Source organism: Nitratireductor sp. OM-1 (assembly GCF_003296175.1).
Lineage (GTDB): Bacteria > Pseudomonadota > Alphaproteobacteria > Rhizobiales > Rhizobiaceae > Nitratireductor > Nitratireductor aquimarinus.
The window spans coordinates 1806177-1863391 of sequence record NZ_CP029208.1; the positions used below are offsets into that span (position 1 = coordinate 1806177).

A 57215-nucleotide genomic window follows, 5' to 3' on the forward strand; every position below is an offset into this window, starting at 1 on the left:
TTGCGCCTGGCACGCGCTATCTCGTTGCCGATGAGATATCCGCACCGCTCGATCCCCTCACGCAGGCGCAGATCTGGATGGCCCTGCTAGCGCATGCGCAGAAAAACGGGCTTGGGATGCTTGTTATCAGCCATGACATGCCCTTGCTTCGCCGCATCGCAGACCGCATTCTCGACCTGTGATTTTCTTCCGCCCGTCAGCCTTTTCCGGCATGGCGGCTTTACCGTGAATGAGGGCGAGCAATGCGACGCATAACCGTTACGCTGGATGACGACCTGATGGATGAGCTCGATCAGGTCGTGCGTGAGCGCGGTTATCAGAATCGATCGGAGGCGATTCGCGACCTGACGCGGCAGGGCATGCAGCAGACCCTTTTGAAAACGGGGTCGCAGAAAAGCTGCATCGGCGTTCTGAGCTATGTCTATGACCATGAGGCGCGGGATCTGGCGAAGCGGCTGACCAACGCGTTTCATCATGCCCACGAACTCTCGGTCGCGAGCATGCATGTGCATCTCGACCATGACCGATGCCTTGAAATCAGCATCCTCAAGGGGCTGCCGGACGATGTTAAGCGGCTTGCAGAGCATGTGATTGCCGAACGGCATGTCATGCATGGAAAGCTCAGCCTCATTCCGAATTCATCAGAAGACTGAGGTGTTTCAGAGCTGACGGACGGCTTCTTCGCGAGAAGTGTGCGTTGACTTGAGATGATTGGAGGCGCTGAAGGGGAGTGGTGCCCAGACGCGGATTCGCTTTATCACCATAGCACATTGAAATTAAACGGGAAATTACAATTCGCTATGATCCCGTTACCGTGGTCGTTACCGTGGTTTGGAAATTTTGTCCATCCCCTTGATAGCATGGACAACTGAATCTCCGATGTGGAGTTTTCTTTGACGAACCGAACATTCGACTTTGATTGTCGTGGATTTTGCTTCGTCGACGCTCTCGATCGCATCCGACGGAATGGAGGACATAAGGGCTTCTACAGGGTAAGCCTTAGCCACTGCCACTACGGTGTGCTTCGCATGGGATTTGGAACCCAGCGGGTTTCCTTTGCCACCCTCAATGTTGATGAAGGGTACTTCGATCTTGATCGGTCTACCGCCGAGGGTTGCAATGGGGGCAACATCGGTCTGGTCATCATTAGGAATGAGCGGCATTGCCGCCAGACAGTAAAATGAAGCCGGCAATGATGTTTGCAGCTCCGTTCGCATCGATGCTCCTCCAGCAGCGCTAGCTCTCCGAAATCAGGGGATTGATGCAGAGGGAAAGCCATTCTGTCAACGGCGGAGGGGCGTCAATCCCTCGCGGGGCCAGCCGGTGAACTGCCCCGGGTGAACTGGTTCACACCCATTGCGGAAGATTGCACATCCGAAACGGAGCCACGCGAAGTACCAAAGGAGCTTCGCAACCAGTTCATCGCCGAGAAGCTGGTCGAGGGCGTTTCGCCATCAGCCATTTCGCAGGCGCTGCAAATCAAGCGTTCGGCAGTCGAGAGGGTAAGCCACAAGCTTTCACAGGAGACGCTGGAGGTTCACAGAGCCAAAGCCGGATAAACAATCCCTATTGGCTCAATGCAGGGCGCGGTCTGTCGGCTGCGCCCTTTTCTATGTCAAAATCAGCAGACAGTTTTAGCGTTCATACCGCTGAATGCACCCGGCACGATCCTACTGTGTTTAGAGTCAGAATGAGTAGGACAATGCAGCCGGATATGCTTTCCAAACCCGCGCCCCAGTCGAACGTCACACCCGTCTGGCTCTTGGCCTTCTCCCTCTTGGCGAGAGGCTTCCCGATGTAAGTGAGGGCGCTCAAATCATCGTTCACCATGGCCTCTCTTAACGAAGTCGAGGATGCAACTCGGGGCTGCTCTAATCCCCGCAAACTGGAGCGCTTTTGGTTAGAGTTTTCCGCTTAGGGTTCTCTGGCTGGGATGGAGCGAAGAGCGATGACGGCATCGAAGTTACCGGACGCGCAGAAGGCGTTCATTCTGAAGCAGGGCGATGACGGCGTGCCCGTGGCAGAGATCTGCCGAAAGGCCGGAATCAGCCAGGCGACGTATTTCAACTGAAAGAAAAAGTATGCTGGACTGTTGCCAGACGAGATGCGCCGACTGAAGGCCCTTGAGGACGAGAACAGTCGGCTGAAGAAGATCAGTCGCTGACCTGACGCTCGATCGCGAGATGCTGGTGGACTGGGGGATGTCGATCAGACGGGCCTGCAAGGCACTGAAGTTCGACACCTCTACTTACCACTACAAGTCCCGTCGCACCGGCCAGGCTGCGCTGCGCGAAGCGAACGGCCCTTTGCTGACATTCACCCACTGATAACGTGCTGCGATGCAGTCCGCCAAAGCAGCCATTCATTGCGATCGCAAACTCCATTGCGGTGAGGCGTCGGCAATGCGGACCTAGCTGCCGTTCGGTATCATAGCGGTAAGTGCCTGCCTTGGACGGGGGAAGGAGACTGGCAGCTTCCAGTGAAATATCATCGATAGCAGCCCGGACGTGCAGTCGCATGAGCCGAGTTTTTTGTACTGGTCAGCGAAGACGATGCCACAGGTATCCGCACGCTTAGGAAGCAGAACTTGTTGCTGGCAAAGAGGCGAGGACGCGTTCGAACTTCTCAGTGAAGTTGGACACCAGCGGAGCAGCAATCCACTTCTGCCACGCGATGTGAGCAAGTGAGCCCGAGGCCTGCAGACGTTCGGAGAACAGCGGTCGCACCGATGCCGCTGGCAACAAGTATGCGGCATGAAGCACGCAGTCGGATGTCCAACGCACTGCCATAACGTAGTCGGCCTCGAGCTTGTTTGGTCTGAGAGACACCCGCGGGAACGGCCCATCTGTGCCAAGCACTCTCGATTTGACTTCGATCTTGCCGATCGGCGCGACGACGTCGTGGCCAGCGGTGTTGCGACTGGTGATTTTGCCACCTGTAGCCAATGCCGTCAGGAGTTCGGAGAGTTTATCGAGGCTTATCGCCTGATGGCGCTTGAAACATTCGCTGTCGCGAAGAATGGATTGCATCTCAAGAGCATCGCGATGCAGCTCGTCGGTCGTAAAAGTCATGAATAACTCTATGAAGGAAACAAGTCAGTCACCCGGGCGAACGGCTGCCGATGCTCTGAGTGGCGGCGCACCTTGCGACGGATGACCTCACCCACGTCAATCTGTCGATTGAGCGCATGGTATATATCGGTGCCGTCCATCATAATAAGGCGCTTGGCCGTAAAGGCGTCAAAGCTCTGATCGGAATATCCACCATAACTGACGTAGAGACCTCGGGTCCAGTCCGGCCGCTCCTGCAGCTTGCCTTGGAAGGCATGCAGCATGGCACCGTTGGTTGGCTTCGTGTGCCACTTCGCCTCAATTATATACGTGGTGCTGTCATGGTGGAAACTACCGTCGATCTGCTCGCTCTTCGTCGCGAACGATGCATTGGGGTCGAGCCCCCAAACGTCGAACCATTTCTTCAAGAAGCGCTCGAACGACAAGCCACGCCGATGCGGCTGCTCATCCATGGCCATGAGCGCCAAGAACTCCTGTTCGAGAGCGGCTAGAACCCCACCGCTCGGCTTAGCTGCGGCAGGTGCCGATGGTGATACTGCCGCTTTGGCCTGCGCGCTGCCGATACGCGTGCCGCCCAAGCGCTCGATCAAAGCGTTGAGCCGATCCAAGGCTTGCGGCACGGTATCCGCCTGACCGGGATACTCTTTTGCCAGGTAACCTACCCGCCATTCCCACAGGCCGGGTAGAGCCTTCAGAATCGCTGCGCGCTGCCCTTTCTGCATGAAAGTGCGAAGCCGCTTGCCCTTACTGTTGCCGTTGTCGGAATAGACGTCGTCATAAATCTCGATGCCAACGTCATCTCGGAAAAAGTCCGCATAGGTCGCGTTGGTGAAGTCCATCACATATCCATCACCAAACAGATCGGCGATAAGCTTGAGATCCACGGACTTGATTGAGTCGACCATCGAATCGCCTTGTCTATCCTTGAGCCGCTGATTTTGACCCGCATATGGACCGCTATGCAACTCCGACTAAGCAGGTCCCCAACCTGCTCGCTACCGCGATATTGACCGGCGGCGGGCACGACGAATGGCAGTTATGGGAATGTGACGAGCGGGTCTTTGATGACCGAAATGGGGTCGAAAGCGGATAGGAGGAGTGTAGCAGCCGACTGTCCGATTGGGCTCTCAACCGGACATGCGGTGGATAGCGGATTAGCGCCTAGTTGACGCCAACCTTCGCCGCTCACGGCCCAAAGCCGCCATCTGGAAGCAACTTCAGGCGCCCCGGTTGCACCCTAAATTCCAGACATTCAGAGCAGAAACCAAATCGGAGGCTAGGGCTGAGACTCAATCATAGCCAGAATGCGACGAGTGTTGCGAGGGCGACAGCGGACAGGAAGTTCCTGGCGAGTTTGTCGTAGCGAGTTGCGACGCGTCGGAAGTCCTTCAGGCGGCAGAAGGCGTTTTCGATGAGATGGCGGCTCTTGTAGCGTCTGGTGTCATACCGGATGGCGCGCTTGCGGTTTGACCGGCCCGGTATGACCGGGACAATGTGAGATTGGCGCAGGTGCTTTCGCAGGCTGTTTGCATCATATCCCTTGTCGGCCAGCAGATACCTTGCTCCCTTCAGTCCGGCCAGCAGATGGGGCGCTACCGGGCTGTCTGCCGCATTGCCTCCGGTCAGCATGAACGCAAATGGGCGACCGATCACGTCGGTAAGGGCATGGATTTTCGTGGTCTGCCCGCCCCGCGAGGGCCCGATAGCCTGATTTTTCGCCCCCCTTTACCGCCGTGCGCCGAGCGGTGCGCCTTGACGTAGGTGCTATCGATGGACGTGCTCTTCGTCACCGCCCCGGATGTCGCAAGCGCCTCGACCAGATCGATCCAGAAGCGTTTTCGTGACCATCTGTTGAAGCGGTTGTAGATCGTGGTCGAAGGCCCGTAGTCTTTCGGGCAATCGCACCACCGGTAACCCACCTTGAGAACATGGATGATGCCGGAGATTACCCTGCGATCATCGACCCTGCGGGCTCCGCCCTTGTTCGCCGGAACAAGCGGTTCAATCACCGCCCATTGTTCATCCGACAGCCAAAACAGATGTCCCATCCAAGCCTCCAAATCACTGATTTGGCAAACTGAATCTGATTTGCTGCGTCAAATCAATGCTATCAACGGGTTTTGACCCTAACCTATTGTTCCACCTCCGCGTTGACTGCAATATACTACTCAGAGACTGCGGAGGAGTTTGGCAGTTTGATTAATAATGACGTGCTGGATTGTGCTCGCCAAGACCTTCTGGATCGAGTTAGAGCTCTGGATCGCGTACTGCTCGCAGATGTAATCCGGAGAGATTTCTCATTCGAGCAGATTAGAGCTGGGGTCAACGCTGCGCAGATCCGCGATTGGATCACACCACTGCTCGGCGGGGACATCAATTGTGCAGCCATTTATCGGCTCACCGTGAATAACCAAGATGGCGCAGACAGCCTGAGGCTAGCCTTTGAAGATTACGTGCCTCCAGGCGGTGTCAAGCTGACTCGAAACAACAGAGTGCTTGGAAGCAGAACCGTCTATGTTGGTAGTTCAAGAAAAATCAGGCAGAGGCTTCCTCAGCATTTGAACGACTGTTCGGCAGGAACGTATGCGCTGAAGATGCACCTGTGGTGTCCCAATGCAGAAAATAGACTAAACGTGGAAGTCACTGTCGTCCGTGGCGAAGTAGACCAAGCCCTTGTTCAGGACCTTGAGGATGCTCTTTGGGCGAGATCGCGACCGATGTTTGGTAAGATTGGCGCACGCTAGAGAACGGCCCATACCAGTCATTCACCTGCTGATATGCCGCTACGCTGTGGCCCACCGAAGCAGCCATTCGTTGCATCTGCAAAGACGGCTGGCCACCAGACGGCGGCAATGTGGGACTTTTCGGTAATTCAGCTATCGGCTAAATGAACACCATCAACAGTTAGTAACAGGCCCAGTTTTGGCTATTCTCATTTCGTTCGCAGGCTTGCCGGGAACTGGTAAAAGCACAATTTCACGCGCTGTCGGTCGCGACGGGGGCCGTATATCTAAGGATTGACGAGATCGACGCCGCGATCTGGGCGATTGATCCTGACCGAGACATAGGCCCGGAAAGCTGCCATATTGCAGCAGCCCTTGCGGCCTCGAAACTTGATCTAGGGCATACGACAATCATTGATTGCGTAAACCCTTGGGAGATCACACGCGAGATATTCACGGCTGCCGCAAAGCGGTCCAAGGCTAGATTTCTTGGCGTTGAAGCCATTTGCTCTGACACGGTGATGCATCGGGCGAGGGTCGAAGGGCGCGAGATGGACGTGCCCGGCCTCGAAAAGCCTGATTGGCAAAAGGTGCTGTCCCGCGACTACACGCCATGGGCTGCGGCAGATGTAAAGCTCGACATGGCAGGGCTTTCTGTCCCGGACGCTGTGGCAGAAATCGAGCGGCATCTCTAAGGCCGCTTTGGGCCCCAATCTGACATGCGGCAGTGTAGCGGACTAGCGCCTTTATGAAAACCAACCTTCGCCGCTCACGGCCCATGGCGGACCTTCCCAACCAGTGCGGTGAACAGCTGAGTTTTATAAACCCTCAACCTGAATTCCATTCTCCGCCAGCCAATCTTTTCTCCAACGCCAGTCTGGCAAATGCTGCTCCACCTTGACCCAGAAATTTGCGGAATGATCTGGGTGATAAGCATGTGCCAATTCATGCACCACAACGTACTGGGCGATGCGTGGTGGCAAGAGTATAGCTTTCCAGTGAAACGAAACGCGACCGTCTGAACCGAAAGACCCCCATCTGAAGCCAAGGTCTTGAACTTTGACCTCTTGCACGGTTACACCCATCCGCTTGGCAAGCTCGGTGACCTGCTTTTCGAACCATTGCTGGGCTCTTCGCGTGTACCATGAGACAAAGATGTCACGTCCCCGGTGGATAGAACTGCGTCGCAGGCAGAGCCGGCCATTCTTTAGACTGAGATCTACAAGCTGGTTATCGACAAGACGCAGCCGATAACTCCGGCCAAGGTACAAGAAGCCTTCACCCTCAACGAATTCCTTCCTTGGAGCACGTTGTTGCAGCCTTGCTTTCTCTTCGACTTTGGTGTGGACCCAGACCAACTTCTCCTCAACGAAGCTGACCAGTTGATCCACGGGCACGGTCGAAGGAGCCACGATCGACAGGTCTCCGGAACGTTCCACTGTGATCTGAATGGTCTTGCGGCGATCACTACGATGAACATCGAAGGCAAGACCATCAATCTCCAATCGATGCTCGCTCGCTCGAGCGGGCTTTCCTCCAGTTCGGATTGGCGTCATGGGCAGCTTGGACATCAGGCCGCTCGCAGTTTGCCATCATTGGCTTTTGCCTGCTGCATCAGCTGATCAGCGAGGGCTTCCGCATCGTCGACACCGAACCCTTGGATCTGCGCGTCGAAAATGATTTCGAAGATCTCCGATCTGAGGCTTTCCTGATCCGCCATCTTGAAGCTACTCCACAATGAGCGGTTTGCGCTGATTTCCTCAATGATCCTATCCACCACACGGCGTGTCACTTCGTGCAAAGCTCGAAGCTGGTCGGCCGAGGTGGTTTGATCTGCAGAACTCGCCGCCAGGACGGTGCGGAGGAAGGGCAGATAAAGCTCGGGAATGTCCAGTGTGGTTTCATCACCATCGCTGGCTTCAGCACGAAGTTCGTCGATGATGGCTTGCAGATGCTCGATGATTTTGTCCCACTGCTCGCCAAAACCTTTCAGGATATCGTTTAGCCGTTCGGACATTTTCCTGAAACGGACCGGGTCCGTTTCGAGGTTCTTGCGTATGTGAGATCGGATCGCGTGTTCCATTTCCGAGGCCTTGGCTCGGTTACCTGCGGCTTGCCCGACTTGATTTTCGAATTCCGCATCCGTCAATTGCACGGGCGGAATTTTCGGGTCAATGCCGAGGGAAATGACGTGATCGTCGATCCGCTTTCGCACTTTGGCACCGATATCCGCTCCTATGACTGGCATGTCGCGATATCGATTGCGGGCGCGTGCTTGCAAGTATGCAAGCCTCTTGGCGTCTCGAACAAAGGGCAAACCCTCAGGGCGAGGCAGGATGAGCTCAAGTGATTTCAGGAAATCCTTGAGCTTGACGGTAAACTCCGCTCTGGCCTTCTCTGTCGAAAGCACCTGAAGACAGTCCTCATCATTCGAAAGGTCATCTAGGCCGGCGCGTCGGAAGATGTCTGCAACACGAATATGCCGATGTGTTGCGGCTCGCCCAAAGTGTCTTCATTGCGCAAGTCAGGGTTGTTGAGGCCATGGAGCAACATGTTCATCTTGGCGATCGACCAAACAGTACCCGCGAATTCCTGGCCGAAGAGGTTGGCCTTGCTCCCGTCCTGACCATTCTCATCGATGTACTCCTTGGCCGCGATGAGCATACCACCCGACCCGCAGCAGGGGTCATAGATGTCATGTTCGAGGGTTGGCTTCAAAAGGCGAACCATCATACGGACGACTGAACGGGGGGTATAAAACTCTCCCCCCTTCTTGCCGGCGGAATCCGCGAATTCCCCAATGAGGTATTCATATGCGGCCCCCAGAAGATCGGGAAACTCGAAATCCTCATTGCAAAGGCGAATTTCGCCGAAGTGGTTGATCAACTGCCGGAGCTTCTGATCACTGATCTTGCTTTGGCCGACCTTTCGGGTGAAATCGATGTGGTCGAGAACTCCTGCGAGCGCACTGTTCTCGGATTCAATACCGCCAAGCGCCTTGTTGAGTTTGTCGCCGATGTTTTCATGAGCTTCATCAATGAGATATCTAAAGCGAGATTGAGCGGGCACCCAGAATGCGCCTGTCTTTCCGTACCAAACCTTATTCTCGGCATCATATGTTGCTTGCTCTTCAGATGCGCCTTGCTCCATGCGCTTCTTGATAACGTCGTTTCGCGCCTGATCGAACACGTCAGAGCATCTTTTCAGGAACAGCATCCCGAAGATGTATTCCTTGAATTCCGACGCATCCATTTTTCCGCGAAGAATGTCGGCTGCGCCGAATATGCAGATGAAATCGTCGTTCATTGCAGCCGCAGAAAACGACGCGAGAGCGGCCATTCATTCATCGAACCGGGATCACGAGTAAGTCACGGGTCAAAGCCGTCGCCTTTGCCTGCGGCTTCGAGGGGCATGATGGAAGACTGATGCCAACCGAAGCCAGCGTTCGAGAACGGATTTCATAAGTCGATCACACAAATTCGATCATCAGAATCCTGTTTTCGACTGATTGCCTGCTGCGGTCCGCATCTGCAGGAATGCCTCAACCAAGATATCAGCTAGCGAAGGAGGAGACGTAATGTGGAGGGTCGGAATCGACGTGGGCGGCACGTTCACAGACCTGTTTGCCTGGGAAGAAAACACCGGCAAGCAAGTTACCGCCAAGGTTCTTACGACGAAACAGGATCGGTCAATTGCGGTTCTTGAATCCATCAAAGAGGCCGGGATCGAGATTTCGGATATCTCGTATCTGATGCATGGCACGACGACGGCAACGAATGCACTGATTGAACGCAGCTACCCGGACGCAGCCCTCATTACCACCGAGGGATTCCGCGATACAATCGAGATCGGGCGTCAGCACCGCCAGAATCTCTATGATCCCTACCAGACCAAGCCGAAGCCGGTCATCAAGCGCCGCTACCGCTATACAGTGCCCGAGCGCACCAATGTTCACGGACAGACCGAACGCCCGCTGGATGTGGGCGCGGCACGCGATGTGGCGCGCAAGATCCGGGATGCCGGCATCCAATCGGTCGCCATTGGTTTCATCAACTCTTACGCCAGCGGCGCGCATGAAGAGCAGATGCGCGACATGCTGCGCCAGGAATGTCCCGACGTGCATATCGTCCTATCGTCGGAAACGCGCCCGATCTTCCGGGAGCACGGCCGCTTTGTGACGACCGCTGTGCGTGCCGCCTGTATGCCTGTCATGGTCAAATACATGGACGACCTAGAAAAGCGCCTCGGCGCCAGCGGGTTCACCGGTAAGCTATTGATCCTGAAAAGCAGCGGCGGTGTCATGTCGGCCGAAGCGGCGCGCCATCACCCAGAAGACATGCTGGAATCCGGCCCGGCCGGCGGTGTGGCCTATGGTAGCTATCTGACCCAGCAAAGCGGCTTCGACCGCATCCTGCACACCGATGTCGGCGGCACCAGCTTTGACGTGTCCATCGTGGAAGACGGCAAGGGCCTGATTACCCGCGATCACGAATTGGAATGGGAGGTCCCGATCGTGGTGCCGATGCTGGACATTCACAGCGTCGGTTCGGGGGGCGGTTCGATCGGCTGGGTCGATGCCGGCGGCAGCCTTCGTGTCGGCCCGAAGAGCGCCGGTTCCGAGCCAGGTCCAGTCTGCTATGGCCGGGGCGGCACGCAGCCGACGATCACCGACGCCAACCTGATCCTCGGCCGGCTTGACCCCACCTTGAACGGCAAGCTGGATCTAGACCTCGAAGGTGCCGAGGCCGCCATGCAGAAGCTGGCCGACCAGATCGGCCTGCCGATGCTGGAGACGGCCGAAGGCATGATCCACATCGGTTGCGAATACATGGCGCAAGCCGTCAAGAAGGTGCTGATTGCCCGCGGCCGCGACCCGCGTGACTTCGTCTATGCCAGCTTTGGCGGTGCCGGTGCGCTGGCGGCCTGTTTCGTGGCCCGTTCGATGAACATTCCGAAGGTCATCGTGCCGCCCCATGCCGGCGTGGCCTCAGCCTTTGGCGCCACGGTCATGGATCTGCGGCAAGACATTGAACAGTTCTACTACTCGCCGGTGAAAGAGGCTGATTTGGACCGCGTGAATGCGATCCTGGACGATCTCGAGGCGCGAGCGAAAAGGGAACTGGTTGCGCAGGGCTTTACCTACGAGGCCGAAATCCAGATCAGCCGCAGCGCGCAGATGCGCTATGTCGGGCAGTCCTACGAGGTGGATACACCTCTGCCGAATGGCCGGCTGACCGCCGAGCATTTGCCGGGCATAGAGGACGCGTTCCACGGCGTTCACCTCCAGGAATTCGGCGTCAGCTCGGACGATTTCGCGCCCGCCTTCGTATCCTTCAGTGTGACCGCAATCGGCGGGATGGATGATCCGCCCCCGGTCGAGCCGCACTATTCGACCGATGACAGCGTCGCCCTGAAAGGCCGTCGCACAGTCTATTTCGACGGCGAATGGCATGACTGCGAGGTCTATGACGGCGAGGCCCTGACCACGCATCACCACATCAGCGGACCAGTGATCGTCGAATACGACCACGCCTGCACCGTGCTGCCGCCGCGAACGCTTGCCCATGTGAACGCGATGGGCGCGCTTATTATCGACATCGAAATCTGAGGAGGGGAGGCCATGGATCACAACAAGACCGAAACCGACATCGACCCGATCACCTTCGAGGTGATGCGCAGCATTTTCGAATTCGCCTCTGACCGGATGGCGACGGTGATGCAGAGGTCGTCGTTCTCGCCGATCCTCGCGGACATGCTGGATTTTTCGAACGCCATCTATGACGCGGATCTGCAACTGCTCAGCCAGGCGGCGAACTGCCCAGTCCACCTTGCCGCGATGAAGTTTTCGGCCGAGGAAGCCGTCAAGGGCATCGGCGCCGCGAACATCCACGAGGGCGACGTGCTGGTGCTTAACGACCCTTATCGGGGCGGGACGCATATCAACGACATCACCTTTACCAAGCCGATCTATTTCAGGAAGGAACTGATCGGCTATGCGGTCAGCCGCGGGCACTGGATGGATCTGGGCGGCGGCGGCGCCGGTGGCCAGGCCTTCAGCACCCATATCGCCGCCGAGGGTCTGCGCCTTCCGCCACTGAAGATCTTCAGCGAGGGTAAGCTGAACGAGGATCTGATGGCGATTATCCTCAATAACACCCGCACGCCGCATTTCATCAAAGGCGACACGCAGGCGCATCTGGGCGCGCTTTTGGCCGCGGAACAGGAAATGCAGCGTGCCTGCGAGCGGTACGGCGCTGATACGGTTCGCGCCGCGATGAAGAGAATCCAAGCCTACACTGAAAAGATGGTGCGCGAGAGCATTCGCAGCATTCCCGACGGTGTGTATGAGGCCGAGGATTACGCGGATACCGACGGGATCACGCATGAGAAGGTGCGGGTCAAGGTCGCGCTGACGGTCAAGGAAGATCAGATTACGGTGGACTTCGCCGGGACCGATCCGATGTGCCAGGGTGCGATCAACTCGCCCAAGGCAAACACGATGTCGGCGGCGCTGTATTCGTTGCAGTTTTTCTTGGCCCCCGAGGCTCCGCAGAACCAGGGCCTGTTCAACCCGATCGAGGTGATCTTGCCCGAGGGCTGTTGGCTGAACGCCACTTGGCCCGCGCCCACCATCGGTTGTACCACGTTGACGGCAGCCAAGATCACCTCGGCGATCTGGCAGGCGCTGGCCAAGGCGATCCCGGAACGTGTGACCGGCTCGACCTGCGCCGATGCCAACTGGTTCGTGGCAAGTTACGTGGACAAAGACGGCAAGACCGACGTGTTTTCGGACCTGCCGGCGGGCGGCTGGGGCGGAACTCCATATTCGGACGGCATGAACGTGACCATGGATCCCTTGGGGAACTGCATGAACATGGCGGCCGAGACGGCCGAGCTGTTCTTCCCCATCGCCTATGAGGCGTTCGAGCTGCGCAAGGATTCGGCCGGTGCTGGCAAGTATCGTGGCGGGCTGGGCTCGGTCTTCAAGGTGCGCTTCTTCGGTGGGGGCGAGCTTGGCATGGAAACCTCGCGCACGCTGTCGGGCAGTCCGGGCGCAGCCTGCGGGCTGTCCAGCGCCGTGCAGCGGTCCAGCCACATCCGTGCGGACGGCAGGATCGAGGTGATCGGCGGCATCGACGATGACGGCAATTGGCACAACCCGCTGCTGGCTTCGCACAAGTTCGGCGCAAACGAGACCTTCATGTTTGAAAGCACCGGCGGTGGCGGTTGGGGCAACCCCAAGGCCCGCTCAGTCGAAGAGGTGGTTGAGGACGTGCTGGACGAATACATCAGCATCGACGCGGCGCGCGACATCTATGGCGTCGTGATCGACCCGGCGACGATGACCGTCGACCAGGTGGCGACCAGTAGCTTGCGCGGCTGACCCGCACAACCATGCAACAGGAACAGGGCGGCCTGCCGCCTTGTTCCGGCCGCCCGCACCATCGGACCGCGCCGACCCGACGAGGATTGCCCTATGAAATTTCGCGCCTCCCCGCCCCTGAAGCCAAGCCACTGGCAGACCTCGGTGCCAGCCGCGACCTCCTGCCACGCGCTCCAAGGCAACCATCATGCCGATGTCGCCATCGTCGGCGGCGGATTTGTCGGGCTGTGGACGGCCCTGACCATCCGCGAACTTGAACCCGATTGCCGCGTCGCCATCATCGAACAGCATCTTTGCGGCAGCGGCGCCTCGGGACGTAATGGCGGCTTTGCGATGTCATGGTGGCCCAAGATCGGCACGCTGCGCGCGCTGTGCGGCGATCATGAGGCGCGGTTTCTGGGCCAGCAGTCTGAAAAGGCTATCCTTGATCTGGGCGAATTCTGCGCTCGTCATGGCATCGACGCGCATTTCACGCAAAAGGGCTGGCTCTGGACGGCGACCAGTCCGGCGCATATCGACACGTGGGATGGCACGCTGGCTGCATGTGCGGCGCTTGGCGCAGAGCCTTTCCAGCGCCTTTCGGGGGAGGAGGTGCGCCGCCGCACCGGTTCGCCCACCCATCTGGCCGGCGTGTTCGAGGCCTCGAATGCCACCGTCCAGCCCTACGCCCTGGTGCAGGGGATACGCCGCGTGGCGCTGGATACCGGCGTAACCATTTTTGAGAACAGTCACATCCATCGGATCGAACCCGGTGCGCCCGTGCGCCTGATCACCGATGGCGGCACGCTGGACGCGGACCGGGTCGTGCTGGCCACCAACGTTTGGTCGGCGTCGATCCCCGAACTGGCGCGGCTTATCGTGCCGGTGAACAGTTCCATCGTGATCACGCAACCTCTGGGCGACAGGTTGGAGAAAATCGGCTGGACTGGCGGGGAATCGATCACCGATTCGCAACTGATGGTCGATTATTACCGGACAACCCGCGATGGCCGGATCGCCTTCGGCAAGGGCACGGGCGCCATGAGTTTTGGCGATGCCATCGGCAAGGTGTTCAGCGAAGATGCCGCCACTGCCGCCCAGACCCGCGACGATCTGTTCGTGACATTCCCGATGCTGAGCCGGACTTGTCTGGACAGTGCCTGGTCCGGCCCGATCGACCGGACCTTCGACAGTGTGCCGGTCTTTGGCCATCTGCGCGGCCAGCCGAACATTTGCTATGGCATCGGATGGAGCGGCAATGGCGTCGGCCCCAGCCGTCTGGGCGGATACATCCTGGCCAGCATGGCCCTGCGCCGTGACGATGAATGGTCGCGCAGTTCGCTGATTGGGCGCAGGGCAAAGACCTTTCCGCCCGAACCGTTCCGTTATGTCGGGGGCAGCATAGTGCGCAACGCCGTGCGGCGAACGGAAATCGCCGAGATGCAGGGCCGCAGGCCAAGGTCGCTGGACAATCTGCTGGCCGGACTGGCGCCAGCGGGTCTTGAGGATAAGAACTGAAGGAAAATGACCATGAGTCCAATCCTGATCCGCACGACGGATGCCGATTTCACCACCCCCGCCGCCGTCGGTGCGCCGACCGGCCCGCAGATCGCGGTGACCCGGATCGCGGGCAACACCGCGACGCCTTCAGGCAATGCCGGGATATGGGAGTGTTCGCCCGGTCGGTTCCGGCGTCAGGTGCCGCAGGCTGAATACAGCTATTTCATCGCGGGCAGCGGTAGTTTCACCCCCGATAACGGTGAGATAGTCAATTTCCGAGCCGGAGACTCGATCTGGTTCGCACCTGACACGCAAGGCGAATGGGACATCCGGGAAACCGTCCGCAAGGCCTATTTTATTATCGGCTGATATCCGGTCTGCCTTATTGCCGGACTGGCGGTAGACTGCGTTCAGGGTCAGCTACAGGCATAAGGTTCCAATCATGTCGCTTCGCATCGTGGATATCGTCAACATGCCGGAACTGCGCACACGTTTTATCGGTGGCGATACCGGCCAGGAAGGGCAGGTGCAATGGGCGCATGTCTGCGAGTTGGCGGACCCGACCGAATGGCTGGGCAAGGGCGACCTGCTTATGACGACCGGCATGGGCGTGCCGAAAAGCCGGGCCGGTCAGGCCGCCTATATCCAGCGGCTATCCGATGCGGGCCTTGCGGGCATGATGATCGGTGAAAACATGCAGGGTCCCAAGGATATGACCGCGCTGCAGGCAAGCGCCGACCGTCTGGGTTTTCCCGTGCTGCTGACTGAATATGGCGTCCCCTTCGCCAGCGTGACCCGAGCGGTCGCCGACGCCTGGCGGTCGCGCGAAAACGACCGTCGTGCAGCATTTGCGCGCCTGCACGTCAGTGCCCGCATGGCGATCGAGGGCCATGATCTGGCTGTGCTCCTCGACCGGTTGGCGCAGGATGTTCAGGCCGAGTTGATGCTTTGGGACGGTCAAGCGGCGGCGCTGTGGCTGCCGCGGGCTGTTGAACTGTCTGCAGGCCTGCGCCAGATACTGAACAGACCCCTTGAGCGAGGGACGGCGCAGGCCGCCATCCGCCGCTTTCCTCTGAACGAGGGCGAAGTGCTGGCGATCTCGATTCCATCTCGGCAGGATTACGTCCTTCTGGCAAGGCGGTCGGACAGCGACTTACTCGACTACAGCCTGATGAGCCATCTGGCTTCGGTTTTGGGGATCGCGCTAGAACATCGCCATGTCGAACACGAGCGGAGTTTTCGCCAGAACGCTGAATTGCTCAAGGAGATTGTGGGCCAAAAGGTTAAGGCCGGAACACTGACCCGGCGTCTGAACGCCTGCGGCCTGTCGCTGGACGCGGCGATCTTGGGCGTCGCACGCGCCGACCCGCTGCCGCTGACGGAATGGGCACGGCGGTTCGAGCGGCTGGAAACGTCCCTTCTGCTGTTGTCACGCGGGCAGGAGGTTCTGGTCCTGCTCTCGTCCAAGGATGCGGAGGCTGTGCAGGCCATCCTTGGCGTGCCGCTGGGGCTCAGCGATTCTCTACACAGCGCGGACCGCATGATCGAGGCCCTGCGCGAGGCGCGCTTGGCGGCTGCCCACGGCACGCCCGAGCGACCGGTCGTCCATCATGCGCAGATCGCGGACCGCTTGCCCTGGCTGCCCCAGTCTATCGAAGAGGCATGGGATACCTTTCGTCGTATTCTGGGGGCGGTCGCAGCCCATGATGAGCAATCGAACGCCCGCCTGCTGCATACTTTGCGTGTATTTCTGGAACATAACCGTTCCTGGCAAGCGGCAGCGAACGCTCTGAATATCCACAAGACCAGCCTGACCTATCGCATCCGCCGGGTCGAGGAACTGACCGGCCGCTCGCTCAGTAGCACGGCGGACGTGGCCGCGCTGTGGCTGGCACTGCAGGCGGCCGACATCCTCGGGCTGCCCGGCCCCTCCGATGGCGAGGGCTACGGGCCGGGCAACTGATCGCAGCATGATAAGGATTGAACCGATGGATCGCCCCTTGCTTCTTCGCCAGAAAGCCTATGTCGATGGCCAATGGGTCGATGCACCCGATGGCCGGACGGACCTGATACGCAACCCGGCGACAGACGAGGTGTTAGGCTCGGTCCCCGTGTTGGGCGCCGATGAAACACGCGACGCGATTGTCGCTGCGGAGCGCGCCTTGCCTGCGTGGCGCGCGCTGACGGCAAAGGATCGCGCGGCGCTGCTGCGGCGCTGGTTCGAACTGGTTCTGGCACATCAGGAAGACCTGGCGTTGCTGATGGTGGCTGAGCAGGGCAAACCACTGACAGAAGCGCGGGGCGAAATCCAGTATGCCGCATCCTTCATCGAATGGTTCGCTGAAGAGGCCAAGCGAACTTATGGCGACATCATCCCTTCGCCACAGGCCGACAAGCGCATTCTGGTGCTGAAGCAACCCGTCGGCGTCACGGCGGCGATCACGCCTTGGAATTTTCCGTCGGCCATGGTGACGCGCAAGGCGGCGCCGGCATTGGCCGCAGGCTGCACGATGGTTCTGAAACCCGCCCCGCAGACGCCGTTCTCGGCGCTGGCGCTGGCGGAACTGGCGCATCAGGCGGGAATTCCTGCAGGCGTTTTCAACGTGGTGACAGGTGATGCGACCGCTATCGGCGGCGAATTAACAGGCAACCCGATTGTGCGCAAACTGTCCTTCACAGGCTCGACCGGCGTCGGCCGGGTGCTGATGGCGCAATGTGCGTATGACGTGAAAAAGCTGTCGCTGGAACTGGGCGGCAACGCGCCGTTCATCGTCTTTGACGATGCCGATGTAGATGCTGCAGTGACCGGGGCGATCGTCTCAAAATACCGGAACAACGGGCAAACTTGCGTCTGCGCCAATCGCATCTATGTGCAGGACGGTATTTACGATGCCTTCGCCGAACGGCTGGCCGAGGCCGTCAAGAGATTCCGCGTCGGAAACGGCTTGGAGGAAGACGTCACTATGGGCCCACTGATCGACGCCGCGGCACTGACCAAGATACGGTCGCATATAGACGATGCCGTGTCGCGCGGTGCGTCGGTTCTGACCGGGGGACAGCCGCACGCGCTTGGCGGCAATTTCTTTGAGCCGAGCATCCTGACCGACGTACCGCATGATGCCATCGTTGCGCGCGAGGAGACTTTCGGCCCGCTCGCCCCGTTGTTCCGGTTCCGCGATGAAGCTGAGGTCGTGTCCTCCGCCAACGATACGGAATTTGGGCTGGCAGCCTATTTCTACACGCGCGATCTGGCCCGTATTTTCCGCGTTTCCGAAGCCCTAGAATACGGCATGGTCGGAATCAATTCCGGCGCCATTTCGAACGAAGTGGCACCGTTCGGGGGCGTCAAGGCGTCAGGCCTGGGGCGGGAAGGGTCCAAATACGGGATCGAGGATTATCTGGAGATCAAATATCTCAACCTTGGGGGCTTGGGATAAGCCTTATTTTCTGGTTGCTGCGTGAGAATATGAAGACCATTCTCCACACAAGCTACGCTCGTGTTAGCGTCCCAGGCTTTCTGCCCACATTGTCCAGAAGTGGGATTGCCTTGGCTGCGTTCAAAAGGTTGAAGGCAGGCGCGTTTCCCTCCACAAGGCGGGATGCCCGCAACGGGCTGTGTGGGCCTGTCGCTACGTATTGCTTGAGCGGCCAGTCTGCGGACAGCCGGACCTAAGCGGACAACTGGCACGAATGGGGCGGTAGTGCTTGTTGCGCGTGCATTCCAAGCAGATACGACGAATGACCGGTAAGGGTTCGGAATTACCACTCAGCCATGCGTTTCTCAGGCCGCAGTCATCGCTGGGGAACCAGACGTCACTGCAAGCGCGCCGAGCGCTTGAGCAATTTGAGGGCTCCGCGTACGGCGCGTTTGCCCAAGACGGCGAACCAGACTACCCAAACCCAACCTGCAGACCCTACATTACGCTGAGGGACCAGCTTGGGGCAGGTACTGATCATCAGCTTCGTCACGGCTTGGCGTTGGTTGCCTTGACTGGAGAACAGGTCGAGCTGATAGGTAGTGGGTGGACGCGGCATAGATATCTACCCGATTCGCTTCGTGAGAGCCCAATGCTGCGCTGATCTTCTGCGAATCCGAGACGGCTGCGTGTCCCGGAGAAGTGCCGCTAAGGTGCCAAGCGTGGCAAGATCGAGATGGGAGACCGTCATCGTACGCCAGCTTGTGCTGGTGACCCGATCGAACATCCACGCCGGAACCTCCAGCCATTGATCCGATGCCCGGCCGGAGAGGCTGCAGCGGAATACTGCCGCGCCAGACTTCTCCATCATTCCATGAGTATAAACCTTCCGCCCGCTCCAGGGATGCCATGGATAATGAAGCTCCCGCCGATCATCGGTCCCGTGGGCGTTCCGCCGTTGAGTTGTACATCACCGAGCGGGCGCACACATCGCTCGGATACAAACCGCCGGCACCAGAGGCCATTATCTGGCCTGCGCCACCACGCGGATCGGTTCCATCATCTGCCCAAGCACTCACCAAAACCCCAATTATACATTAAGACTGAAATCGGACCACCTCACAGGGGCAGGCCAGCGGATAGAGCCTGGATCTTAGAGACCTAGTGGCCGAACCTTCCAAACCTGCCGATAAGCCCGCGCCATGGGGAACCGTGACGCGTGCTTTCTTTATGATGTCACTTGCCTTGTCGCTCTAGCACTTCCTGAAAGAGTGACGCCGGAATCTTCGCCTCTACAGAACCGCGTGTCCCGATTAGCTTGAACTCAAACCCCGTCTTCGCGAAACGGCGAAAGTCACTTTCGGGAATCCGAATTGCGCCTTTTTCCAGATTGAGGCAACCTCCAGCCCCCCCACACATGACGGCATCTTCACGGGCGACAACGTATTTATACTTCTTTCCGAATGACCAAACCTGACGGAAGAAGTGCCAATCGTAACTGGTATAGTCAATTTGGACGCCATAGCCATTCCGGTCGGAATACCCGGCCGTGACATCCATGTTGCTCAATAGGCCCGGCTTAACATTTACAGACCTAGAATGAACTATCGTTTTCCCCGTGTGTTTATCATAGACTGTGCCACCGGTCATTTGACAAGCTGTTAAGGTGAGCACCGCCACTAGCGGAAAAATTAGCTTTTTCATCACCCGGACTCCTTAATACTATCGTCGATCTTGGAGCACGAAAGCCCGGACTCCGTCAACGCGGGTTTTCGTGTTTCCATTCGCCTTTGGCTGAAGAAAAAAATCCGCCCAGGTAGAAGACTAGGCGGCGAACAATCCTTGATATATGCGAGCCTCTATAGGAAACGCATGGCTACAATCGACGCGATAACGGCGGCTAGAAGAGCTTCCCACGGCGAATCGCTGTTGACGATCAAGCCAAATGACGAAATTGCCATCAAAACGATAAATGAAAGCTTGGAAATCATTTCGGCATATTCCGATTCAAACTGTAAATTGACTTTCGCATTATGCGGCTGGAAATCGAGAAAGGCGAACAATGCCGGATGCAACTTGCGCGCCGTCGCCTCATCAATCCGAGTCGTGCGCTCATCCAGATAACCGCGCGAGACGCTGGATCCGCAAACGCCGCTATTGGAAATATCTTGGACGGCGGAAATGCAATCCTTAATCATCTCGCCATCCGACATGCGCTATGCGGCGGGGTCTGTTGAAACCGCAACCACATTTACATGCTCGCCAGCGTCGGCAATGCGGCGCAGCCGCTCATGCGCTTGGTTCATCTCGGGAGTCCATATGAAAGTGAAATTTGAGGTGATTAATTGCGATTGTTCCGACGCCCTGCCGATAGGGCTCGGCGTCATCGAAAGGGCAATGCCAGGTGAGCGGCTAGGCTCTACATGGTCGGCGACGGGCGCTATCGAGCGGCGTTATCCGCTAGGCGTGGTGCGCATGGTCGGCATGGCGCGGCGTCCCTGAGTAATGGGCACGGACCATAGCAGTGGCCGCGTGTGGTGCGCCTGTAGCGGTAGACGTGTGACGGGTAGTTACAGCCAGCTATTGCCAGTGATCACGTGTGACAGCGTGTCAGGGAATGTCATGCAACACATGCGCGGCCAATGTTACGGCAAGTGACATGAGGTGACGCCGTGCGGCTCCGGGTCCTTCCTGCCTGGTGTCTCTGTCGCGGGGGGCGCAGACCGCGGTTCTCGGGAGTTTTCAGAAAAAATTTCAAAACGGTTTTGGGGTGGCCGTTTGACCGATGTTGGCAAGTTGTTGGCAAGTTTCAGGGGTAAAGTTGGCAAGTTGTTGGCAAGTTTCAGAAGGGTTAAGTAGTTGTTTTTATTAAATTATCGAAAAGAACTTACCAATTTGCCAAGGGGTATCCATACCTAGATTTTCTTTTTGTCGTTTTTCCCCTCCTCGTTCAGCCAGACTCGGAGCCCCCCTTGGCAAGTTGGCAAGTTCGCCTCGATAGCCCATACGTTTCAACGACTTAGCCCTTCTGAAACTTGCCAACAACTTGCCAACAACTTGCCAACATCGGCTGAAACTTGCCAACGCGCCTGAAATGAGCCGCTGCAAATTTGCGAAATTGTCGAAATGAAAAGCGCGCAAAGAAAAACCCCGCCGAAGCGGGGCTGTTACGCATAGTTACAACGCTAATTTTTTCAGCCGTCGCGCATGTGTTTCGCGTGGATGAATTTCCGCACCTTCGGGCCGCGACCGCCGACATGCGTGTAGAGGATGTTGAAGTTGCGCTCCATGAGGAAGACGACTTCGTTTTCATCTCTCTTGCTTAGTGCAGCAAAGCTCCGCTTACGATCCGCAAGTCGGTTGCGCGCGACACCCTTGGAGCCCTGGCTCTCGATGTACTCCGCGAGTTCCTGCGCCACGAGAATGTGTTCGCTTTTTCCGAGGCGCGCGCGAACTTCGTCGAGCATCTGGTTGTGGTAGAATATCACATAGGAATGCGCCCAACCGCTTCTTGCCGGCTTCGAGAAACTCTTTCGACCAGTTGTAATAGGCGCTCACGGCAATGCCTTCACGCCGGCACAGCGCGGCAATCGACACCTCACCGCGAAGGCCTTCCAAAACGATGCGGATCTTCCCTTCCGCCGAATACTGTTTGCGGGTGGCACGGCGGATGTCCTTGCTGACTTTCTCCGCCAGCTCCTTGTGTGTCCCGGATCTCCGTCCCTTGAAGGGCTACGATAAACCAGAAATCCTCCTCTATCCGTTAAGCCGAAATTGTCTCATTGGCGCTGAAGCCGGACAAACCCCGGCCAGTCGAGAGACTTGGGCGAGCGTATCAGTGAGATGAAGATCGACTACGGCCCAGGCTATCGAGTCTATTATGCTCGACGGGGAGAGGTGATTTACCTCATCCTGTGCGGCGGCGATAAGCGGACGCAGAGCAGGGACATTCCTGAGTGAGCCCCGGAGGAGGACAGTGGGGTCGTTTTCTGCGCGGAGGGTTGCGATGGCGAATCTGAATACGCATCCAATGACCGTGCGTAAGCGTCTCGCCGTTTCGAGCTTCCCGGTAGCTTCGACCTTTTTCAGGAGGGTGAGTATCTCAGCCGCCTTGAGGTCCTCAATCGGAGTGGAGCGGATCGACCTTCCAACATCTTTTAGGAGCCATGAGTTTTTTCGAACGGTCCTCTCTGCCCGCCCCTCGGCTTCCATCCGCTCAATGTACTCGTCGGCGATTTCTCCGAAAGTCACTTTACCGGTCTCAGCTTCGACGGCGACCTTCCGCTTGTCCATCGGGTCGATACCTTGGCGCACGAGATTTCTACCCGCCATACGTGCAGAGCGAGCTTCGGCCAGGCTGACATCGGGCCACGCTCCCACTGAGAAAGTCTTCCGGGAGTTGCCGATCTGATATTGGTATTGCCAGAGCTTCGAGCCGTTCGGGCGAACGAGGAGGTACAGCCCCTGCGCATCAGCCAACTTGTACTGGCGATCTTTCGGCTTCGCGTTTTTGATTTTAACTGCGGTCAGCATTCGCTCTCTCTCCGATCTCAATCCGAGTCACGGCACCGGGGCCTAGATGCCTCCGTTCCAAGAAACCGTTACCGTGGTTTGCTCTGTTATGTGGAGTTACGGGCTGTTACAGCTAGATACGCGGATGAGCGAAACCCCTTGTTTTTCAAGGGCTTTGTTACGTGGAGTTACAAGGGGTAAAAGGTGGTTGGTGCCCAGACGCGGATTCGAACCACGGACACGCGGATTTTCAATCCGCTGCTCTACCAACTGAGCTATCTGGGCAAACCCTGCTTCACGGTGCCGGTGCAGAGATTTCTACAAGGCGAGGCGGTGTTGGTTTCCGCCGGAAGCGCGTGGTTTATAGCACGAGATTTTTTGCTGGCAAGCGCCCTTCTGTCGATTTGCGAAGAGTTTTTTCACAAGCGGCAAAAAGGCTCATGTTCTCCACGAAAGCAGACGCTTCTCCAGCTTGCCGATCAGCCACGCAATGATGAGGCCGATGAGCGACAGGAGCGCCACGCCCGCAATGAGCTGATCCAGCGCGAAAAGCGCGCCGGCCATGAGGATATAGGCCCCGACGCCGAATTCCGCGCCGATCATTTCGGCGGCGACCAGAAGCACGATGGCGATGGAGGCTGAGATGCGGAAGCCGGACAGGATGGCCGGCATTGCGCCTGGCAGGATGATCTTGCGCACGATGGACAGCCACGACATGCCGAAGGACTGGCCCATGCGAATCAGATTGCGGTCCACATTGTCGACGCCGCCATAGGTGGCGATCACGGTCGGGAAGAAGGTGCCGAACAGGATCGTGGCCACCTTGGAGCCTTCGCCGATGCCGAACCAGATGATGAAGAGCGGCAGGAGCGCGATTTTCGGCACCGGGAACAGGGCCGAGACGAGCGGCAGAAGCCCGGCGCGGGCAAGCGAGAACAGGCCGATGAACAGGCCGACGGCGATGCCCAGAAGACTGCCCAGCGTCCAGCCGACGACAAGACGGTAGAGGCTCGCGCCGAGATGCTTCCAGAGCATGCCGGTCTGGAAAAGATCGACAAGCGCGCCAAACGCCTCTGACGGGGCTGGCAGCGCAATGGGGCTGATGAAGCCCGAACGCGAGCCCAGCTCCCAGACCGCCAGAATGGCGAGGAAAACAAGCGGGGCGACGGGACCGAGCGAACGGTGAACGAAGCCGCCGCCACGGAAGGGAACCGGGCGCTGGCCGCTCTCATTGGCGGCTGCTGCATCGGCGGCGGGTTGTTCGTGCGTGGCGTCATGCGACATCGGAAATCTCCCTGTCGGCTTCGCGGGCTTCCTCGCGCATGATTTCCCAGACGCGGCGCTGCAGGGTTTCCAGCTCGGCCAGCCGGTCGGCGCGCTCGGCAAGGGGCATGTCGATCTCGACCACGTCGCGGATGCGGCCGGGGCGGCGGGAAAGCACGATGATGCGGCGGCCAAGGCGCACGGCCTCGTTGAGATTGTGCGTCACGTAGCAGGCGGAAAACCGCTCGCGGGTCCACAGCGTAACCAGATCGTCCATCAGGAGTTCGCGGGTCTGGCTGTCGAGTGCGGAGAGCGGTTCGTCCATCAGCATGATGGCCGGCTTGACGGCGAGCGCGCGGGCAATGGCCACGCGCTGCTTCATGCCGCCGGAGAGCTGGCGCGGGAGCGCCTTGGCGAAATCGGAAAGATTGGTGCGGGCAAGCACATCGGCGATGATCGCCCTGCGCTCGGCTGCCGCGATGCCGTGATCTTCCAGAACCAGGCTCACATTGCCTTCCACGCTGCGCCAGGGAAGCAGGGCGAAATCCTGAAAGATGTAGGTGAGGGGGTTGAGCGAGCCATCCGGCTCAGGTCCGGCAAGAAGCGCCTGACCCTGATCGGGCTTTTCCAGTCCGCCGGCAATGCGCAGAAGCGTGGACTTGCCGCAGCCCGAGGGGCCGACAATGCAGACGATTTCGCCGTCATCCACCGTAAGCGAGATGTCATCGAGGACGGTGGTGCCGCCATAGTGGTGGGTGATGTTCTGAAGAAGAAGCTGCATCGGTCCAAAAACGCCACCCCGGCAGGCCGGGGCGGCTTCGCTGTTAGCGGGTTTCCACGAAGCTGGTGTCGACCAGCTTTTCCATCGTCACGCCATCGGGCACGAGGCCTTCCGACTTGAACCACTCAAGCTGGTCCTCGACGCTTGCCACGCTCAGCGCCGCACCTTCGTTGATGCGCATGGCGCCAGCGCGGATGCGCGGATCGGCCTTGTCGAGCGGCTGGTCGGAATAGACGTATTTGTGGATCATCCCGACGATTGCCGCGGTGTCTTCCTCGCTCATGGTCTTGTCGACCAGGGCGGCGTTGTAGTCGCTGATGCCCTCGGAGAGACCGGCCAGGAAGCGCTCGACGAGGTCCTTCTTTTCGGTCGCATTTTTGGTGGAGGTGAAGACCGTGGTGACCTGGTAATCGTCGACATAGTCGGAAATCTTGCCGATCTCGACGACTTCAGGCCCCTTGGTGAGCGCGCCTGCAATGTTCGGCACGATGGACCATGCATCGATCTGGCCGCTCTTGAGCGACGCGATGATGGCCGGCACCTTCTGCAGCGGCTTCACGTGGATTTCGGAACGGTCAAAGCCTTCCTTGTCGGCGATCTTGTGCGCCATGTAGTGGAAGGAGGAGCCGGTGGTGGTGATGCCGAAGCTGTGGTCCTTGAGGTCGGCAGGCGTTTTAACGCCGGCGTCGAACGCAGCCTTGGAGGCGAGGATCTTCTGGCCGTCGATCTCGGGCGTTTCCTGCAGCGCGCCGCCGATGACCTTGATCACGCCCTTGTCTGCAAGGCTGATGAGACCGCCGGAAATCGCCGTCATGCCGAAATCGACATCGCCCGAGGCAATGGCGACGGCCATGGGCTGCGCAGCCTGGAAGGACACGAACTCGACATCGATATCCTGCGCGTCGAAATAGCCCTTGGCTTCGGCGATGATGCTCGGCGAATGCGAGGTGAGCGACAGAATGCCGACATTGATCTTGTCGGCGGCGGCGGAGGGCAGCGCGAAGCCGGCGAGAGCGGTGGTGAGGGCGAGCGCACCGAGCGTGCGGCGGGTGATGGCGGTCATGGGGTTCCTCCTTGGCTGTTTGACCAATGCTATTTGCATACGCAGGAAGCGGGAGCAAGGGATTGGGATGCCGGGCGCATGGCGCGCATCATGCGCGTTTGCGCTGCACGCCCTCTGGTTGGCATGCAAGGCGCCGACCCTCTCCCTCGTCATCCTATGGCTTGACCATAGGATCCATGCCGTTGCGGTGGCGACGGCGCAGGTGCGGGAAATGATGCGCTTGCTTTCAGAGGCTCGGCTTTATGTTCGGCGTTCCGGCATGGATCCTCGGGTCAGGCCCGAGGATGACGAAGGAGCGGGTGGGGGTGGGTTCTCTTCCTTCTGAGTTTGTCGAAGGGAGGGCAGGAGAGATGAAGGAGCGTGAATTGGTAAGCGCCCGTCTTCTCCCTGTCTGGTTTGCCGCAGGGGGTGGAGAAGAATGAGGGGGGGAGCGTGAATGAGAGCGCGCCGACCCTCTCCCTCGTCATCCTATGGCTTGACCATAGGCTCCATGCCGTTGCGGTGGCGACGGCACCGGCGTGGGAAGCGATGGGCTTGCTTTGAGGGGCTGGGCTTTGTGTTCGGCGTTCCGGCATGGATCCTCGGGTCAGGCCCGAGGATGACGAAGGAGAGGGGTGGGGGTGGGTTCTCTTCCTTCTGAGTTTGTCGAAGGGAGGGCGGGAGATATGAAGGAGCGTGAATTGGGAAGCGCGCGTCTTCTCCCTGCCTGGTTTGCCGCAGGGGGTGGAGAAGAATGGGAGGGGGCGTGAATGAGAACGCGCCGACCCTCTCCCTCGTCATCCTATGGCTTGACCATAGGATGACGAGGGAGAGGGTGGGAAAGGAGGCTCCTCCGCCTGCCGAAGGAGCGGAGAGCCCAAGAGAGAGGTGCGGTCTTCAGGCTGTGTCTACAGACGCGCAGCCATCTCGGTGCGGATGCGCTTTGCGGCCTCTTCTTTCACCGGGCCGTAGCCGCGTATCTGCATGGGCAGCGCCAGGGTTTCGGCAAGCGTTGCGGCATTGCCGGTGTCGAGCTGCGCAAGCGCTTTTTCGACATGCGCCTCGTACCAGCCGATCAGTTCGCGCTCCATGCGCCGCTCGGCGGTGCGGCCGAACGGGTCGAAGGCGGTGCCGCGCAGGCGCTTCATGCGGGCGAGCATGCGGAACGGCAGGCGCACCCAGGGGCCGAATTCGCGCTTGAGCGGACGTCCGCGCGCATCCGTGCCGGAAGCGAGGAAGGGCGGCGCGAGGTGATGGACGATGCGATAGTCGCCCTCGAACTCTTCTGCGATGCGGGCGGAAAAGCCCGTTTGCGTGTGAAGGCGCGCGACCTCGTATTCATCCTTGTAGGCCATCAGCTTGAACAGGGAGCGGGCAACGGCCCGGCTGACGGCGTCGCTGCCGAACGGCGCTTCGGCGGCGCGAACGCGATCCACCAGATGGCGGTAGCGCGCGGCATAGGCCGGGTTCTGATAGTCGGTCAGGAAGGCCTCGCGGCGGGTGACGATCTCGTCGAGCGTTCCGTCGGCCTGCGGCTTCGGGTCGAGCAGGCCCTTCAGCGCGTCGGGCTTTTCCGCCGCCAGACGGCCGATGAGGAAGGCGCGGTGGTTCTTCTCAATGGCGACGCCGTTCAGCACGATGGCCTGGGTAAGCGCGTTGAGCGAGACGGGCACGAGGCCCTTCTGCCAGGCGAAACCGAGCATCATCACATTGGCGAACACCGTGTCGCCCATGAGCTTTTCAGAGAGGCGGTTGGCGTCCATGGCGGCAAGCGCATCCTTGCCCGTCACGCCTTCGATGGCTGCAAGCCGCTGGTCCACGTGAAGGCTCGCATCGCGCTTGCGCACGATATCGCCGGTGGGCATCTCGGCAAGGTTCACCACGGCGCGCATGCCGGGGCGGTAGCTGGCCGACGCCTTGGGTGAGGACGACACGACGATGTCGCAGCCGATCAGCGCATCCGCTGCACCACGATCGATGCGCACCTGATGGATGGCGTCGGGTGCAGACGCCAGCCGGACATAGGAAAGCACCGGCCCGAACTTTTGGGCAAAGCCCGTGAAGTCGAGCACGCTGGAGCCCTTGCCCTCCAGATGCGCGGCCATGGTGATGAGCGCGCCAACGGTGACGACGCCGGTGCCGCCGACGCCGGTGATCATCAGGTCGAAGGGCCTGTCGAGCGCTGCAGGCTCCGGATCGGGGAGATCGCCGGCAAGCCGCGTCAGATCGAACTCCATGCCGGAGCGCTTTTTGCGGGTTGCGCCCTCGACGGTGACGAAGCTCGGGCAGAAGCCGTTCACGCAGGAGAAGTCCTTGTTGCAGGACGACTGGTTGATCTTGCGCTTGGTGCCGAACTCGGTTTCGAGCGGTTCGACGGAGAGGCAGTTGGATTCCACCGAGCAGTCGCCGCAGCCCTCGCAGACGAGGTCGTTGATGACGACGAATTTCTTCGGGTCTTCCATCTGGCCGCGCTTGCGGCGGCGGCGCTTCTCGGTGGCGCAGGTCTGTTCGTAGATGAGAATGGACACGCCCTTCACCTCGCGCAGCTCGCGCTGGACGGCGTCGAGCTCGCGGCGGTGATGGATGGTGGTGGCGGCCGGCAGTTCGCCAGGCTGGAACTTGTCCGGGTGATCGGAGACGAGCGCAATGCGCTCCACACCCTCGGCGCGCGAGGCGTGGGCAATCGCCTGAACGCTGACGGGGCCGTCCACCGGCTGACCGCCGGTCATGGCGACGGCGTCGTTGTAGAGGATCTTGAAGGTGATGTTGGCCTTTGCGGCAATCGCCTGCCGCACGGCCATGGAGCCGGAGTGATACCAGGTGCCTTCGCCGAGATTCTGGAAGACGTGGTTCTTGCCGGTAAAGAGCGAGGAGGCTGCCCAGTTCACGCCCTCGCCGCCCATCTGGATCAGCGAGGTGGTGTTGCGGTCCATCCAGCTCGCCATGAAATGGCAGCCGATGCCGGCCAGCGCTTCGGACCCCTCGGGCACTTTGGTCGAGGTGTTGTGCGGGCAGCCGGAGCAGAAATACGGAGTGCGGGTCGCGCCTTCCACCTGCAGGGTGATGGCCGGTGCGGCGAGGATCTTTTCAGCGCGGGCGATGAAGCCGCTGCCGGGGAAGATGCCTTCGAGCCGCCGGGCGACGATGGGCAGAAGCAGGCGTGGCGAAAGCTCGCCGGTCCACGGCACGAGGCGTTCGCCATCCTCGTCGCGCTTGCCCACCATGGCGTGCGGCTTGTGGCCGGGCCAGTCGTAGAAATATTCTTTGAACTGGCTTTCGACGATGCCGCGCTTTTCCTCGATGACGAGGACTTCCTGCTTGTCTTTCACGAAGTCGAGTGCTGCGCGGCGGGCGAGTGGCCACACCATGCCGACCTTGTAGATGTCGATGCCGAGCTTCCGGCACTCGGCCTCGCTGATGCCCAGAAGGCGCAGCGCCTCCATCAGGTCGAGATGGGCCTTGCCGGTGGTGACGATGCCGAAACGGGCATCCTTCACGTCATAGATGTGGCGGTCGACGGGATTGGCTTCGGCAAACGCCAGAACGGCGTGCTTCTTCGCCTCCATGCGCTCCTCGATCTGCGGGCCGGGAAGATCCGGCCAGCGATAGTGGAGCCCGCCGGGAGGCGGTGTGAAATCGGGTGTCTCGAACGCGCGGGGGGCGGGAATGTCGACGGAGGCTGCCGATTCCACCGTTTCCGAAATGGCCTTGAAGCCGACCCACATGCCCGAGAAGCGCGACAGGGCGTAGCCATATTCTGCGAAGGCCAGATATTCCGACACGCTGGCCGGATTGAGCGTGGGCATGAACCACGACATGAAGGCGACGTCCGACTGGTGCGGCATGGAGGAGGAGACGCAGCCATGATCGTCGCCGGCAACCACCAGCACGCCGCCATGGGGCGAGGAGCCGTAGGCGTTGCCGTGCTTCAGCGCATCGCCCGAGCGGTCGACGCCGGGCCCCTTGCCATACCAGAGGCCGAAAACGCCTTCGACCTCGCGCTTGGGATTGGTCTCCACCTGCTGGCTGCCGAGCACGGCGGTGGCGGCGAGATCCTCGTTGACGGCGGGGAGGAATTCGATGCGGGCGGCGTCGAGCCGGTCCTTCGCCTTCCATAACTCAAGGTCGAGCGCGCCCAGCGGCGATCCGCGATAGCCGGAGATGAAACCTGCCGTGTTGAGGCCGTTCGCGCGGTCGCGGCGCGCCTGATCGAGCACGGCGCGCACGAGCGCCTGCGTGCCGGTCATGAAGACGCGGCCCTTTTCCTGGGTGTAGCGGTCCTCGAGCTGATAGCGCGCGAGTTCGCCGGCCTTGGGTTGGACGGTCATGCAATTCCTCCAGTGCAGACTGGAAGAATTCTAAACCGGCGGAGGTGGAATTTTGTGCCAGATTTGGCGATTGGAATTTGGTTTCTGGAAGGATTATCCGCTATAGGTGGGTGTGCCGGAGAATTTTTCAGGATTTGGACCTATGCCCGAAAAGCTGAGTGAACAGGACAAGAGGCTTCTGGACGCACTTCAGGCCAATTGCCGGCTCTCGAACCAGGAGCTGGCGGAGCGGGCCGGCATGTCGGCTTCAGCCTGCTGGCGGCGGGTGAAGGCGCTGGAGGAGGCGGGGCTGATCACGCAATATGCGGCTCTGCTGGACGTGGAGAAGGCGGGGCTCGGTTTTCAGGCCATCGTGCATGTGTCGCTGACGCGGCATGACCACCGGCATGTGGACACGTTCATCGCCGAGACGCGGCGGCGGCCCGAAGTGCTCGACTGCTACTCCACGACGGGAGAGGCGGATTATCATCTGCGCGTCGTGTGCCGGGACCTGGCGGCCTATAACCGGTTTCTGGAGGATTTCCTGTTCCGCCTGCCTGGCATCGCCAATGTGCGCACCAACCTCGTTCTGAAAGATATCAAGAAAAACAGTCCGGTTCCGGTGCAGGTGAAGAGCGGTTGACATACCGCGCCGGGCCGCTTCTATCTCGGTCGCCAAACGAGGAGGACATCGGATGACGAATGTGGCGCTTACGGGTCTTGCGCGCGATCTTGAGCAGCGGGCGGAAGAGGGGCGGCCGGTGCGCATCGGCCTGATCGGCTGCGGCGAGATGGGCACGGACATCGTCACGCAGGTGGCGCGCATGAAGGGCATCGAGGTGGCGGCCATTGCCGACACGCGGCCCGAACGCGCGGCAAAGGCCATCGAGATTGCCGGACGCGCTGCCGGGAGCGCGGTGGAGGCTGAAACGGCGGGCGCGATCAGCGACGCGATCCGCGCCGGCAAGACGGCGCTTTCGGGCGATTCCCGGCTGGTTTCCGAAAACGATCTGGTGGACGTGGTGATCGACGCCACGGGCAAGCCGGCGGTTGGCGCGGAGATCGGGCTTTCGGCCATGGAGGCGGGCAAGCATCTCGTCATGATGAATGTCGAGGCGGATGTGACCATCGGCGCTTATCTGAAGCGCGAGGCTGCACGGCTGGGCGTGACCTATTCGCTGGGTGCGGGCGACGAGCCGTCTTCCTGCATGGAACTGATCGAGTTCGTTTCGGCCATGGGGCACGACATCGTTGCCGCCGGCAAGGGCAAGAACAATCCGCTCAACATCGACGCTGTGCCGGACGACTACGCGGAGGAAGCGGAACGGCGCAACATGAATGTGCGGATGCTGGTCGAGTTCGTCGACGGCTCCAAGACGATGGTAGAGATGGCGGCCATCGCAAATGCCACGGGCCTCGTACCGGACAAGCCGGGCATGCATGGCCCGGCGGCGAGCCGCGAGGAGCTTTCAAGCGTTCTCTGCCCGATTGCCGATGGCGGCGTGCTCTCGAAGAAGGGCTGTGTCGACTTCACGGTGGGCAAGGGTGTCGCGCCGGGCGTGTTCGTGGTGGCGGAAATGGATCATCCGCGTCTGCGCGAGCGCATGAACGATCTGAAGCTCGGGGAGGGGCCGTATTACACCTTCTTCCGGCCCTATCACCTGACCTCGCTGGAAGTGCCGCTCACCTGCGCGCGCGCCGTGCTCTACAACAAGGCGGACATGGTGCCGCTCGACAGGCCGGTTGCGGAAGTCTGTGCGGTGGCGAAGAAGGATCTGAAGCCCGGCGACCGGCTCGACGCCATCGGCGAATATTCCTACCGCTCGTGGATCATGACGGCGGAAGAGGCGCGCACGGCGAAGGCCGTGCCATGCGGGCTGCTTGAGGGCGGCACGGTGACGGCCCCGGTGAAGAAGGGCGCGCTTCTGACCTACGCGAATGTTGCGCCCGACGCGGCTTCGCGGCTGGTGGCGCTCAGGGCGCGGCAGGATGCGATGGTGTTCGGCGAAGGGTGATGGCGTGGGGTGCTCGCCCCTCATCCGCCTGTCGGCACCTTCTCCCCGCTGGCGGGGAGAAGGTGCCGACAGGCGGATGAGGGGCCTGCGCCGATCCTCTACTTTCCCAGTTCGATGGAGCGCTTCTTGGCGGCGTCGACGGCGTCGCTTACCAGATCGAGAAGGCGGTTCTCATCCATGAAGACGGAGAGCGCGGCGGCGGTGGTGCCGTTCGGGCTTGTCACCTGCTCGCGCAGCTTGCCGGGCTCGTCATCGCTTTCTTTGGCAAGGCAGGCCGCGCCATAGACCGTCTGCATGGCGAGAAGCTTTGCGGTTTCCTTCGGCAGGCCGGCCTTCTCGCCGGCAGCCGTCAGGCACTCGATGAAGTGGAAGATGTAGGCCGGGCCGGAGCCGGAAACGGCGGTGACGGCGTCCATCTGCTCTTCATTGTCGATGGTGGTGACCGCGCCGCTGGTGGCAAGCAGTTCCCCGGCGAAGGCTTTTGCCCCGTCGCTCACATTGCGGTTGGAGAACAGCACCATCATGCCCTTGCCGATGGCGGCGGGCGTGTTGGGCATGCAGCGCATGACCGCGGCATGACGGCCGAGAATTTCCTCGAATGTGGCCGTTCCGGTGCCGGCGAGAACGCTGACGAAGGTGGCCTTGTCGGCAAAGCGGGCATAGGCGGGGGCGATGTCGCGAATGACCTGCGGCTTGACGGCGAACACGATCATGTCTGCGCCTTGCTCCAGCGTGTCGACGCTGTCGGTAACCGTCACGCCGAGTGCTGCGGCGCGGGCGCGCAGGTCCGCATTCGGCTCGATCACGGTGGCGTCGCCGGAGGCGAGCTTGCCTGCCGCGATCCAGCCTTTCAGCATGGCGTAACCCATGTTTCCGCAGCCGACGAGAATGACCGATTTGCCCATGAAACTTCTCCCTTGATGATGGGAGAGGAATGCCGCGTGCGGACGGCGAATGCAACAGAAGGATGTGGGCCGGGGCGTTTTGGCGCCCCGGTCCGAAAGAGTGGGCTCAGACGCCGAACCTGCGCCCGGCGTCCAGGGCCAGGCCGCGTCCGACGGAGCCGAACATGTCGCCCTCGACCACGGAAGCGGCCGGCAGCATGCCCAGAACGCTTTCGCGCAGAAGCGGGATGGCAGACGAACCGCCGGTGAGGAACAGCGCGGTGATCCGCTCAGGCCCGATGCCGGCATTGACGAGGGTTTCGCTGACGGCCTTCTGAACGCGCTCGACGGTGACGCGAATGGCGTCGTTCAGCTCGTCGCGCGTGACGGCCAGATGCAGCTTCTCCTCGGTGAGCGGAAGCTCGATGGCGCTCTCCGTCAGGTCGGTCAGCGCGATCTTCGCCCGTTCCACCTCGGCCACGGCCGCATGGCCCTGCCGGTTTGAAACCACGTCGATCATACGCTCCACCAGTTCGGGCTGGGCCGCTTCGTAGCGGATCTGCCTGAGATCGGTCATCGCCTTGTTGGTGTAGAGCATGTGGATGCGCTGCCAGGTGGCAAGATCGATATAATATCCGGCGGGGAGCTGGCGCTTGCCGTCTTTGGTGAGCGTGCGGTAGCCGAGTTCCGGCATCAGATGGGCGATGCTCAGGAGGCGGTCGAAATCCGTGCCGCCGATATGCACGCCGTGGCTGGCAAGAATGTCGTCCTTGCGGTCGGCCTGCTTCGCGCGTTCCGAGGAGACGCGCACGACGGAAAAGTCGGACGTGCCGCCGCCGATATCGACGATCAGCGCCAGTTCCTCGCCGCTGACCTGCTGCTCGTAATCGAGGGCCGCGGCAATGGGTTCGAACTGAAACTCGATGTGTTTGAAGCCACGCCGCTGGGCCGCTTTTTCAAGCTCGTCCTGCGCGCGGCGGTCGGCTTCCGGATTGTCATCGACGAACTGCACCGGTCGGCCGAGCACGATGTTGTCGACCGGTCCGCCGAGATTGGTTTCGAGGCTGTCCTTCAGAAAATGCAGGAACGAGCCGATAATGTCGGAAAAGGCGATGGAATGCGCCTTGATGCGCGTTTTCTCGTGGATCAGCGACGATCCGAGAACGCTTTTCAGGGCGCGCAGAAGCCGGCCTTCGGCATTTTCCGTGTAGCAGGAAATGGCGCTACGGCCGAAATAGGTGCGGTTGTCCTCGAAATTGAAGAACACCGCACTCGGCATGGTGACCTCGCCACGCTCCAGCTCGATGAGCCGTGGCTGGCCGTTTTCCATGAAACCGGCTGTTGAATTCGACGTGCCGAAGTCGATGCCGCCGCTCAGCGCTCGCATAGCTTATGTCCTTGGGGGATGTGGATCGGTCAGGGGAGCGGGACCGATACACAATCACCGAAGGGAAGTCGACAGCGGCGAAGCGTTTTGTTGGCGGCAAAGGCCGTCAGTTCTTTTCCGGCTCGCGATACTGCTCGTTCGCGTAGCCGAATTCGGCCATGACGCGGCCAAGACCGACATAGACGGGATACATGGCGGTGGAGATGGAGCCGGTCTTTGCAAGCCGGGCGGCTCCACGCAGCGGGGAGAGGGCCAGAAGCGCCAGGCTCTTGGCGAAGACACGCAGCCGGCCGAAGCCTTCGTCTGCCCGTTTCTTCTTTTCCACCAGTGTGGAGATGACGCCGTTGCGCAGCGCGCGGGCGCGGATCCAGTCGCGTTCGACCCGGCGCGCCGGCACGATCTCCTGCGTCTCGGCCTCTGCCGACCATGCAAGGCGAAAGCCTTTCTGGCGCGCACGGCTGAGAAAATCGGAATCGCCGCCGCCCATGAAGTTGAACCGAAGATCGAGGAAGGGGCGCGGCATCGCTTCCAGAACGCGGCGCGTCACAAGAAGATTGCCGGAGGAATAGAGCGCTGCAACGGGGCCTGTTTCATCATAGGGCGGGGCGAAGACCGGGTGGGTCGCCCAGCGCTCATGCGCAGGCTTTTCAAAGGCCGGCACCTGCGGGCCGCCAACGATATCGGCGTCGAATTTCTCCGCCGTGGCGCAGAGGTTCTCAAGCCAGTGCGGAGAGGCGAGTTCGTCATCGTCAATGACGGCGAGATAGCGAAAGGCCGGAAATTCAGCCAGCGCGGTTTCCCAGCCGGCATTGTAGGCGCAGCAATTGCCGCGCTGATGGGCGATGATGACGAGGCCGTTGAACGTGCCATCGGCAAAGAGCGGGGCGGCTGCGTCTGCGCCTTCGTGTGCCTCGGCCTCGTTTTCCATCACGATGATGGCAAAGGGGCGCGCGGTTTTCTGGGCGGCAAGCGAATGGAGCGTGTCGAGAAGCTGATCGGGGCGCTTGAAGGTGGGAACGGTGACAACGCACTCGATGTCCTGCACGCTCAGCGACGGCGTTCGCGCGACGGTTGAAACCGACTTGTCTGCCCTGTCCTGCGTCACGATCCCGCCAATGCCCCCTTGTTTCGCGCTCTATAAGCGGTGGCGGCAATTAAGGCGGCGTTAAGTGCGGCAGGTTTTTGCGGCAGGGAAATGATGTTATGCCCGCCAAAAGTGTTTCTCCGGCTTCTCCCTTAATGAAGAGTTCATTGCTGTTTGACAGAACGTTCCAAACAGGAAAAGTGCATGCATCTGGTCTTTGCGACATCCATCGTTCCCGACGGGACGCCCAAGAGTGGCTACGAGATTGCCAATGCGGCAATCCTCGGCGCGTTGTCGCGCGCGGGGTGCCGGGTCTCCGTCATGGGCTTTGCCTGGCAGGGACGTGAGGCGCGCAACATTGCCGACGATACGGTCGTTCTGGGTGAAATGGACCCGCGCACCGAAGCGGCGGGCGGTCTTCAGAAGCTGCGATGGCTTGCCCGTGCAATGACGCGCAACATGACGTTCTCGTCCGCCAAGATGCTGCTTGCCTCGCCGGCGCAGGTGCGCGCCGCACTCGACGGCCTTGGTCCGGTGGATGGCGTCATTTTCAATTCCGTGCAGTTTGCAGGCGCATTCCGCGAGATCTTCGCCCATTTGCCGAACATCTATGTGGCGCACAATGTGGAGTATGTTTCCGCCGAGCAGAGCGCGCGTGCCGCACGCAGCCCCATTGCGCGTTTCATGTTTGGCCGTGAGGCGAAGCTTCTGAAAACGCTGGAAGCGCAATTGTGCGCCGATGCGCATTTCATCTACACGCTTTCCGAGGATGACCGGCAGGTTCTGGGCGTGGCGGATGACCGGCGCTCGGCAGTTCTGCCGCTGGTGGCGCATGCGCCGGTGGAGGTGACGGGCGATGAACGCAGGACGGATTACGACGCGGCGCTGATCGGCACGTGGAGTTGGGCGCCCAATCGCATCGGGCTCGACTGGTTTCTGGAACAGGTTGTGCCGCACCTGCCTGACGATTTTCGCATTGCGGTGGCCGGTGACGCGCCGGCGAGCCTGGCGCAGGAACACCCCCGCATCGCCTTTGTCGGGCGTGTTCCCGACGCGGTGGAGTTTGTGCGGTCGGGCAAGGTGGTCCCGCTTGTCAGCCGCGCCGGAACCGGCGTGCAGCTGAAGACGATCGAGACCTTTGAACTGGGCCTGCCGAGCGTTGCGACGCAGAGCGCACTGCGCGGCATTTCCTACAAGCCGGAGAACTGCACCCTTGCCGACGAGCCGCGCGCCTTTGCAGATGCGCTGGTGCGTGCGGCCGGATCGCCCGTCGATCTTGATGGGCGGACATTCCATGAAGAGCAGCGCAACGCGCTCGACAAGGCCGTGCTTCACGGGCTTCAGCAGTCTGGCTTTGGCCGGCAGAACGAGGCCGCATGAACGTGGACGCGCCGAACAAGATCACGCCGGTGCCCGAGCGGCGCGACATTCTGGGAACGGATGTGACGGCAATTGGCCGTGACGCGGCAATTGCGATGCTGGCCGAAAGCATTGCCGAACGGCGCTTCACGCAAGTGACGTTCCTCAATGCGCATAACGCCAATGTGGCCGTTGCGGACGCGCGCTTTCGCCAGGTCCTGGCGGACTTTCTGGTGCTGGCGGATGGCGTTGGTGTCGATATCGCTTCAAAGATGCTCTACGGCGAGCCGTTTCCCGACAATCTGAACGGCACTGATTTCGTGCCGGAATTCCTCAGGCGGCAGAAGGACCGGCTGACGGTGGGCCTGCTTGGCGCGCGGCGCGACAACGCGCTTGCCGCAGCCGAGAAGCTTGCAGAGCACGCGCCGCAACACGAATTTGTCTTCCTGCATGACGGTTACTTTGACGGTGCGGGAGAGAAGGCCATCCTCGACAGGCTGGAAGAGATCCGCCCGGACGTGCTGCTTGTGGCCATGGGCGTTCCGCGCCAGGAATTGTGGATTGCCGGGAAGCTCGGGGGCGAGCATTGCACGGTGCCGATTGCGGTGGGCGCGCTTCTTGATTTTCTGAGCGGCGCGGTGCCGCGCGCGCCCCTGTGGATGCGCCGGCTGCGGCTTGAATGGCTGTTCCGGCTGGGGCTTGAGCCGCGTCGTCTGTGGCGGCGCTATGTGGTGGGCAATCCGCTGTTTCTCCTGCGGGTGCTTGGCCAGAAGCTGAGCGGCAAGGCAGGCGGAGGCTAGGCATGGGAGCGCAACAGAACGCCGCAATCGTGACGCCCAGCTATGCCGGTGATTTCGAGCGATGCAGGCTGTTGTGCGAGAGCATGGACCGGTATGTGACCGGCTACACACGCCATTACCTGCTTGTCGCCAGTCATGATGTCGAGCGTTTTCGCGCACTGGAAACGGACCGCCGGGTGGTGGTCGACGAGCGTGATCTCCTGCCATCCTGGCTGCATGCGGTGCGCGATCCGACCAGTCTTTTTCGCCGCCATGTCTGGTTGAGCACGCGGCTTGCGCCGCTGCGCGGATGGCATGTGCAGCAATTGCGGCGCATCGCCTTTGCCGAAAAGGCGACGGAAGACGCGCTTGTCTATTGCGATTCCGACGTCGTGTTCCTGAAGCCGTTCGACTGCGGCGATTTCTGGCGCGATGGCCAGATGCGGCTATACCGCAAAAGCGGCGGCATGCATTCGCTGATGGACATGGGGCACCGCGACTGGCTGGCCAATGCGGGCAGGGCGCTTGACCTTCCTGCCGGGCAGACCAGCGACCATGACTACATCACCACACTGATCGCATGGCGACGCGAAACCGTACTGGACATGCTCAGGCGTATCGAGACGGTTCACGGCAGGCCGTGGATCAATGTGGTGGCGAGCGACCGCCGTTTCTCTGAGTGCATTCTCTATGGCCGCTATGTGGATGAGGTTCTGAACGGGGAAGGACACTTCCACGACGACCGCGCGCTCTGCCACATCTACTGGCTGGGGCCGGAGCTGGATGAAACCGGCATTGAGCGTTTCATTGCCGGGATGGAGCCCTATCAGGTGGCCATCGGCATTCAGTCCTTCACCGAGACGAGCCTGGAACCGCTGCGCCGTGTGATCGGTTAGGGTCTGTATCAGACGCGTTTGGCCGGTCTGGCCAGAGCGCGATAGGTGAGCACCATCGACAGCACGTAAAGCACCGCGAAGACCGCGTTGAGCGAAAGAATGATGTCCCGTGTCTCGGTGAAGTTTCTCAGAACCAGCGAGAGAAGTGCGGCCTTGCCCAGGGCCAGAAGGCCGAGATTGACCGCGCGAATGAAGGTCTGGCCGCGGGCAAAGAGCAGGTCCGCCTGATATTCGGTCAGGTTGCGCAGGCCCGGAACCGCAAGCGCCAGAATGACCAGAGGTGCTGCCTCGGCCACATTGCGCCCGAGCAGCGTGGGGTAAAACAGCAGGATCACCGCAAGCGACGCCAGCGCCAGCGTGGACACGGCGAAGATCGCGCCCTCAATGCCAAGACGCAGTTTCCAGCGGTTGAGCATTTCCGGTGCGCGCATCATGCGCTGGACTAGCAGCATGGAGAAGGAGCGGATGGGGATCGCGGTCAGGTCCACCAGCCGCATGATGATGGCGTAGATGCCGGCAAGTTGCGGGTTGCCAAGGGCAAGAACCAGAAGCTTGTCGAGCTCCATCTGCAGATAGAACAGCACTTCTGCGCCGGCCACGTAGAGCGCGTCGGGAAGGCGACGCCAGTAGAGCGCGCTTTGCAGGCGCAGGCGCTGGCGGGGGCAGTAGAACAGGAGCGCGAAGACGAGCGCCGCGCTGTTTGCCGCGAGATAGAAAACGGTCCAGGTGAGGAGGTCGCTGCTCGCGTGGAATGTGAACAGGAGGGCCGCCAGCGCGCGGATGCCGACGCTGACGATGAGAATGACGGCGGCGCGGCCGAAGCGGTTGAGGCCATTGTTGACCACGATCACCGTTTCGGTGAGCCGCCAGGCAATGGCGTCGGACGCGATGACGAGCGCAAAGGGCAGAACCTTCATGTCGCCCGCAAAGAACACCAGATAGAGCGCCACGCTCGCCAGCGCGATGAGCGGCAGGGAAGCGACCGTCAGCACGAGGAAACCGGCGGCGTATGTGCCGAGCAGGCGCGGCTTGACGGTGGCGATGCGGTAGAGCGTGGCGGTGAAGCCAAGCGCCAGAATGCGACCGACCATCACGCCAGCGGCGGAGGCCGTGGCGAAGAGACCGAAATCGGCGATGGACAGGCTGTTGGCCAGAATCACGAAATAGGCGAGCGAAAAGACGAGCCTGCCCGCCGATCCGCTGATCGTGGCGAGGTAGTCCCGCAGCACCTGGCGCTGGCTGGTGATGATGTCGCGTAGCGAGATGGGGCGCCCCTGAATTCTGAGCCTGAAATGCCGGTTCTGCGGCGAGCATAAGCAATAAAACTTAATGCGCTGTTCTGCTGGCTGACGCAGGGGCAAAAAACAATTACGTGGAGCTTACCGTTAACTGTTTGTTACCTGTGCCTCTTTAGCTTGGGTTAACATAATCGCGGGCTGATGTGCCCGCTTCATCATCATTTGCGGAAGCTGCACACACGATGTTCGACGCCGAAAATCCCAACAGGAAACGGTCAAGGGAAGACGGGCGCTCGCGTTCGCTTTTGTCGATGCAGCCGCCGCGTGATGATCGTGTGACAACGCAGGAAGATCTTGCGGACCGTTCGTCATTGCCGCGCTCTGACAGGGATGCGGAAATGCGCGAGGCGCGCCGGGAGCGGGCAGCCTCGGCGGATGCCTATCTGCGTCGCGCCGAGGCGGGCGACCGCGCGCGGGACGACGTTTCCCCGAAGCGCGCACAGCCTGCGCGCCGGGTCGAGGAACCGGTTCGGAAAGAACGCGCCGCACCGAAAAAGACCCCGCTCCAAAAACGCCTGCTCGACAGGATGTTTCCGCTGCCGGAGGCCCCGCAGCGCGGGGCGCAGACCGCAGAGCCCGCGCGTGCGCCGATGCGCGAAGAGCGCGATGTGGCCGTGCGGCGAACCGTGATTGACGAAGAGCCCGAAGCCTATCGCGAGCGCCCGCAGAGCCGGCGCAGGCAGACCGGAAAGCGTGATGCGAATGAGCGGCTCTGGCGGCCATTGATCGATCCCGTGCGCGTGATCAGCGGGATCTTTCGCGCCAAGTGGCTCATTCTTCTGACGACGATCATCGGCGCGGTTCTTGGCGTGATGGTCGCGCTGTCGACGCCGAAAATGTATTACGCGGCAACGCAGCTCATTTTCGATCCGCGCAATCTGCAGCTGGTGGAACGCGATCTGACGCCGGGCGGTCTGCCCTCGGATGCGACGCTGGCGCTTATCGAAAACCAGGTGGCCATCATGACCTCCGGCAATGTGCTGGCGCGGGTGGTGGACGAACTGGATCTGGCGGATGACCCGGAATTCAACGGTTCGGGGGGCAGTTCCATTGTGAGCCTGCTGTTGAGCCCGCGCGCGCTCATCTCGGCGCTGCTCAGCAGCGGCGAAGAGGATGGTGGCACGGCGCGGCATTCCATAGCGGTCGATAATCTCGCCGATGCGCTGGATGTGAGCCGTAACGCCAAGACCTTCATCATCACCATCGGCGCGGAGACGGAGGATCCGGAGAAATCCTCTCTGATCGCCACCACCACCCGCGACGTGTTCCTGTCGACCTTCGGCGAGCTTCAGTCTGCAACGGCGGGCCGCGCCAATCGCGAGATCACCGAGCAGCTCATCTCGCTTCGGGCCGAAGTGGAAGAGGCCGAACGGGCCGTGGCCGATTTCAAGGCGAAGAACGACATCGTGGATGCGCAGGGGCGTCTGATCACCGATGAGGAGATCCTGCGTCTCAATGATCAGCTTTCGAACGCCAGGGCGCGCACGTCGGAGCTGAATGCGCGTGCGGCGGCTGCGCGCTCTCTGGACGTGGACGAGGTTCTGGGTGGTGCGCTGCCGGAGCAGATCTCTTCGCCCGTCATGACGGAGCTTCTGGCGCAGTATTCGAGCCTGCGGCAGCAGGCGGGCAGACTGGCCGTGAAGTTCGGCCCGCGTCATCCGGAGCGGCTTGCCGTGGAAGCGGAGCTCTCCGGCGCGCGTGAGGAGATCGCACGCGAATTGCGGCGGGTGACGGCATCCAACCAGGTGGAATTGCAGCGCGCCGTGCAGCTTGAGCAGGATCTGGCCGGCCAGCTCGCGCGGCTGAAGGTTCAGAAGGGCAATCTGGCATCGGAGCAGGTGACGCTTCGCGAGCTTGAGCGCGAGGCGAATGCGAAGCGCTCGGTGTACGAATCGCTGCTCCTGCGCGCCCGTGAGACCGGTCAGCAGGAACGCCTGAACACCGCCAACGTGAGCGTGATTTCGCAGGCCGTGCCGCCGCTCGATCCGATCGGGCCGTCGCGTTCGTCGATCGCGATGGCGGGCATGATCCTTGGCTTCCTGTTCGGCGTGGGCATTGGCGCTGCCGGCGGGGCGATCCAGAGCCTGCGCGAAAACATGGCCGAGCGTCAGGCCGAGGAAGACGATGGCGGCCAAGGCAGCCAGGGTTATGACGATTATGACCCGGAGCCTGACCCGACACCGCCCGGTGGCGGATCCTGGCGGCACGCGTCCGACGACCGGCTGCGGGATGCTGCATCAGACCGGCATTCTGGCGAATGGCGTCCGCGTTCGGGTGAGCGCTATGCAATGGCCGGTGTGGACGCGCGTGAGGATGAAGATGATCTCGACCATGCGTTTACGGCGCATTTGGACGATGAGATCGATGATCTTGCCGATCGGTATGCGGAGCCACGGCATCGGGTGCGGGCGTCGGCAGCTTCGCAATCGCATGTTCAGTCCCAGCCGCAGCCGCAGCCGCAATATGCACCGCAGCAGATGTGGCAGACGCCACAGCTTGCGATGCAGCCCGGCATGATGCCTGCAATGGCGCCGTTTCAGCCTGTGATGGGGCAGCCGGGAATCAACATGCCGATGATGCCGGCCTATCCCGTCTGGCAGCAGGTGCCGCCGATGGCGCAGGCTGGATTTGCGGCAGGTCCGCAGAGCGCTGGCGAGCCGTTTCATGAAGAAGACGATGGCGACGACCGCTTCAGTGAAATCCACCATCGTCTGAAAGCCGTGCGTCGTGAGGTCGATGCACTGGCCGTGCGCCGGGCAAACCGGTTCCGGTACTAGACGCTTCCGGCGTCAGGCGGTCTTGCCTGACGCTGTCGAACGGCGGGCGCGTTCCAGACAAATTCGCCTTCTTTCCCAATAACGTCGTCAAACGACGCGAAGCCGGGATTGCGGTTCTGCGTTTTCCCCATTATGCGGGCTGGAGTGCGATCCCGATGCGAGCGCCTTGGCGTGGACCGGGAGGCCGCACGCACTGACGCCTGACCGGGGAAAGACATGGCCGATATCATCGACGGAAAAGCGATCGCAGAAGATGTGGTTGCGAAGGTCAAGACGCAGACTGCGACGCTCGCCGAACACGGCGTGACGCCGGGGCTGGCGGTGGTGATCGTCGGCGAAGATCCGGCAAGCCAGGTCTATGTGGCGTCCAAGTCGCGCCGCGCCAAGGAATGCGGCTTCCATTCGGTTCAGCATTCGCTGCCGGCAGAAACGTCGGAAGACGCGCTGGTGGCGCTGGTCGAGGAACTCAACGCCGATCCGGCGATCCACGGCATTCTGGTGCAGCTGCCGCTGCCCGGGCACATCGATGAAGCGCGCATCATCCAGACCATCGATCCGGACAAGGATGTCGACGGTTTTCATTTCATCAATGTCGGCAGGCTTGGAACCGGTGCGCTGGACAGCGCCTTCGTGCCCTGCACGCCGGCGGGCGCGATGCTCATGCTTGAGCGGGTGCGCGGCAGGGATCTCTCCGGCCTCTCGGCAGTGGTGATCGGGCGCTCCAACATTGTGGGCAAGCCGATGGCGAACCTGCTTCTGGCCGCCAACGCCACGGTGACCGTTGCGCACAGCCGCACGAAGGATCTGCCGGCGCTGGCCGCGACGGCCGACATTCTCGTTGCAGCAGTGGGACGGCCGGAAATGGTTCGGGGCGACTGGGTGAAGCCCGGCGCGACCGTGATCGATGTGGGCATCAACCGCATTCCCGCGCCGGAAAAGGGCGAGGGCAAGACGCGGCTTGTGGGTGACGTGGCCTTTGCCGAAGCAAAGGAGCGCGCCGGCGCGATCACCCCGGTGCCGGGCGGCGTGGGGCCGATGACCATCGCCATGCTTATGGCCAACACGCTCACTTCCGCATTCCGCACTGCGGGGCTTGAACCACCAGCTTTCTGATCGGGACCATCTGCCATGCCTCTCCTGCCGGACAAGCCTGTTTTAGAACAATTGCCCATGGGCGAGGCGCGGCAGGACCGACGGCATTTCGCATTTTTGCTGGTCGACAAGTTTTCGATGTTTTCGCTGGCGGCGGCCATCGACACGGTGCGCTCGGCCAACCGTCTGCTAGGGCGTGACGTCTATAGCTGGGTGACCGTTTCGGCCGATGGCGAGGCGGTGATGGCGTCCAACGGGCTGCCGATCAAGATCGACTACGCAGTCGCCGATCTTCCGCCTGTCGATATTCTTTTTGTCTGCGTGGGGCTCACCACCGAGTTTCCCGGCAAGAGCGTGGTGCTTGCCGCATTGCGCAGCCTTGGCCGGCGCGGTGCTGCGCTGGGTGCGCTGGCGGCGGGCTCCTATCTGCTTGCCGAGGCCGGGCAGCTTGCCGGCCATCGCTGCACGATCCACTGGGAGAACCGGGCCTCCTTCATGGAGCGCTTTCCCGATATCGAATGCACGGGCAATGTCTATGAGATCGACCGCCGGCGTTATACCTGCGCGGGCGTGACGACTTCCATCGACCTGATGCTGGAAATCGTGCGGACGGACCTTGGCGCGGATCTTGCCAATGACGTCGCCAACCAGTTTCAGCACGAGCGCATCCGCTCCGCCGGCGACCGGCAGCGCACGGGGCCGGAGCGCGACCTGACAGGCAAGTCGGAGAAGCTGAAGAAGATCGTCGAGCTGATGGCCGACAATCTGGATGAGCCTTATTCGGCGGCGCAGCTTGCCGGCACGGCGAGCCTTTCCGTGCGCCAGGTCGAGCGGCTTTTCCTGCGGCATCTGGGGATGACACCGGGGCGCTACTACATGCGGCTCAGGCTGGAGCGGGCGCGCGAGCTTCTGCGGCAGACGAACATGCCGATCCTCGATGTGGCGATTGCGACGGGCTTCACCTCTCATTCCTATTTCGCGCAGAGCTATCGCCAGCAATTTGGCCGCCCGCCATCCGAAGAGCGCCGGGCTGGTTATTGAGGGGCGGGTGGAGTCGGAGGCGTGACGGTGGAGCCGAGCGCCCCCGCCCTTCGACAAGCTCAGGATGAGGGCTACTGAGTGACCGATTCTCCCGTCATACCCACACAGTTGAGAGCTTGACTACACACGCCCAAGAAACCTCGGAATGAGGCTCCCGTGCTGACTAAGAAGCGGGCATAGAGCTTGAAGCAACTGCGGCCTCTCAGTAGCCCTCATCCTGAGCTTGTCGAAGGGCGAGGGCGCTCGGCGTCCGAAACCACGCCACCGATTTCGGCAGCAGCTTTACGCAGTGCAGCCACATCAGGTGCGTGGGAGGCGCATGAGGTCGCGCGGGCGGTGAAGTCTGCGGCCAGCGCCGTGGCGGCGTCGTGGAAGGCTCCCGGCGCGACACGCGCAAGCGAGGACAGGCCACGCAACAGCGCCAGTCCGACATCGGGCGCGCCGGAGGCGGCTTCGTAGGATATGGGCCGGAAGGCTGCATCCAAAAGAGCGGACGGCTTCACGGGCGCAAAGGTCACCTTGGGGTAGGGCGGCTCGTCGTTATCGCTGCCCGCCTCCTTGTCCGTCAGCGCCCAGTCGGCCAGAAGCCGGGTCTGCACGGTGAGAACGTGGATTGCGGTGGAAGGGTCGTTGACGCCGGGGGAAAGCGCCCGGCGGGCGACATCGGCCAGAACGAGGAAGCCGAACCCCGGATCGGAATCGAAGGTGCGCTCCTCACCGATGATGAAGTCGTCATGGACCGCCTCGAGGCAGGCATCGTCCGCCTCGCCGCTGATGACGGCAAGCGCGGTGGCGTGGTCCACATAATCGCCGGGGCGGACGAGAACATGGATTGTGAGATCGCTGGCCTCCGCCAGCTCCTGCAGCGCGTGCGGGTCGAAATGCTGGACGAAGCCGACCGCACCGGCGCTGACAGTCTGCCCTGAAGGCGTAGGGAATGCAGTGGCGGCGGTGCAGCCATAGCGCCCGTCGCGACCAAGGCGGGTGAGGGCTTCCCGTGTTGTCTCTTCAAGCCGGCTGGTCATCTCCACGACGCGTCCGACAACCGAGATTTCGCGCACCCAGCGGATCAACGCCCAGACAACGGCAAAGACCACGATGACGGTGGCGGCGAAGAGGATAAGCCGTCCGCCAAGCGTGTAGATGCCGCTCGACAGGCCGATTATGCCGATGATGGAAAAGAGAAACGCGCCGATGAAAACGGAAATGGTGGTGCGGGCGGCGCGATTGCCGGAGAAAAGCGGCACGGCGCGGGGCGAGCCTGTCTGCGCGGCGCTGGTGAGCAGGTTGACCAGCGTTGAAAGCGCGAAGACGGCGACCGCCAGCATGCTGGAAGCGACGATGCTCAGAATGTTGCGCAGCGCTTCTCCCGAAACGGTTATGGGAAGCGCGCTTTCATCCAGACTTTCGGGCAGCAGGTCTGCCGAAAGATAGGCAAGGACAATGACGATGACCGCCGAGACGCAGAACAGCGCCGGCAGAAACCACAGGGCTCGCGTGAGCCGCCTGAAGAGGAACCAGTAGCCGTTCACACTCCCTCCGATCAGAGGAAGAATGCACGGCTACCGCAGTTTGTTCCAGCTCAGAATACGGCTGCACCCTGATCGGCACGGCCGGCGAGCTGCCGGAAGCCGGCAAAGAGCTCGCGGCCCATGCCGAACTGGTTGCCCGAGAGGTCGGGTGCGGCGCTTTCGCGTGCGGCGAACTCTTCGGCGTCGACCAGCGCTTCAAGCGTGCCCTTGTCTGCGTCGAGGCGCATCGGGTCGCCATCGCGCAGCTTGCCGATCATGCCGCCGTCCAGCGCTTCGGGCGTGACGTGGATGGCCGCCGGCACCTTGCCGGATGCACCCGACATGCGCCCGTCGGTGACGAGCGCGATGCGGTGTCCGCGATCCTGAAGCACGCCGAGCGCCGGCGTGAGCTTGTGCAGTTCCGGCATGCCGTTTGCCTTGGGGCCCTGGAAGCGGATGACGGCGATGAAATCGCGGTCGAGCCTGCCTTCCTTGAAGGCCGTTTGCATCTCTTCCTGCGAATGGAAGACAAGGGCAGGGGCCTCGATCACGCGGTGCTCCGGCTTGACGGCGGAAACCTTGATGATCGACTTGCCGAGATTGCCCGACAGAACCCGGATGCCACCGGTCTGCTGGAAGGGTTTGGCGGCGGTGGTGAGCACCTTGTCGTTGCCGCTGGTGGCGGGTGCGGAGAGGCGCACGACCGAACCATTGTCGGCGAGCTTGGCCTCGACCGTGTAGGGGCGCAGACCCTCACCCCAGATGGTGCGCACATCCTCGTGCAGATAGCCGTCGTCGAGCAGTTCGCGGATCATGTAACCCATGCCGCCTGCGGCGTGGAAATGGTTCACGTCGGCAAGCCCGTTGGGATAGACGCGGGCGACGAGCGGCACATGGTCCGAAATCTCGGCGATGTCGTCCCAGGTGAGCCGGATGCCGGCAGCGGCCGCCATGGCGACCAGATGCATGGTGTGGTTGGTCGAGCCGCCCGTGGCGTTGAGGCCGACCACGCCGTTGACGATGGAGCGCTCGTCGATCATGCGGCCAACGGGCGTGAACTCGTTGCCGAGCGCGGTGATGGCGAGTGCGCGCTTTGCGGCTTCCTTCGTCAGGGCATCGCGCAGCGGCGTGTTGGGATTGACGAAGGAGGAACCCGGCGTGTGCAGGCCCATGATCTCCATCAGCATCTGGTTCGAGTTGGCCGTGCCGTAGAAGGTGCAGGTGCCGGGGCCGTGATAGGATTTGGACTCGGCTTCCAGCAGCGCCGCACGGTCCACCTTGCCTTCGGCGTAGAGCTGGCGGATGCGGGCTTTCTCGTCATTGGGCAGGCCGGAGGTCATGGGTCCGGCGGGAATGAAGATCGCAGGCAGGTGGCCGAAGGTGAGGGCGGCGATGACCAGGCCCGGCACGATCTTGTCGCAGACGCCGAGATAGACGGCCGCGTCAAACATGTTGTGCGACAGGCCGACGGCAGCCGACATGGCGATGACATCGCGCGAAAAGAGCGACAGTTCCATACCGGGCTGGCCCTGGGTGACGCCGTCGCACATGGCAGGCACGCCGCCGGCAACCTGCGCCACGCCGCCGGCTTCGCGCGCGGCGTCCTTGATCATGTTGGGAAACGGCTCGAAGGGCTGGTGCGCCGAGAGCATGTCGTTGTAGGCGGTGATGATGCCGATATTGGGCACCCGGTCGCCGGAAAGGGCCGCCTTGTCTGCCGGTCCGCAGGCGGCAAAGCCGTGGGCGAGGTTGCCACAGGAAAGGACGCCGCGATGAACGGCCTGTCCGGCAGCGTGCTCGATGCGTTCCAGATAGGCTTCGCGGCTGGCGCGTGAGCGCTCGCGGATGCGGGCTGTGACGGCTTCGATTTCGGGTCTTGCGGTCATGGCATGGCGTCCTGTCTTGCAGTTGGCCCCACGCGGAAGGAGCGCGGGGCGCGGCGGGCCGGCGTTTTACGCCTGGCCTGCGGGAGCCCAGTAGATGTGGGCGGGTTCTTTCGTCTCGGCCAGCACCGCGCCGATGGGGGATGTCGGGCCGGGTGGGACGGAGAGCGCTGTTTCCAGCGTTTCCTTCTTGTCGGCGCCCTCTATGTGGACGGCGAGGAAGCGTGCGCCTGCGAGCCGGTTCATGGAAAGCGTGAGGCGGGGTTCGCCCGCCGCCTTCGACGCGACCGGTAAAACGTCCGGCCCTTCCGTTGGCTCAAGAAGCGCTTCGATGGTCGGGGCATCGGGGAAGAAGGAGGCGGTGTGCCGGTCATTGCCCATGCCGAGCACGACCACGTCGAGCGGTCGGGGCAGTGCGGCAATCGCCTTTGCCGACTGGCTGGCGGCCTCTTCCATTTCGTCGGCTGGCTGGTAGAGGCCGACAAAGGCGGCGCGGGCAGCCTTGTTCTGCAGGAGATGCCGGGCGACCAGACGGGCGTTGGAGCGCGGTGAATCGGCTGGCACGAAACGTTCGTCCACCAGCGTGACGGTGACTTTGTCCCACGGGATGTCGCATCGCGACAGCTGATCGAAGAACTGCGCGGGCGTGCGACCGCCGGAAACAGCAATCGCCGCGTGGCCCTGTTCCTTCACGGCTAATGCCAGTTTTTTGGCAACCGTCTCCGACAGGTTCCTGGCCAGCGCCTCGGAGGAGGCGAATTCATGCCACTCGCAATTGGCCATGCTCAGACACTCTCATGCCAGGTGCGTCCGTCGCGCTCGATCAGCGCGATGGAAGAGGACGGCCCCCAGGTGCCGGCGGTGTAGCCCTGCGCGGGCTGCTGGTTGTCTTCCCAGGCGGCGAGGATCGGGTCGATCCAGCGCCATGCAGCCTCGACCTCGTCGCGACGCATGAACAGCGTCTGGTTGCCGCGGATGACATCCATGATGAGGCGCTCATAGGCGTCCGGATTGCGGACATTGAATGATTCGGCAAAGCTCATGTCGAGCGGCACATGGCGCAGGCGCATGCCGCCGGGGCCGGGGTCCTTGATCATCATCCACTGCTTGACGCCTTCATCCGGCTGCAGGCGGATGACCAGCTGGTTGGCGAACACCTTGCCCGTGCCATCCTCGAAGATGGAATGGGGGATCGGCTTGAACTGGATCACGATTTCCGAAACGCGGGTGGCGAGCCGCTTGCCGGTGCGCAGGTAGAAGGGCACGCCGGCCCAGCGCCAGTTCTCGATCTCCGCCTTGATGGCGACGAAGGTCTCGGTGTTGCTCTCGCCGCTTTCAAGTTCTTCCGTGTAGCCCTTCACCGCGCCGCCATTGGACGCGCCGGCGCGGTATTGTCCGCGCACGGTCACGCTCTCTGCGGCATTGGAGGTGATCGGCTTCAGGGCGCGCAGGACCTTCAGTTTCTCGTCGCGCACCGTGTCGGCTTCCATGGAGGCCGGCGCTTCCATCGCCACGAGGCAGAGAAGCTGGAGCATGTGGTTCTGGACCATGTCACGCAGCGCGCCGGCCTTGTCGTAATAGCCCGCGCGCCCTTCAAGCCCCACGGTCTCGGCCACGGTGATCTGCACATGGTCGATATGGGCGGAGTTCCAGAGCGGCTCATAGAGCGCATTGGCAAAGCGCAGCGCCATGAGGTTCTGCACCGTCTCCTTGCCGAGATAGTGGTCGATGCGGAAGACGTTGTGCTCGTCGAACACGCGCGCCACGGCGTCGTTCAGCTCATGGGCGGAGGCGAGCGAACGGCCGATGGGCTTTTCGACGATCACGCGGGCCGTGTCGGTGGACAGGCCGTGCTTGTCGATCTGGCCGACAATGTCATCGAACAGGCTGGGTGCGACGGCCATGTAGAAGGCGCGCACACTGTCGCTGTCGCCGATCTCGGTCTTCAGGTCGGCAAAGCCGTCACCCGATTTCGCGTCCGCCGGCACGTAGGACAGGCGGGCCAGAAAATGCGTCAGCTCCTGCGGCTCGATATCGCTCTTGGCGACATGCTCGCGGATGGCCTTTTCGGCGAAGGTGCGGAAGTCCTCGTCGGACAGTTTCGAGCGGGATGAACCGATGATGCGCGTGGGGTCGGTGAACTGACCTGCCCGCTGGCGCTGATAGAGCGCCGGAAGCAGCTTTCGCTCGGAGAGATCGCCCGTGGCCCCGAACACCACGAGATCGAAAGGCTCGACCGGAATTGTCTGGCTGGTCATGGTTTCTCCGCTCGCGCGTTTCCGCTTTTCGTTGAACCGCGAAAACGCTCTCATTGATTGTTCTTGCGCAATTCCGGACGGAAAACCGGTTCCCGCTTTTCCTGGAATTGCCCTAGCCTCATACCAAGTTGCCGTTGCTATAGTCTAATCGATTTAAAAAAGCCAGATGCGATTGCGCGGCAGCGCGTCTGTCGGGCTGAGCCAAGCCGGTGCGCCCATTTGTGCCTTGACACAGCATCGCATGGCGGGTTTTCCCATGTTTCCTTCGCGAGCACAGGCTCGCATACAGACATTACAAACCGGAGCGGCAGGGATGGGAACCCATTTTTCGCGCAGCGTGGCTGAGGGCCGCGCTTTCATGCAGTTCATCGACGGGCGTTCGGTCGATTCGCTCTCGGGAGAACGCATCGACGTTCGCAGCCCGTCCGACGGCGCAGTCTTCGCTTCGATCCCGGCTTCCACGGAAGCCGATGTGGAGCTGGCGGTGAAGTCGGCGCGCAAGGCGTTTGACGAAGGCCCGTGGAGCCGCATGCCGGCCGTGGAGCGCGGGCGCTGCCTGACGCGTCTTTTCCATCTGGTGGAGAAGAATGGCGAGGAGCTGGCTGCGCTCGAATCGCGCGACACCGGCAAGCCGATCCGTCAGGGCACGGCGGACGTGACGGCTACAATGCGCTATTTCGAGTTCTATGGCGGCGCGGCTGACAAGATCCACGGCGACACGATCCCGTTTCTCGATGGCTACACGGCGCTGACGCTGCGCGAGCCGCATGGCGTGGTGGCGGGTATCACGCCCTGGAACTACCCGATGCAGATTCTGGCGCGCGTCATCGGCGCGGCGCTGGCCATGGGCAACACGCTGGTGGTGAAGCCGGCGGAAGACGCTTCGCTGACGACGCTGCGCATGGCCGAGCTGGCGCTTGAGGCCGGCTTCCCGGCTGGCGTGTTCAACGTCATCACCGGTTATGGCCGCAGCGCTGGTGCGGCTCTTTCCTCGCATCCGCTGGTCGATTACGTGACCTTCACCGGTTCGCCGATCACCGGCACCGCGATCCAGCAGGCAGCGGCGGTGAACAATCGTGGCGTGACGATGGAGCTGGGCGGCAAGTCCCCGCAGATCGTGTTCGCCGATGCGGATATCGAGGCAGCGCTTCCCGTTCTGGTGAACGCCATCATCCAGAATGGCGGGCAGACCTGCTCTGCCGGCAGCCGCGTTCTGATCGAAAAGCCGATCTACGAGCAGGTGGCGACGGCGCTGGCCGAGCGCTTCTCCAAGCTGGTTGCGGGCCCGCATGATGCGGATCTCGACATCGGGCCGCTCGTCAATGTGGCGCAGCGCGACAAGGTTGCCGGCTTTATTGCCGCAGCGCAGGAAGCCGGCATTCCGCTGCTCGCACAGGGCACGGTGCACCCGGACGCGCCCGAGGGCGGTTACTATCAGCCGCCGGCGCTGTTCGGCGCGGTCGATCCGCAGGCAGCGCTCGCTCAGGAAGAGGTTTTTGGACCGGTGCTTTCGCTGTTCCCGTTCGAGGACGAGGCAGACGCCATCCGGCTCGCCAATGACACGGAGTTCGGTCTGGTGGCCGGTGTGTGGACGCGCGACGGCGCGCGCCAGCACCGGGTCGCCAAGCGCGTGCGCGCCGGCCAGGTTTTCGTGAACGGCTATGGCGCAGGCGGCGGCGTGGAGCTGCCCTTCGGCGGCTTCAAGAAATCCGGCCACGGACGCGAGAAGGGTTTTGAAGCCCTGTTCGACATGTCCGCGACCAAGACAATCGTTTTCAACCACGGCTAACAATTACAGGAATTTTCGAAATGGCTCGACTTGAAGGCAAGGTTGCCATCATCACCGGCGCAGCATCCGGTTTCGGTGAAGGCATGGCGAAGCGTTTCGCCGAGGAAGGCGCGAAGGTCATCGTTGCCGACCTGAACGCGAAGGGCGCAGAGCGGGTTGCCGCAGAGATCGGTGAAGCAGCGCTGCCGGTTACCGCAGACGTTTCCATGAAAGCCGATGTGGACGCGATGGTGGACGCCGCCATGCAGGCGCATGGCCGTCTGGACATCATGATCAACAATGCCGGCTACACGCACCGTAACACCTCCCTCATGGAAGTTGACGAAGAGACGTTCGATCTCATCGGCGCAGTGAACATGAAGGCGATCTATCATTCCACGCTGGCCGTTGTGCCGGTCATGGAGAAGCTCGGCGGCGGCTCGATCATCACCACCGCTTCGACGGCAGGCCTGCGTCCGCGTCCGGGTCTCACCTGGTACAACGCATCCAAGGGCTGGGCGATCACCGCGACCAAGTCGATGGCCGTTGAGCTTGCGCCGAAGAACATCCGCGTGAACTGCCTGTGCCCGGTGGCCGGCGAAACCGGCATGCTCGGCCAGTTCATGGGCGAAGACACGCCTGAGAAGCGCGCGCAGTTCCGCTCTTCCATCCCGCTTGGCCGGCTTTCCACGCCGCTCGACATTGCCAATGCAGCGCTCTGGCTGGCTTCGTCGGAAGCCGAGTTCATCACCGGCGTTGCGCTGGAAGTGGACGGCGGCCGCTGCATCTGACGCAGCCCTGCCTGTGGACGGTTTTAGGAATTCCGTTTCTCCGGGAACCTGACTTGGAGCACGGAATTACCTATAACCGGACAGAACAATTTCAGGCCGCCGGCGTTTGTCCGGCGGTCGGCATGAAAAGGGCAAGCGCATGACCTACGAGCAGATCTTTCTCTTCAGTCTGCTGGGTGTCGTGTTTGCCTTTCTTGTCTGGGGTCGTATTCGCTATGACCTTGTTGCCTTTGCCGCGCTGATCATTGCGGTGGCCGCCGGCGTCGTCGATGCGCATGACGCCTTCATCGGCTTCGGCCATGAGGCCGTCGTCATCATCGCGCTGGTGCTGATCGTTTCGCGCGCCATGATGAATGCGGGCGCGGTGGAGCTGATCGCGCGTTTCGTCCTGTCTTCGGGACGCTCTCTCTCCACCCATATCGGGTTTATGTCGGTGATTGGCGCCGGCCTTTCGGCGGTGATCAACAATGTCGCCGCACTGGTCATGCTGATGACCCTCGACATCGAGGCTGCGAAGAAGGCGAAGCGGCCTGTTTCCCGATCGCTGATGTCGCTTTCCTTCGCGACCATTCTGGGCGGCATGATCACGCTGATCGGCACGCCGCCCAACATCGTCATCGCCGAGTTTCGCGGTCGCGCGCTTGGCGAATCCTTCTCCATGTTCGACTTTTCACCGGTGGGGCTCGTCTGCGCCGTGGTTGGCATCGCCTTCGTGACGCTGGTTGGCTGGCGGCTGATCCCCGAAACCGGGCAGGCGGTTGCCGGAGATGACGGCGAGGCGGGTCTCTTCGTCGTGGAAGCGGGTGTGAAGGAGAAATGCAAATTCATCGACGGGCCGGTGAGCGATCTCTATCCGCTGGCCGATGAGCACGATGTGACCGTGCTCGGACTGGTGCGGCGCGGCAAGCGTCTGCCCGGTTTTTCCGCTGGCGAAGAGCTTCGCAAGAGCGACCAGCTCATTCTCGAGGGCGATCCGAAATCCATCGAGGCGTTCATCGGCGCTGCGGAACTCGATACGCCGGGTTCGGAAGAGCATGGCGGCATTCGCGGCAAATCTCTGGTTCTGGTTGAGGCCATTGTGCCGGACAATGCCCGCATGGTCGGGCGCACGGCGCTTGACCTGCGGCTGCTCTACCGCCGCGGTGTGACGCTTCTGGGCGTGTCGCGGCAGGGCAGGCGGTTTCGCGAGCGGGTGCGCAAACTGCCGATCCGGGCGGGCGACGTGGTCCTGCTTCTTGGGCCGGAAAGCCGCGTTGCCGACGCCGCCGACTGGCTGGGCGTTCTGCCGCTGGCGGAAAAGAGCCATAACGTGATCCAGCGCGGCAAGGCGCTGTTCGCCGTGGCCGTGTTTGCCATTGCCGTGGCCATTTCGGTGATGGGCTTCGTGCCGCTCGCCATCGCGCTTGCGGGCGCGGTCGCCATCTATGCGCTGTTCAATGTGGTCGGCGCGCGCGAAGTCTATGAATCGGTGGAATGGCCGGTGATCGTGCTTCTGGCCTCGCTGATCCCGCTCGGGCTGGCGCTTGAGGAATCCGGCGGCACGAAGCTGATCGCGGATTCCATTCTCTCGCTGACCGGCTCGTTGCCGGCATGGGCGATCCTGGCGATCCTGATGGTTGTCACCATGACGCTGTCCGACTTCCTGAACAATGTGGCGACCGCGCTGATTGCAGCGCCGGTCGGCCTTTCCGTTGCGCAGGGACTCAACGTCTCGCCCGATCCGTTTCTGATGGGCGTGGCGGTGGCCGCTTCCTGTGCGTTCCTGACGCCCATCGGCCACAAGAACAACACCATCATCATGGGGCCGGGCGGCTATCGCTTCGGCGATTACTGGCGCATGGGCCTGCCGCTGGAAATCCTCATTATCGCGGTTTCCGTGCCGGCGATCCTGTTTTTCTGGCCGCTGTAGGACGGGGCTGAAGCGGTTCGGTTCACCTGATGATTTCGGTCGTGTCCGATTTTGTGGCAGGAGCGTTTTGCGTGGTTCGACAAGCTCACCATGAGGGATGTGTGACCCTGTAGGAAAATCTGGCTCCGCGAGGTTGCAGATAGTTCTTGCAGCCGCGCCCCACCCTCATGGTGAGCTTGTCGAACCACGCACAACGTCAATGCAGCGTGTCTTTTCGCCCTCAAATCCGGTCGCGCAGTGCGTACCAGTTGAGCGCCAGGAACATCAGGAACGGGCGCAGATGGCGACCGCCGGGGAAGGGCGGGATCTTCAGTTCTTCGAACAGGCGCAGCCGGTCGCGGTTTCCGCAGACGGTTTCCGCATAGAGCTTGCCGGCGAAGTTCGACAGCATCACACCATGGCCGGACCAGCCGGCGGCCGAGATCACATTGGGCATGACCTCGCGCACAAAGGGGCGTCTGGGCATGGTTATGCCCACATAACCACCCCATGCATGGGTGAGTTCGACGTCCTTGAGCGCGGGATAGAGTTCGGCAATCTGGCGGCGAATGTGGTGGTGGATCGCCTTGTCTTCGCCGGGCGCGTAGATCTCGCGTCCGCCGAAAAGCAGGCTGCCATTGGGCTCGCGCCGGAAATAGCGCACCACGAAACGGGAATCGTCGACCGACTCGCCGCCGGGCAGAACGGGACTGTCATCGCCAAGCGGCGGTGTTGCGCCGATGAAGGAGCCGATGGGCATGACATGGGCCGCACTCTCCGGCTCCAGATCGCCGCCATAGGCGTTTGTGGCGATGAAGCACTTCTCGGCGGTGATTGTTCCCGAAGGCGTTTCGATGCGCACACCGCCGGCATCGGAGCTGATATTCAGCGCAGGCGTGCCTTCAAAGAGATGCGCGCCCGCCTCACGGGCCACACGCGCCGTGCCGACCACGAGTTTCAGCGGATGGATATGGCCGGTGCCGGTGTCGCGAATGCCGCCGAAATAGCGTGTGGAGCCAAGCCGCCCGGCGGTCTCGGTCGCATCCATGTAGGTGATATGCGGATAGTTGAACCGGTCACGCATGATGTCGGCATGCCGGCGGTATTCGTCCAGATAGCGGGGCTTGTGGACGGCTGAAATCTGGCCCTGACGATAGTCGATCTCGATGCGGTTGGCGGCGGCGAAATCGATGAGGTGGGCCTTGGCTTCCTCGGCCAGATCAAACAGGGCTTTGGCGCGGGTGAAGCCAAGCTCGGCCTCCAGCTCCTCGGCCCAGGCGCGCTGACCGGTGCCGAGCTGGCCGCCATTGCGCCCGGACGCGCCATCGCCAAAGCGGTGCGCCTCGATCAGAACCACATTGACGCCTGCCTTCGCCAGATGGGCGGCCGCCGACAGGCCGGTGAAGCCGCCGCCGACAATGGCGACATCGGCCCGCCGGTCGCCATCGAGCGACGGGTATTGCGGGCGTTCGCCGACGGTTGCTTCATACCAGGAGAAGCCGGGCGATATGGGCGACTGATAGGGCATGGACGCACCCCTCTTTCCGTCCGGAATTGCGCAAAATCAATAATTCAGGGCGTTTCGCGGTTCAACGAAAAGCGGAGACGCTCTAGACGTTCAGAAGCAGATATTCCCGTTCCCAGGGGCTGATGACCTTCATGAAGGTCTCGAACTCGGCCCGCTTGATTGCGGCAAAGGTCGAGACGAAGGGCGCGCCCAGCATTTCCTTCAGTGGCTCGTCGTCCTCGAACAGGGCGACGGCTTCCAGAAGGCCACGTGGCAGCTCGATCTCATCCTGATTGACCGCCTTGCCGGCCGGCGCATCGGGCGTGCTCTTTTCCAGAATGCCGACGAGACCACAGGCAAGCGAGGCAGCCAGCGCCAGATAGGGATTGGCGTCGGACGAGGGGATGCGGTTTTCCACGCGGCGCGCCGCCGGGTCGGAGCGCGGCACACGGAAGGCAGTGGTGCGGTTGTCATACCCCCAGCGCGTGTTGACCGGCACCGCCGTTCCCTGCGTCAGGCGGCGATAGGAGTTCACATAGGGCGCAAGCATGATGAGCGCATTGGGAATGTGCCGCTGCAGCCCGCCGATGAAATGACGGAACATCTCCGTCTCTTCGCCATTCTCGTCGGAGAAGACGTTGTGACCGGTCTCGAGCGACACCACCGACTGGTGAATATGCATGGCGGAGCCGGGCTGGTTCTGGATCGGCTTGGCCATGAAGGTGGCGTAGGTGTCGTGCTTGAGCGCCGCTTCGCGAATGGTGCGCTTGAACATGAACACCTGATCGGCAAGCTCGATCGGATCGCCATGACGCAGGTTGATCTCGAGCTGGCCGGCGCCTTCCTCGTGGATCAGCGTGTCGATCTCCAGGCCCTGCGCCTCGGAGAAGTGGTAGATGTCGTCGATCAGTTCGTCGAACTCGTTCACGCCGGCGATGGAATAGCCCTGACCGCCGCCAATGGGGCGACCGGAGCGGCCGACCGGGGGCGTGAGCGGGTAGTCCGGGTCGGGATTCTTG

Annotated in this window: 48 protein-coding genes, 1 tRNA gene and 4 pseudogenes (2 of these 53 cut by a window edge); 26 read left to right on the plus strand and 27 right to left on the minus strand. The window is 61.4% G+C overall.

Annotation, left to right across the window (positions count from 1 at the left end; genetic code table 11):
• Together DEJ54_RS08510 and nikR are read left to right on the plus strand one after the other, a co-directional pair.
• Nucleotides 1-182, plus strand: the end of a protein-coding gene (locus tag DEJ54_RS08510; protein WP_113154181.1) for an ABC transporter ATP-binding protein. It extends 406 nt beyond the left edge of the window; only the last 182 of its 588 coding nucleotides appear in the window; its start codon lies off the left edge, out of view; the stop codon is at nt 180-182.
• 60 nt (nt 183-242) lie between these two features.
• Nucleotides 243-653 carry a nickel-responsive transcriptional regulator NikR gene (nikR, locus tag DEJ54_RS08515; protein WP_113154182.1) on the plus strand — a complete coding sequence of 137 codons (411 nt, stop codon included), beginning with the start codon at nt 243-245 and terminating at the stop codon, nt 651-653.
• A gap of 168 nt (nt 654-821) precedes the next feature.
• Here nikR and DEJ54_RS08520 read toward each other — a convergent pair whose 3' ends face one another.
• On the minus strand, nt 822-1217 hold the full coding sequence (locus DEJ54_RS08520; RefSeq protein WP_113154183.1) for a hypothetical protein: 396 nt from the start codon (nt 1215-1217) through the stop codon (nt 822-824).
• Between the two features lie 120 nt (nt 1218-1337).
• Between DEJ54_RS08520 and DEJ54_RS08525 the strand changes: the two genes are divergently transcribed.
• Entirely contained in the window at nt 1338-1559 is a 222-nt protein-coding gene (locus DEJ54_RS08525) for a hypothetical protein (protein WP_113154184.1), read from the plus strand.
• A 389-nt stretch (nt 1560-1948) separates the two neighbouring features.
• Nucleotides 1949-2288: pseudogene (locus DEJ54_RS08535) on the plus strand (transposase); the annotation flags it as partial.
• Nucleotides 2289-2573: 285 nt separating this feature from the next.
• On the opposite strand, the gene DEJ54_RS08540 reads toward DEJ54_RS08535, so the two are convergent.
• From DEJ54_RS08540 to DEJ54_RS08550, 3 genes are all read right to left on the minus strand, one after another.
• On the minus strand, nt 2574-3071 hold the full coding sequence (locus DEJ54_RS08540; protein ID WP_113154186.1) for a hypothetical protein: 498 nt from the start codon (nt 3069-3071) through the stop codon (nt 2574-2576).
• A gap of 8 nt (nt 3072-3079) precedes the next feature.
• The gene (locus DEJ54_RS23470) at nt 3080-3976 is read right to left on the minus strand and encodes a restriction endonuclease (RefSeq protein ID WP_113154187.1); all 897 of its coding nucleotides are present in this window, start codon (nt 3974-3976) and stop codon (nt 3080-3082) included.
• 388 nt (nt 3977-4364) lie between these two features.
• A protein-coding gene (locus DEJ54_RS08550) for an IS5 family transposase (protein ID WP_371685967.1) occupies nt 4365-5119 on the minus strand; the annotation gives its coding sequence in 2 pieces (ribosomal slippage) (nt 4365-4784 and nt 4787-5119; 753 coding nt in all).
• Between the two features lie 147 nt (nt 5120-5266).
• Between DEJ54_RS08550 and DEJ54_RS08555 the strand changes: the two genes are divergently transcribed.
• Both DEJ54_RS08555 and DEJ54_RS23345 read left to right on the plus strand, forming a co-directional pair.
• Nucleotides 5267-5815, plus strand: coding sequence for a hypothetical protein (locus tag DEJ54_RS08555; RefSeq protein ID WP_113154189.1), 549 nt, complete (start codon nt 5267-5269; stop codon nt 5813-5815).
• Between the two features lie 500 nt (nt 5816-6315).
• Entirely contained in the window at nt 6316-6489 is a 174-nt protein-coding gene (locus DEJ54_RS23345) for a hypothetical protein (RefSeq protein ID WP_204360867.1), read from the plus strand.
• Nucleotides 6490-6612: 123 nt separating this feature from the next.
• Here the strand turns inward: DEJ54_RS23345 and DEJ54_RS08565 are convergent, their stop codons facing one another.
• Genes DEJ54_RS08565 through DEJ54_RS08575 form a run of 3 tightly spaced genes read right to left on the minus strand, consistent with a single transcriptional unit; the run spans nt 6613 to nt 9133 of the window.
• Nucleotides 6613-7365 carry a M48 family metallopeptidase gene (locus DEJ54_RS08565; RefSeq protein WP_113154190.1) on the minus strand — a complete coding sequence of 251 codons (753 nt, stop codon included), beginning with the start codon at nt 7363-7365 and terminating at the stop codon, nt 6613-6615.
• Nucleotides 7365-8204 carry a type I restriction enzyme endonuclease domain-containing protein gene (locus DEJ54_RS08570; RefSeq protein WP_204360868.1) on the minus strand — a complete coding sequence of 280 codons (840 nt, stop codon included), beginning with the start codon at nt 8202-8204 and terminating at the stop codon, nt 7365-7367. The genes DEJ54_RS08565 and DEJ54_RS08570 overlap by 1 nt, the downstream gene beginning before the upstream one ends.
• A 32-nt stretch (nt 8205-8236) precedes the next feature.
• A complete protein-coding gene (locus DEJ54_RS08575; protein ID WP_204360869.1) occupies nt 8237-9133 on the minus strand; it encodes a class I SAM-dependent DNA methyltransferase in 897 nt (298 codons plus the stop codon).
• Nucleotides 9134-9371: 238 nt separating this feature from the next.
• Between DEJ54_RS08575 and DEJ54_RS08580 the strand changes: the two genes are divergently transcribed.
• The 7 genes and pseudogenes from DEJ54_RS08580 to DEJ54_RS23475 form a co-directional block, all read left to right on the plus strand.
• Nucleotides 9372-11402 carry a hydantoinase/oxoprolinase family protein gene (locus tag DEJ54_RS08580; protein WP_113154192.1) on the plus strand — a complete coding sequence of 677 codons (2031 nt, stop codon included), beginning with the start codon at nt 9372-9374 and terminating at the stop codon, nt 11400-11402.
• Between the two features lie 12 nt (nt 11403-11414).
• Nucleotides 11415-13178: a hydantoinase B/oxoprolinase family protein gene (locus tag DEJ54_RS08585; protein ID WP_113154193.1), complete on the plus strand. Its 1764-nt coding sequence runs from the start codon at nt 11415-11417 to the stop codon at nt 13176-13178.
• 93 nt (nt 13179-13271) lie between these two features.
• On the plus strand, nt 13272-14675 hold the full coding sequence (locus DEJ54_RS08590; RefSeq protein ID WP_113154194.1) for an FAD-binding oxidoreductase: 1404 nt from the start codon (nt 13272-13274) through the stop codon (nt 14673-14675).
• Between the two features lie 12 nt (nt 14676-14687).
• Nucleotides 14688-15026, plus strand: coding sequence for a cupin domain-containing protein (locus DEJ54_RS08595; RefSeq protein ID WP_113154195.1), 339 nt, complete (start codon nt 14688-14690; stop codon nt 15024-15026).
• 73 nt (nt 15027-15099) lie between these two features.
• Nucleotides 15100-16620 carry a PucR family transcriptional regulator gene (locus DEJ54_RS08600; RefSeq protein WP_113154196.1) on the plus strand — a complete coding sequence of 507 codons (1521 nt, stop codon included), beginning with the start codon at nt 15100-15102 and terminating at the stop codon, nt 16618-16620.
• A 25-nt stretch (nt 16621-16645) separates the two neighbouring features.
• Entirely contained in the window at nt 16646-18094 is a 1449-nt protein-coding gene (gene gabD / locus DEJ54_RS08605) for an NADP-dependent succinate-semialdehyde dehydrogenase (RefSeq protein ID WP_113154197.1), read from the plus strand.
• A gap of 945 nt (nt 18095-19039) precedes the next feature.
• Nucleotides 19040-19174: pseudogene (locus DEJ54_RS23475) on the plus strand (IS3 family transposase); the annotation flags it as partial.
• 135 nt (nt 19175-19309) lie between these two features.
• Here DEJ54_RS23475 and DEJ54_RS08615 read toward each other — a convergent pair.
• Nucleotides 19310-19777, minus strand: a complete 468-nt coding sequence (locus tag DEJ54_RS08615) for a membrane lipoprotein lipid attachment site-containing protein (protein WP_162742242.1) — start codon at nt 19775-19777, stop codon at nt 19310-19312.
• A gap of 155 nt (nt 19778-19932) precedes the next feature.
• Entirely contained in the window at nt 19933-20286 is a 354-nt protein-coding gene (locus tag DEJ54_RS08620; RefSeq protein WP_113154199.1) for a hypothetical protein, read from the minus strand.
• 106 nt (nt 20287-20392) lie between these two features.
• On the opposite strand from DEJ54_RS08620, the gene DEJ54_RS23145 reads away from it, so the two are divergent.
• The gene (locus tag DEJ54_RS23145; protein ID WP_162742243.1) at nt 20393-20575 is read left to right on the plus strand and encodes a hypothetical protein; all 183 of its coding nucleotides are present in this window, start codon (nt 20393-20395) and stop codon (nt 20573-20575) included.
• A 692-nt stretch (nt 20576-21267) separates the two neighbouring features.
• On the opposite strand, the gene DEJ54_RS23150 is transcribed toward DEJ54_RS23145, so the two are convergent.
• The gene (locus tag DEJ54_RS23150) at nt 21268-21561 is read right to left on the minus strand and encodes a hypothetical protein (protein WP_162742244.1); all 294 of its coding nucleotides are present in this window, start codon (nt 21559-21561) and stop codon (nt 21268-21270) included.
• Nucleotides 21562-21574: 13 nt separating this feature from the next.
• Nucleotides 21575-21769, minus strand: a pseudogene (locus DEJ54_RS08625) (transposase); the annotation flags it as partial.
• A 147-nt stretch (nt 21770-21916) separates the two neighbouring features.
• On the opposite strand from DEJ54_RS08625, the gene DEJ54_RS23155 reads away from it, so the two are divergent.
• Nucleotides 21917-22033 (plus strand): hypothetical protein, encoded by a 117-nt coding sequence (locus DEJ54_RS23155; RefSeq protein WP_162742372.1) that lies wholly within the window; start codon nt 21917-21919, stop codon nt 22031-22033.
• Between the two features lie 12 nt (nt 22034-22045).
• Here the strand turns inward: DEJ54_RS23155 and DEJ54_RS23700 are convergent.
• The 6 genes and pseudogenes from DEJ54_RS23700 to DEJ54_RS08660 form a co-directional block, all read right to left on the minus strand.
• Nucleotides 22046-22606 (minus strand): annotated as a pseudogene (locus DEJ54_RS23700) (tyrosine-type recombinase/integrase); the annotation flags it as partial.
• 188 nt (nt 22607-22794) lie between these two features.
• Nucleotides 22795-22870 (minus strand) — tRNA-Phe (locus DEJ54_RS08635).
• 153 nt (nt 22871-23023) lie between these two features.
• Nucleotides 23024-23869 (minus strand): ABC transporter permease, encoded by an 846-nt coding sequence (locus DEJ54_RS08640; protein WP_113154201.1) that lies wholly within the window; start codon nt 23867-23869, stop codon nt 23024-23026.
• Nucleotides 23859-24629: an ABC transporter ATP-binding protein gene (locus DEJ54_RS08645; RefSeq protein ID WP_113154202.1), complete on the minus strand. Its 771-nt coding sequence runs from the start codon at nt 24627-24629 to the stop codon at nt 23859-23861. The genes DEJ54_RS08640 and DEJ54_RS08645 overlap by 11 nt, the downstream gene beginning before the upstream one ends.
• Nucleotides 24630-24672: 43 nt before the next feature.
• Nucleotides 24673-25692 carry an ABC transporter substrate-binding protein gene (locus DEJ54_RS08650; RefSeq protein ID WP_113154203.1) on the minus strand — a complete coding sequence of 340 codons (1020 nt, stop codon included), beginning with the start codon at nt 25690-25692 and terminating at the stop codon, nt 24673-24675.
• A gap of 887 nt (nt 25693-26579) precedes the next feature.
• Nucleotides 26580-29999: an indolepyruvate ferredoxin oxidoreductase family protein gene (locus DEJ54_RS08660; RefSeq protein ID WP_113154205.1), complete on the minus strand. Its 3420-nt coding sequence runs from the start codon at nt 29997-29999 to the stop codon at nt 26580-26582.
• A gap of 142 nt (nt 30000-30141) precedes the next feature.
• On the opposite strand from DEJ54_RS08660, the gene DEJ54_RS08665 reads away from it, so the two are divergent.
• Both DEJ54_RS08665 and DEJ54_RS08670 read left to right on the plus strand, forming a co-directional pair.
• Nucleotides 30142-30621: an Lrp/AsnC family transcriptional regulator gene (locus DEJ54_RS08665; RefSeq protein ID WP_113154206.1), complete on the plus strand. Its 480-nt coding sequence runs from the start codon at nt 30142-30144 to the stop codon at nt 30619-30621.
• 52 nt (nt 30622-30673) lie between these two features.
• Nucleotides 30674-31993: an NAD(P)H-dependent oxidoreductase gene (locus DEJ54_RS08670; RefSeq protein ID WP_113154207.1), complete on the plus strand. Its 1320-nt coding sequence runs from the start codon at nt 30674-30676 to the stop codon at nt 31991-31993.
• A 98-nt stretch (nt 31994-32091) separates the two neighbouring features.
• Here DEJ54_RS08670 and proC read toward each other — a convergent pair whose 3' ends face one another.
• From proC to DEJ54_RS08685, 3 genes are all read right to left on the minus strand, one after another.
• On the minus strand, nt 32092-32898 hold the full coding sequence (proC, locus tag DEJ54_RS08675) for a pyrroline-5-carboxylate reductase (RefSeq protein WP_113154208.1): 807 nt from the start codon (nt 32896-32898) through the stop codon (nt 32092-32094).
• 106 nt (nt 32899-33004) lie between these two features.
• Nucleotides 33005-34264: an Hsp70 family protein gene (locus DEJ54_RS08680; RefSeq protein ID WP_113154209.1), complete on the minus strand. Its 1260-nt coding sequence runs from the start codon at nt 34262-34264 to the stop codon at nt 33005-33007.
• Nucleotides 34265-34370: 106 nt separating this feature from the next.
• Entirely contained in the window at nt 34371-35369 is a 999-nt protein-coding gene (locus DEJ54_RS08685; RefSeq protein ID WP_113154210.1) for a glycosyltransferase family 2 protein, read from the minus strand.
• 183 nt (nt 35370-35552) lie between these two features.
• Between DEJ54_RS08685 and DEJ54_RS08690 the strand changes: the two genes are divergently transcribed.
• From DEJ54_RS08690 to DEJ54_RS08700, 3 genes are read left to right on the plus strand one after another with little or no spacing between them, the layout of a single operon-like run.
• Entirely contained in the window at nt 35553-36728 is a 1176-nt protein-coding gene (locus DEJ54_RS08690) for a glycosyltransferase family 4 protein (RefSeq protein WP_113154211.1), read from the plus strand.
• Entirely contained in the window at nt 36725-37507 is a 783-nt protein-coding gene (locus DEJ54_RS08695; RefSeq protein WP_113154212.1) for a WecB/TagA/CpsF family glycosyltransferase, read from the plus strand. Before DEJ54_RS08690 ends, DEJ54_RS08695 begins: the two co-directional genes overlap by 4 nt.
• A gap of 2 nt (nt 37508-37509) precedes the next feature.
• A complete protein-coding gene (locus DEJ54_RS08700) occupies nt 37510-38382 on the plus strand; it encodes a DUF6492 family protein (protein ID WP_113154213.1) in 873 nt (290 codons plus the stop codon).
• 8 nt (nt 38383-38390) lie between these two features.
• On the opposite strand, the gene DEJ54_RS08705 is transcribed toward DEJ54_RS08700, so the two are convergent.
• Entirely contained in the window at nt 38391-39611 is a 1221-nt protein-coding gene (locus DEJ54_RS08705) for a lipopolysaccharide biosynthesis protein (protein ID WP_371685968.1), read from the minus strand.
• A gap of 251 nt (nt 39612-39862) precedes the next feature.
• Here DEJ54_RS08705 and DEJ54_RS08710 point away from each other — a divergent pair, with 251 nt between their 5' ends.
• The 3 genes from DEJ54_RS08710 to DEJ54_RS08720 all read left to right on the plus strand — a co-directional run bounded on the left by DEJ54_RS08710 (nt 39863) and on the right by DEJ54_RS08720 (nt 44590).
• Nucleotides 39863-42457: a GNVR domain-containing protein gene (locus DEJ54_RS08710; RefSeq protein ID WP_113154214.1), complete on the plus strand. Its 2595-nt coding sequence runs from the start codon at nt 39863-39865 to the stop codon at nt 42455-42457.
• A 216-nt stretch (nt 42458-42673) separates the two neighbouring features.
• Complete coding sequence (folD, locus tag DEJ54_RS08715) at nt 42674-43570, plus strand: bifunctional methylenetetrahydrofolate dehydrogenase/methenyltetrahydrofolate cyclohydrolase FolD (protein ID WP_113154215.1); 897 nt, start codon at nt 42674-42676, stop codon at nt 43568-43570.
• Between the two features lie 57 nt (nt 43571-43627).
• Nucleotides 43628-44590: a GlxA family transcriptional regulator gene (locus DEJ54_RS08720; RefSeq protein WP_113154216.1), complete on the plus strand. Its 963-nt coding sequence runs from the start codon at nt 43628-43630 to the stop codon at nt 44588-44590.
• 212 nt (nt 44591-44802) lie between these two features.
• On the opposite strand, the gene DEJ54_RS08725 is transcribed toward DEJ54_RS08720, so the two are convergent.
• From DEJ54_RS08725 to zwf, 4 genes are all read right to left on the minus strand, one after another.
• Nucleotides 44803-46122 carry a DUF2254 domain-containing protein gene (locus tag DEJ54_RS08725; RefSeq protein WP_113154217.1) on the minus strand — a complete coding sequence of 440 codons (1320 nt, stop codon included), beginning with the start codon at nt 46120-46122 and terminating at the stop codon, nt 44803-44805.
• A gap of 50 nt (nt 46123-46172) precedes the next feature.
• Entirely contained in the window at nt 46173-47987 is a 1815-nt protein-coding gene (edd, locus tag DEJ54_RS08730; RefSeq protein WP_113154218.1) for a phosphogluconate dehydratase, read from the minus strand.
• Between the two features lie 66 nt (nt 47988-48053).
• Nucleotides 48054-48767 (minus strand): 6-phosphogluconolactonase, encoded by a 714-nt coding sequence (pgl, locus tag DEJ54_RS08735; RefSeq protein ID WP_113154219.1) that lies wholly within the window; start codon nt 48765-48767, stop codon nt 48054-48056.
• 2 nt (nt 48768-48769) lie between these two features.
• Nucleotides 48770-50242 (minus strand): glucose-6-phosphate dehydrogenase, encoded by a 1473-nt coding sequence (zwf, locus tag DEJ54_RS08740; protein WP_113156179.1) that lies wholly within the window; start codon nt 50240-50242, stop codon nt 48770-48772.
• 313 nt (nt 50243-50555) lie between these two features.
• Between zwf and DEJ54_RS08745 the strand changes: the two genes are divergently transcribed.
• The 3 genes from DEJ54_RS08745 (at nt 50556) to DEJ54_RS08755 (ending at nt 54710) form a co-directional block, all read left to right on the plus strand.
• Entirely contained in the window at nt 50556-52031 is a 1476-nt protein-coding gene (locus DEJ54_RS08745) for an aldehyde dehydrogenase family protein (RefSeq protein ID WP_113154220.1), read from the plus strand.
• Between the two features lie 20 nt (nt 52032-52051).
• A complete protein-coding gene (locus tag DEJ54_RS08750; protein WP_113154221.1) occupies nt 52052-52801 on the plus strand; it encodes an SDR family oxidoreductase in 750 nt (249 codons plus the stop codon).
• A 139-nt stretch (nt 52802-52940) separates the two neighbouring features.
• Nucleotides 52941-54710 carry an SLC13 family permease gene (locus DEJ54_RS08755; protein WP_113154222.1) on the plus strand — a complete coding sequence of 590 codons (1770 nt, stop codon included), beginning with the start codon at nt 52941-52943 and terminating at the stop codon, nt 54708-54710.
• 220 nt (nt 54711-54930) lie between these two features.
• Here the strand turns inward: DEJ54_RS08755 and DEJ54_RS08760 are convergent, their stop codons facing one another.
• On the minus strand, nt 54931-56217 hold the full coding sequence (locus DEJ54_RS08760; RefSeq protein WP_113154223.1) for an FAD-binding oxidoreductase: 1287 nt from the start codon (nt 56215-56217) through the stop codon (nt 54931-54933).
• A gap of 82 nt (nt 56218-56299) precedes the next feature.
• Nucleotides 56300-57215, minus strand: partial view of a glutamine synthetase family protein gene (locus tag DEJ54_RS08765; RefSeq protein ID WP_113154224.1) — the 3' portion only. It continues 518 nt past the right edge of the window; 916 of the gene's 1434 nt are visible here — the last part of the coding sequence; its start codon lies beyond the right edge, outside the window — the gene reads right to left on this strand; the stop codon is at nt 56300-56302.

What these genes read in the sequence shown, in the direction of transcription:
- DEJ54_RS08520 (WP_113154183.1), bottom strand. Translation starts at nt 1,217, where the DNA reads ATGCGAACGGAGCTGCAAACATCATTGCCGGCTTCATTTTACTGTCTG.
- DEJ54_RS08590 (WP_113154194.1), top strand. Translation starts at nt 13,272, where the DNA reads ATGAAATTTCGCGCCTCCCCGCCCCTGAAGCCAAGCCACTGGCAGACC.
- DEJ54_RS08760 (WP_113154223.1), bottom strand. Translation starts at nt 56,217, where the DNA reads ATGCCCTATCAGTCGCCCATATCGCCCGGCTTCTCCTGGTATGAAGCA.
- gabD (WP_113154197.1), top strand. Translation starts at nt 16,646, where the DNA reads ATGGATCGCCCCTTGCTTCTTCGCCAGAAAGCCTATGTCGATGGCCAA.
- DEJ54_RS08660 (WP_113154205.1), bottom strand. Translation starts at nt 29,999, where the DNA reads ATGACCGTCCAACCCAAGGCCGGCGAACTCGCGCGCTATCAGCTCGAG.
- DEJ54_RS08540 (WP_113154186.1), bottom strand. Translation starts at nt 3,071, where the DNA reads ATGACTTTTACGACCGACGAGCTGCATCGCGATGCTCTTGAGATGCAA.
- folD (WP_113154215.1), top strand. Translation starts at nt 42,674, where the DNA reads ATGGCCGATATCATCGACGGAAAAGCGATCGCAGAAGATGTGGTTGCG.
- DEJ54_RS08640 (WP_113154201.1), bottom strand. Translation starts at nt 23,869, where the DNA reads ATGTCGCATGACGCCACGCACGAACAACCCGCCGCCGATGCAGCAGCC.
- DEJ54_RS08620 (WP_113154199.1), bottom strand. Translation starts at nt 20,286, where the DNA reads ATGTCGGATGGCGAGATGATTAAGGATTGCATTTCCGCCGTCCAAGAT.
- DEJ54_RS08745 (WP_113154220.1), top strand. Translation starts at nt 50,556, where the DNA reads ATGGGAACCCATTTTTCGCGCAGCGTGGCTGAGGGCCGCGCTTTCATG.
- DEJ54_RS08615 (WP_162742242.1), bottom strand. Translation starts at nt 19,777, where the DNA reads ATGAAAAAGCTAATTTTTCCGCTAGTGGCGGTGCTCACCTTAACAGCT.
- DEJ54_RS23470 (WP_113154187.1), bottom strand. Translation starts at nt 3,976, where the DNA reads ATGGTCGACTCAATCAAGTCCGTGGATCTCAAGCTTATCGCCGATCTG.
- DEJ54_RS08720 (WP_113154216.1), top strand. Translation starts at nt 43,628, where the DNA reads ATGGGCGAGGCGCGGCAGGACCGACGGCATTTCGCATTTTTGCTGGTC.
- DEJ54_RS08665 (WP_113154206.1), top strand. Translation starts at nt 30,142, where the DNA reads ATGCCCGAAAAGCTGAGTGAACAGGACAAGAGGCTTCTGGACGCACTT.
- DEJ54_RS08585 (WP_113154193.1), top strand. Translation starts at nt 11,415, where the DNA reads ATGGATCACAACAAGACCGAAACCGACATCGACCCGATCACCTTCGAG.
- DEJ54_RS08670 (WP_113154207.1), top strand. Translation starts at nt 30,674, where the DNA reads ATGACGAATGTGGCGCTTACGGGTCTTGCGCGCGATCTTGAGCAGCGG.
- proC (WP_113154208.1), bottom strand. Translation starts at nt 32,898, where the DNA reads ATGGGCAAATCGGTCATTCTCGTCGGCTGCGGAAACATGGGTTACGCC.
- DEJ54_RS08575 (WP_204360869.1), bottom strand. Translation starts at nt 9,133, where the DNA reads ATGGCCGCTCTCGCGTCGTTTTCTGCGGCTGCAATGAACGACGATTTC.
- DEJ54_RS23155 (WP_162742372.1), top strand. Translation starts at nt 21,917, where the DNA reads ATGAAGATCGACTACGGCCCAGGCTATCGAGTCTATTATGCTCGACGG.
- DEJ54_RS08695 (WP_113154212.1), top strand. Translation starts at nt 36,725, where the DNA reads ATGAACGTGGACGCGCCGAACAAGATCACGCCGGTGCCCGAGCGGCGC.
- nikR (WP_113154182.1), top strand. Translation starts at nt 243, where the DNA reads ATGCGACGCATAACCGTTACGCTGGATGACGACCTGATGGATGAGCTC.
- DEJ54_RS08680 (WP_113154209.1), bottom strand. Translation starts at nt 34,264, where the DNA reads ATGCGAGCGCTGAGCGGCGGCATCGACTTCGGCACGTCGAATTCAACA.
- DEJ54_RS08690 (WP_113154211.1), top strand. Translation starts at nt 35,553, where the DNA reads ATGCATCTGGTCTTTGCGACATCCATCGTTCCCGACGGGACGCCCAAG.
- DEJ54_RS08710 (WP_113154214.1), top strand. Translation starts at nt 39,863, where the DNA reads ATGTTCGACGCCGAAAATCCCAACAGGAAACGGTCAAGGGAAGACGGG.
- DEJ54_RS08565 (WP_113154190.1), bottom strand. Translation starts at nt 7,365, where the DNA reads ATGTCCAAGCTGCCCATGACGCCAATCCGAACTGGAGGAAAGCCCGCT.
- DEJ54_RS08755 (WP_113154222.1), top strand. Translation starts at nt 52,941, where the DNA reads ATGACCTACGAGCAGATCTTTCTCTTCAGTCTGCTGGGTGTCGTGTTT.
- DEJ54_RS08645 (WP_113154202.1), bottom strand. Translation starts at nt 24,629, where the DNA reads ATGCAGCTTCTTCTTCAGAACATCACCCACCACTATGGCGGCACCACC.
- DEJ54_RS08750 (WP_113154221.1), top strand. Translation starts at nt 52,052, where the DNA reads ATGGCTCGACTTGAAGGCAAGGTTGCCATCATCACCGGCGCAGCATCC.
- zwf (WP_113156179.1), bottom strand. Translation starts at nt 50,242, where the DNA reads ATGACCAGCCAGACAATTCCGGTCGAGCCTTTCGATCTCGTGGTGTTC.
- DEJ54_RS08600 (WP_113154196.1), top strand. Translation starts at nt 15,100, where the DNA reads ATGTCGCTTCGCATCGTGGATATCGTCAACATGCCGGAACTGCGCACA.
- DEJ54_RS23145 (WP_162742243.1), top strand. Translation starts at nt 20,393, where the DNA reads ATGAAAGTGAAATTTGAGGTGATTAATTGCGATTGTTCCGACGCCCTG.
- pgl (WP_113154219.1), bottom strand. Translation starts at nt 48,767, where the DNA reads ATGGCCAATTGCGAGTGGCATGAATTCGCCTCCTCCGAGGCGCTGGCC.
- DEJ54_RS08700 (WP_113154213.1), top strand. Translation starts at nt 37,510, where the DNA reads ATGGGAGCGCAACAGAACGCCGCAATCGTGACGCCCAGCTATGCCGGT.
- DEJ54_RS08580 (WP_113154192.1), top strand. Translation starts at nt 9,372, where the DNA reads ATGTGGAGGGTCGGAATCGACGTGGGCGGCACGTTCACAGACCTGTTT.
- DEJ54_RS08595 (WP_113154195.1), top strand. Translation starts at nt 14,688, where the DNA reads ATGAGTCCAATCCTGATCCGCACGACGGATGCCGATTTCACCACCCCC.
- DEJ54_RS23345 (WP_204360867.1), top strand. Translation starts at nt 6,316, where the DNA reads ATGCATCGGGCGAGGGTCGAAGGGCGCGAGATGGACGTGCCCGGCCTC.
- DEJ54_RS08650 (WP_113154203.1), bottom strand. Translation starts at nt 25,692, where the DNA reads ATGACCGCCATCACCCGCCGCACGCTCGGTGCGCTCGCCCTCACCACC.
- edd (WP_113154218.1), bottom strand. Translation starts at nt 47,987, where the DNA reads ATGACCGCAAGACCCGAAATCGAAGCCGTCACAGCCCGCATCCGCGAG.